This window comes from Actinoplanes utahensis (assembly GCF_016862455.1).
GTDB classification, from domain to species: Bacteria; Actinomycetota; Actinomycetes; order Mycobacteriales; family Micromonosporaceae; genus Actinoplanes; species Actinoplanes utahensis.
Genome location: NZ_BOMZ01000036.1, coordinates 57,484 through 113,399 on the forward strand (window position 1 = coordinate 57,484; position 55,916 = coordinate 113,399).

Annotated in this window: 57 protein-coding genes (2 of these 57 only partly in view); 32 read left to right on the forward strand and 25 right to left on the reverse strand. The window is 70.3% G+C overall.

Translation table 11 applies throughout. The annotated features are described in order from the left end of the window. On the forward strand, positions 1-173 hold the 3' end of the coding sequence (locus Aut01nite_RS12735) for a DinB family protein (protein WP_043533028.1). The gene continues 397 nt to the left of window position 1, outside the view; the window shows 173 of its 570 coding nt (coding positions 398-570); the start codon falls outside the window, past its left edge; the stop codon is at positions 171-173. On the opposite strand, the gene mtnA is transcribed toward Aut01nite_RS12735, so the two are convergent. Then, complete coding sequence (mtnA, locus tag Aut01nite_RS12740) at positions 170-1,132, reverse strand: S-methyl-5-thioribose-1-phosphate isomerase (protein ID WP_043533521.1); 963 nt, start codon at positions 1,130-1,132, stop codon at positions 170-172. The two genes, Aut01nite_RS12735 and mtnA, sit on opposite strands and share 4 nt — an antisense overlap. 2 nt (positions 1,133-1,134) lie before the next feature. Then, on the reverse strand, positions 1,135-2,982 hold the full coding sequence (locus tag Aut01nite_RS12745) for a M48 family metallopeptidase (RefSeq protein ID WP_043533520.1): 1,848 nt from the start codon (positions 2,980-2,982) through the stop codon (positions 1,135-1,137). 104 nt (positions 2,983-3,086) lie between these two features. Between Aut01nite_RS12745 and Aut01nite_RS12750 the strand changes: the two genes are divergently transcribed. The 13 genes from Aut01nite_RS12750 (at position 3,087) to Aut01nite_RS12810 (ending at position 18,103) form a co-directional block, all read left to right on the forward strand. Next, a complete protein-coding gene (locus Aut01nite_RS12750) occupies positions 3,087-4,145 on the forward strand; it encodes a PHP domain-containing protein (RefSeq protein WP_043533027.1) in 1,059 nt (352 codons plus the stop codon). A gap of 20 nt (positions 4,146-4,165) precedes the next feature. Then, positions 4,166-5,836 (forward strand): DUF885 domain-containing protein, encoded by a 1,671-nt coding sequence (locus tag Aut01nite_RS12755; protein WP_043533026.1) that lies wholly within the window; start codon positions 4,166-4,168, stop codon positions 5,834-5,836. A 473-nt stretch (positions 5,837-6,309) separates the two neighbouring features. Then, entirely contained in the window at positions 6,310-7,371 is a 1,062-nt protein-coding gene (locus Aut01nite_RS12760) for a hypothetical protein (protein ID WP_052164584.1), read from the forward strand. A 1-nt stretch (position 7,372) separates the two neighbouring features. Next, positions 7,373-10,342 (forward strand): ATP-binding protein, encoded by a 2,970-nt coding sequence (locus Aut01nite_RS44270; protein ID WP_043533025.1) that lies wholly within the window; start codon positions 7,373-7,375, stop codon positions 10,340-10,342. Beyond that, the gene (locus Aut01nite_RS12770) at positions 10,339-10,785 is read left to right on the forward strand and encodes a roadblock/LC7 domain-containing protein (RefSeq protein WP_043533024.1); all 447 of its coding nucleotides are present in this window, start codon (positions 10,339-10,341) and stop codon (positions 10,783-10,785) included. The genes Aut01nite_RS44270 and Aut01nite_RS12770 overlap by 4 nt, the downstream gene beginning before the upstream one ends. Beyond that, positions 10,782-11,243: a DUF742 domain-containing protein gene (locus Aut01nite_RS12775; RefSeq protein WP_052164583.1), complete on the forward strand. Its 462-nt coding sequence runs from the start codon at positions 10,782-10,784 to the stop codon at positions 11,241-11,243. The genes Aut01nite_RS12770 and Aut01nite_RS12775 overlap by 4 nt, the downstream gene beginning before the upstream one ends. Then, positions 11,221-11,847, forward strand: coding sequence for a GTP-binding protein (locus Aut01nite_RS12780; RefSeq protein ID WP_173476753.1), 627 nt, complete (start codon positions 11,221-11,223; stop codon positions 11,845-11,847). Before Aut01nite_RS12775 ends, Aut01nite_RS12780 begins: the two co-directional genes overlap by 23 nt. A gap of 114 nt (positions 11,848-11,961) precedes the next feature. Continuing rightward, a complete protein-coding gene (locus Aut01nite_RS12785) occupies positions 11,962-12,846 on the forward strand; it encodes a hypothetical protein (protein ID WP_043533023.1) in 885 nt (294 codons plus the stop codon). A gap of 288 nt (positions 12,847-13,134) precedes the next feature. Then, positions 13,135-14,463: a glycosyltransferase gene (locus tag Aut01nite_RS12790; protein WP_043533516.1), complete on the forward strand. Its 1,329-nt coding sequence runs from the start codon at positions 13,135-13,137 to the stop codon at positions 14,461-14,463. A gap of 34 nt (positions 14,464-14,497) precedes the next feature. Next, positions 14,498-15,685, forward strand: coding sequence for a non-hydrolyzing UDP-N-acetylglucosamine 2-epimerase (wecB, locus tag Aut01nite_RS12795; protein ID WP_043533022.1), 1,188 nt, complete (start codon positions 14,498-14,500; stop codon positions 15,683-15,685). Beyond that, the gene (locus Aut01nite_RS12800; RefSeq protein ID WP_043533021.1) at positions 15,685-17,280 is read left to right on the forward strand and encodes a DUF2334 domain-containing protein; all 1,596 of its coding nucleotides are present in this window, start codon (positions 15,685-15,687) and stop codon (positions 17,278-17,280) included. The genes wecB and Aut01nite_RS12800 overlap by 1 nt, the downstream gene beginning before the upstream one ends. An 11-nt stretch (positions 17,281-17,291) precedes the next feature. Then, positions 17,292-17,642 (forward strand): hypothetical protein, encoded by a 351-nt coding sequence (locus tag Aut01nite_RS12805; RefSeq protein ID WP_043533020.1) that lies wholly within the window; start codon positions 17,292-17,294, stop codon positions 17,640-17,642. Between the two features lie 38 nt (positions 17,643-17,680). Continuing rightward, positions 17,681-18,103 (forward strand): VOC family protein, encoded by a 423-nt coding sequence (locus Aut01nite_RS12810; RefSeq protein ID WP_043533515.1) that lies wholly within the window; start codon positions 17,681-17,683, stop codon positions 18,101-18,103. On the opposite strand, the gene Aut01nite_RS12815 is transcribed toward Aut01nite_RS12810, so the two are convergent. Further along, a complete protein-coding gene (locus Aut01nite_RS12815; RefSeq protein WP_043533019.1) occupies positions 18,096-18,848 on the reverse strand; it encodes a dienelactone hydrolase family protein in 753 nt (250 codons plus the stop codon). The two genes, Aut01nite_RS12810 and Aut01nite_RS12815, sit on opposite strands and share 8 nt — an antisense overlap. A gap of 134 nt (positions 18,849-18,982) precedes the next feature. Between Aut01nite_RS12815 and Aut01nite_RS12820 the strand changes: the two genes are divergently transcribed. Then, positions 18,983-19,546, forward strand: a complete 564-nt coding sequence (locus tag Aut01nite_RS12820) for a TetR/AcrR family transcriptional regulator (RefSeq protein ID WP_043533018.1) — start codon at positions 18,983-18,985, stop codon at positions 19,544-19,546. A gap of 38 nt (positions 19,547-19,584) precedes the next feature. On the opposite strand, the gene Aut01nite_RS12825 is transcribed toward Aut01nite_RS12820, so the two are convergent. Next, positions 19,585-20,193, reverse strand: a complete 609-nt coding sequence (locus tag Aut01nite_RS12825) for a TetR/AcrR family transcriptional regulator (protein WP_043533017.1) — start codon at positions 20,191-20,193, stop codon at positions 19,585-19,587. A gap of 103 nt (positions 20,194-20,296) precedes the next feature. Here Aut01nite_RS12825 and Aut01nite_RS12830 point away from each other — a divergent pair, with 103 nt between their 5' ends. The 4 genes from Aut01nite_RS12830 (at position 20,297) to Aut01nite_RS12845 (ending at position 24,908) form a co-directional block, all read left to right on the forward strand. Next, positions 20,297-20,740, forward strand: coding sequence for a MarR family winged helix-turn-helix transcriptional regulator (locus Aut01nite_RS12830; protein WP_052164582.1), 444 nt, complete (start codon positions 20,297-20,299; stop codon positions 20,738-20,740). After that, complete coding sequence (locus Aut01nite_RS12835; RefSeq protein ID WP_043533016.1) at positions 20,737-22,296, forward strand: MDR family MFS transporter; 1,560 nt, start codon at positions 20,737-20,739, stop codon at positions 22,294-22,296. The genes Aut01nite_RS12830 and Aut01nite_RS12835 overlap by 4 nt, the downstream gene beginning before the upstream one ends. A 139-nt stretch (positions 22,297-22,435) precedes the next feature. After that, a complete protein-coding gene (locus Aut01nite_RS12840; RefSeq protein ID WP_084000062.1) occupies positions 22,436-24,001 on the forward strand; it encodes a tetratricopeptide repeat-containing diguanylate cyclase in 1,566 nt (521 codons plus the stop codon). Positions 24,002-24,086: 85 nt separating this feature from the next. After that, on the forward strand, positions 24,087-24,908 hold the full coding sequence (locus Aut01nite_RS12845; protein WP_052164627.1) for an SAM-dependent methyltransferase: 822 nt from the start codon (positions 24,087-24,089) through the stop codon (positions 24,906-24,908). A 152-nt stretch (positions 24,909-25,060) separates the two neighbouring features. Here Aut01nite_RS12845 and Aut01nite_RS12850 read toward each other — a convergent pair whose 3' ends face one another. Beyond that, complete coding sequence (locus tag Aut01nite_RS12850) at positions 25,061-25,420, reverse strand: hypothetical protein (protein ID WP_236643172.1); 360 nt, start codon at positions 25,418-25,420, stop codon at positions 25,061-25,063. After that, a complete protein-coding gene (locus Aut01nite_RS12855; protein WP_152629120.1) occupies positions 25,413-25,661 on the reverse strand; it encodes a hypothetical protein in 249 nt (82 codons plus the stop codon). Before Aut01nite_RS12855 ends, Aut01nite_RS12850 begins: the two co-directional genes overlap by 8 nt. A 264-nt stretch (positions 25,662-25,925) precedes the next feature. Between Aut01nite_RS12855 and Aut01nite_RS12860 the strand changes: the two genes are divergently transcribed. Then, on the forward strand, positions 25,926-26,162 hold the full coding sequence (locus Aut01nite_RS12860) for a DUF397 domain-containing protein (protein ID WP_043533013.1): 237 nt from the start codon (positions 25,926-25,928) through the stop codon (positions 26,160-26,162). A gap of 43 nt (positions 26,163-26,205) precedes the next feature. Here the strand turns inward: Aut01nite_RS12860 and Aut01nite_RS12865 are convergent, their stop codons facing one another. After that, positions 26,206-27,096 (reverse strand): Sco1979 family transcriptional regulator, encoded by an 891-nt coding sequence (locus tag Aut01nite_RS12865; RefSeq protein WP_043533012.1) that lies wholly within the window; start codon positions 27,094-27,096, stop codon positions 26,206-26,208. Between the two features lie 253 nt (positions 27,097-27,349). On the opposite strand from Aut01nite_RS12865, the gene Aut01nite_RS12870 reads away from it, so the two are divergent. From Aut01nite_RS12870 to Aut01nite_RS12890, 5 genes are all read left to right on the forward strand, one after another. Further along, complete coding sequence (locus Aut01nite_RS12870) at positions 27,350-27,631, forward strand: hypothetical protein (protein ID WP_043533011.1); 282 nt, start codon at positions 27,350-27,352, stop codon at positions 27,629-27,631. Then, positions 27,628-27,777 carry a hypothetical protein gene (locus Aut01nite_RS12875; RefSeq protein ID WP_173476751.1) on the forward strand — a complete coding sequence of 50 codons (150 nt, stop codon included), beginning with the start codon at positions 27,628-27,630 and terminating at the stop codon, positions 27,775-27,777. Before Aut01nite_RS12870 ends, Aut01nite_RS12875 begins: the two co-directional genes overlap by 4 nt. Positions 27,778-27,787: 10 nt before the next feature. Further along, positions 27,788-28,123, forward strand: coding sequence for a winged helix-turn-helix transcriptional regulator (locus Aut01nite_RS12880; RefSeq protein ID WP_043533010.1), 336 nt, complete (start codon positions 27,788-27,790; stop codon positions 28,121-28,123). Positions 28,124-28,314: 191 nt separating this feature from the next. Beyond that, positions 28,315-28,941: a malonic semialdehyde reductase gene (locus Aut01nite_RS12885; RefSeq protein WP_084000060.1), complete on the forward strand. Its 627-nt coding sequence runs from the start codon at positions 28,315-28,317 to the stop codon at positions 28,939-28,941. A 149-nt stretch (positions 28,942-29,090) separates the two neighbouring features. Next, the gene (locus tag Aut01nite_RS12890; RefSeq protein WP_161790759.1) at positions 29,091-29,381 is read left to right on the forward strand and encodes a DUF3040 domain-containing protein; all 291 of its coding nucleotides are present in this window, start codon (positions 29,091-29,093) and stop codon (positions 29,379-29,381) included. Here the strand turns inward: Aut01nite_RS12890 and Aut01nite_RS12895 are convergent. After that, positions 29,378-30,214: a phosphoribosylaminoimidazolesuccinocarboxamide synthase gene (locus Aut01nite_RS12895; protein ID WP_043533008.1), complete on the reverse strand. Its 837-nt coding sequence runs from the start codon at positions 30,212-30,214 to the stop codon at positions 29,378-29,380. The two genes, Aut01nite_RS12890 and Aut01nite_RS12895, sit on opposite strands and share 4 nt — an antisense overlap. 86 nt (positions 30,215-30,300) lie before the next feature. Continuing rightward, positions 30,301-30,600, reverse strand: coding sequence for a hypothetical protein (locus Aut01nite_RS12900; protein WP_152629119.1), 300 nt, complete (start codon positions 30,598-30,600; stop codon positions 30,301-30,303). A gap of 93 nt (positions 30,601-30,693) precedes the next feature. On the opposite strand from Aut01nite_RS12900, the gene Aut01nite_RS12905 reads away from it, so the two are divergent. Beyond that, positions 30,694-31,473: a hypothetical protein gene (locus Aut01nite_RS12905; RefSeq protein ID WP_152629118.1), complete on the forward strand. Its 780-nt coding sequence runs from the start codon at positions 30,694-30,696 to the stop codon at positions 31,471-31,473. Then, positions 31,457-32,440, forward strand: coding sequence for an HNH endonuclease (locus Aut01nite_RS12910; RefSeq protein ID WP_043533005.1), 984 nt, complete (start codon positions 31,457-31,459; stop codon positions 32,438-32,440). The genes Aut01nite_RS12905 and Aut01nite_RS12910 overlap by 17 nt, the downstream gene beginning before the upstream one ends. 52 nt (positions 32,441-32,492) lie before the next feature. Here Aut01nite_RS12910 and Aut01nite_RS12915 read toward each other — a convergent pair whose 3' ends face one another. The 6 genes from Aut01nite_RS12915 to Aut01nite_RS12940 all read right to left on the reverse strand — a co-directional run bounded on the left by Aut01nite_RS12915 (position 32,493) and on the right by Aut01nite_RS12940 (position 38,777). Beyond that, positions 32,493-33,731 (reverse strand): MFS transporter, encoded by a 1,239-nt coding sequence (locus tag Aut01nite_RS12915; RefSeq protein ID WP_043533004.1) that lies wholly within the window; start codon positions 33,729-33,731, stop codon positions 32,493-32,495. A 273-nt stretch (positions 33,732-34,004) separates the two neighbouring features. Beyond that, positions 34,005-35,150, reverse strand: a complete 1,146-nt coding sequence (locus Aut01nite_RS12920; RefSeq protein WP_152629117.1) for an outer membrane protein assembly factor BamB family protein — start codon at positions 35,148-35,150, stop codon at positions 34,005-34,007. Between the two features lie 115 nt (positions 35,151-35,265). Next, positions 35,266-35,886 (reverse strand): DUF305 domain-containing protein, encoded by a 621-nt coding sequence (locus tag Aut01nite_RS12925; RefSeq protein WP_043533002.1) that lies wholly within the window; start codon positions 35,884-35,886, stop codon positions 35,266-35,268. Further along, positions 35,883-36,707, reverse strand: coding sequence for a lytic polysaccharide monooxygenase (locus Aut01nite_RS12930; RefSeq protein WP_043533001.1), 825 nt, complete (start codon positions 36,705-36,707; stop codon positions 35,883-35,885). The genes Aut01nite_RS12925 and Aut01nite_RS12930 overlap by 4 nt, the downstream gene beginning before the upstream one ends. A gap of 112 nt (positions 36,708-36,819) precedes the next feature. Continuing rightward, positions 36,820-38,094, reverse strand: coding sequence for a HAMP domain-containing protein (locus Aut01nite_RS12935; protein ID WP_043533000.1), 1,275 nt, complete (start codon positions 38,092-38,094; stop codon positions 36,820-36,822). Next, positions 38,091-38,777, reverse strand: a complete 687-nt coding sequence (locus tag Aut01nite_RS12940) for a response regulator transcription factor (RefSeq protein WP_043532999.1) — start codon at positions 38,775-38,777, stop codon at positions 38,091-38,093. Before Aut01nite_RS12940 ends, Aut01nite_RS12935 begins: the two co-directional genes overlap by 4 nt. A gap of 36 nt (positions 38,778-38,813) precedes the next feature. Here Aut01nite_RS12940 and Aut01nite_RS12945 point away from each other — a divergent pair, with 36 nt between their 5' ends. Both Aut01nite_RS12945 and Aut01nite_RS12950 read left to right on the forward strand, forming a co-directional pair. Then, positions 38,814-39,428, forward strand: coding sequence for a hypothetical protein (locus tag Aut01nite_RS12945; protein ID WP_043532998.1), 615 nt, complete (start codon positions 38,814-38,816; stop codon positions 39,426-39,428). A 483-nt stretch (positions 39,429-39,911) separates the two neighbouring features. After that, positions 39,912-40,475 carry a biotin transporter BioY gene (locus Aut01nite_RS12950; RefSeq protein WP_052164626.1) on the forward strand — a complete coding sequence of 188 codons (564 nt, stop codon included), beginning with the start codon at positions 39,912-39,914 and terminating at the stop codon, positions 40,473-40,475. Between the two features lie 91 nt (positions 40,476-40,566). Here the strand turns inward: Aut01nite_RS12950 and Aut01nite_RS12955 are convergent, their stop codons facing one another. Together Aut01nite_RS12955 and Aut01nite_RS12960 are read right to left on the reverse strand one after the other, a co-directional pair. Continuing rightward, entirely contained in the window at positions 40,567-41,304 is a 738-nt protein-coding gene (locus Aut01nite_RS12955) for a YqjF family protein (RefSeq protein WP_052164580.1), read from the reverse strand. Positions 41,305-41,313: 9 nt separating this feature from the next. After that, positions 41,314-41,685, reverse strand: a complete 372-nt coding sequence (locus Aut01nite_RS12960; RefSeq protein WP_043532996.1) for a hypothetical protein — start codon at positions 41,683-41,685, stop codon at positions 41,314-41,316. A 267-nt stretch (positions 41,686-41,952) separates the two neighbouring features. Between Aut01nite_RS12960 and Aut01nite_RS12965 the strand changes: the two genes are divergently transcribed. Next, the gene (locus tag Aut01nite_RS12965) at positions 41,953-42,315 is read left to right on the forward strand and encodes an ArsR/SmtB family transcription factor (protein ID WP_043532995.1); all 363 of its coding nucleotides are present in this window, start codon (positions 41,953-41,955) and stop codon (positions 42,313-42,315) included. 29 nt (positions 42,316-42,344) lie between these two features. Here the strand turns inward: Aut01nite_RS12965 and Aut01nite_RS12970 are convergent, their stop codons facing one another. The 6 genes from Aut01nite_RS12970 to Aut01nite_RS12995 all read right to left on the reverse strand — a co-directional run bounded on the left by Aut01nite_RS12970 (position 42,345) and on the right by Aut01nite_RS12995 (position 49,630). Further along, complete coding sequence (locus tag Aut01nite_RS12970) at positions 42,345-43,703, reverse strand: calcium-binding protein (RefSeq protein WP_152629116.1); 1,359 nt, start codon at positions 43,701-43,703, stop codon at positions 42,345-42,347. 44 nt (positions 43,704-43,747) lie between these two features. Continuing rightward, positions 43,748-44,599, reverse strand: coding sequence for a phosphotransferase (locus tag Aut01nite_RS12975; RefSeq protein ID WP_043532994.1), 852 nt, complete (start codon positions 44,597-44,599; stop codon positions 43,748-43,750). A gap of 637 nt (positions 44,600-45,236) precedes the next feature. After that, a complete protein-coding gene (locus Aut01nite_RS12980) occupies positions 45,237-46,028 on the reverse strand; it encodes a sugar phosphate isomerase/epimerase family protein (protein ID WP_043532993.1) in 792 nt (263 codons plus the stop codon). Then, positions 46,025-47,164 (reverse strand): dihydrodipicolinate synthase family protein, encoded by a 1,140-nt coding sequence (locus tag Aut01nite_RS12985; RefSeq protein WP_043532992.1) that lies wholly within the window; start codon positions 47,162-47,164, stop codon positions 46,025-46,027. The genes Aut01nite_RS12980 and Aut01nite_RS12985 overlap by 4 nt, the downstream gene beginning before the upstream one ends. Beyond that, positions 47,161-48,303, reverse strand: coding sequence for a Gfo/Idh/MocA family protein (locus Aut01nite_RS12990; protein ID WP_043532991.1), 1,143 nt, complete (start codon positions 48,301-48,303; stop codon positions 47,161-47,163). Before Aut01nite_RS12990 ends, Aut01nite_RS12985 begins: the two co-directional genes overlap by 4 nt. 232 nt (positions 48,304-48,535) lie before the next feature. Beyond that, positions 48,536-49,630, reverse strand: coding sequence for a threonine aldolase family protein (locus Aut01nite_RS12995; RefSeq protein ID WP_043532990.1), 1,095 nt, complete (start codon positions 49,628-49,630; stop codon positions 48,536-48,538). 58 nt (positions 49,631-49,688) lie between these two features. Here Aut01nite_RS12995 and Aut01nite_RS13000 point away from each other — a divergent pair, with 58 nt between their 5' ends. Then, a complete protein-coding gene (locus tag Aut01nite_RS13000; protein ID WP_373871480.1) occupies positions 49,689-53,366 on the forward strand; it encodes a DUF4132 domain-containing protein in 3,678 nt (1,225 codons plus the stop codon). 145 nt (positions 53,367-53,511) lie between these two features. On the opposite strand, the gene Aut01nite_RS13005 is transcribed toward Aut01nite_RS13000, so the two are convergent. Then, entirely contained in the window at positions 53,512-54,213 is a 702-nt protein-coding gene (locus Aut01nite_RS13005) for a biliverdin-producing heme oxygenase (RefSeq protein WP_043532988.1), read from the reverse strand. A gap of 241 nt (positions 54,214-54,454) precedes the next feature. On the opposite strand from Aut01nite_RS13005, the gene Aut01nite_RS43410 reads away from it, so the two are divergent. Beyond that, positions 54,455-54,943: an iron chelate uptake ABC transporter family permease subunit gene (locus tag Aut01nite_RS43410; RefSeq protein ID WP_236643171.1), complete on the forward strand. Its 489-nt coding sequence runs from the start codon at positions 54,455-54,457 to the stop codon at positions 54,941-54,943. Here the strand turns inward: Aut01nite_RS43410 and Aut01nite_RS13015 are convergent. Beyond that, positions 54,852-55,916: the end of a DEAD/DEAH box helicase family protein gene (locus Aut01nite_RS13015; RefSeq protein WP_052164578.1), read on the reverse strand. Its footprint extends 1,209 nt past the window's final position; the window shows 1,065 of its 2,274 coding nt (coding positions 1,210-2,274); its start codon lies beyond the right edge, outside the window; its stop codon occupies positions 54,852-54,854. The genes Aut01nite_RS43410 and Aut01nite_RS13015 overlap by 92 nt on opposite strands.

Consider the following 55,916-nt stretch of genomic DNA (forward strand, 5'->3'; position numbering starts at 1 on the left):
ACTCCTGGTCGCTGCGCTGGGTGCTGCTGCACCTGATCCAGGAGACCGCCCGGCACACCGGGCACGCCGACGTCATCCGGGAGACCGTCGACGGGGCCACCGCGTACCCGCTGATGGCCGCCGCCGAAGGTTGGCCGGAGACCCCCTGGATGAAGCCCTGGAAGAAGGCTTAAGGCTTCTCGCCGCGGTCCACCCGGATCACCCGCCGATCCGTGACGATCGCGGTGACCAGGTCGAACGGGGTGATGTCGAAGGCCGGGTTCACCGCCTCCGCCCAGGCGGTGACCTCGGCCGAACCGCGGTCCTCGATCTCCACCTCCGCGCCGGACCGGGTGTCCACGTCGACCGTGGACTCCGGCGCGACCACGATGAACGGGATCCCGGCCCGGTGGGCGCCGAGCGCGTGGGCGTACGTCCCGATCTTGTTGATGACGTCGCCGTTGGAGCAGATCCGGTCCGCGCCGAGGATCACCGCGTCCACCTCGCCCCGGGCCATCAGGAACGGCCCGGCCGAGTCCACCGCGACCCGGTGCTCGATGCCCCACCGGGCCAGTTCCCACGAGGTGAGCCGGGCGCCCTGCAGCAGCGGACGGGTCTCGCTGGCGATCACCCCGGCCAGCCGGCCGCGCTGGTGCAGCTCGCCGACCACGCCGAGGGCGGTGCCGACGGTCACCGCGGCGAGCCCGCCGGTGTTGCAGTGGGTGAGCAGCCGGGGCCGGTCGCCGCACAGCTCGGCGACCAGGTCGGCGCCGAGCCGCGCCATCGCCGCCGACGCGGCGATCTCCTCGTCGCGGACCGCACAGGCCTCGGCCAGAACGGCCTCCGGCCCGTGCGGGATCGATGCGGCGGCACGGCGGGCGCCCCGGGCCAGGTTCACCGCGGTCGGGCGAGCGTTCTCGATCTTGTGTACGGCCACCTCGAGCGCCACCGGGTCGTCGAGGTGGATCCGGGCCGCCAGGGCCACGCCGAATGCGCCGGCGACACCCAGCGCCGGAGCGCCGCGCACCGCGAGGGACTGGATCGCCGCGATCAGCTCGCCCACGGTGTGCAGCCGGAGCACCCGTTCCTCACCCGGCAGGGCCGTCTGGTCGATGATCTCGACGGCGCCGTCCACCCAGTCGATGGTCCGCACGATCACTCCGCCCGCTCGCCGAGGCTCTTCAGCACCGCCTCGAGGGTGTCCTGGCTCTTGCCGAGGGCCTCTCCGGTCCAGCGGCCCTTGAGGTGCACGGTCACGCCACCGTGCAGGTCGATCTCGGCCTGGATCGGCACGTTCTTGGTGATCCGGGCGCCGGTGACCTCCTCGTACGGGAGGAACCGGTAGTGCTGGGCCAGCACCGCCGGATCGTTGTTGGACAGCAGCTCCTTGAGCCGCTTCTCGCCTTCGTCGGTGCCTTTCGGCGCGGGCAGCACGACGAATCCGCGGTCCAGCAGGATCAGGTCCGACTCCTGGTCGTCGACGCGCAGGTTGGCCAGCGCGCCGATCACGTCCGAGCCGCTCGCGGTGGCTCTGGTCTCGACCGCGCGGGCCGCCTCGACGTGGACGCCGATCGCGGCGAGGTGCTGCCGGGCGGTGTCCACGGTCTCCGGGGCGACGGCCAGCCTGGCGATCTCCTCGAGATCGGCCGGGCGCCCGTCCCGGCCGATCAGGCGGGCCGGCGCGGTCCAGGAGTGCTGCCAGCCGACCACGCCGGAGCGGACCGCGGCGAGGGTGATCAGGGTGTCCATCGGCTCGGCGAAGGCGATCGCGGCCTCCTCGCGGGTGGCGTCCGGGAAGAACTCGGCCGCCAGGTCGCCGAGCCGGCCGGCCGCGACGAGCTGGAAGATCTCGGCCAGACCGGCTTCCGGTACGCCGAGCAGGCGGGCCGTGGAGCGGAAGATGCGGTCGGCGCGGCGCTGCTGGGTGGCGGTGACGGACGCGGCGGTGAACTGGTCCCAGGGCAGCACGGTCCGGTCGCCGAAGTCGAAGACCTCGCGCTGCAGGGCGATGCCGGCGCCGGCGATGTTCGGCAGCAGCACGCTGGCGGGGCGCCGGTCCGGGGCGTGCCGCGCCGGCGGCAGCGCCCGCATGGCCGCGATCCGCTCGCCGATGGCCGGGTGGGTGTCCCAGCGCGAGGTCTCGGTGTCCGGCTCCTGGTCGCGCAGGTGGGCGAGTTCCTCGCTGCGGGACGCGTAGAGCTGGCCGAACCCGCCGAAGACGTCGTCCGGCGCATAGCCGAGCTCCAGGCCGTAGGCGATGTACCGGCCGAAGTAGAAGTCCCAGGCCGCGTCGACGACCGGGATCTCGCGCATCGAGCCGACTGCCGCGTCGAGCCCGGCGACCCGCACCGACACCTCGTCGGCCTCCAGTTCCTGCCGGCGGCCGACCGCGTTGCTGGCGAGCAGGTAGAGCCGGCCGTAGCCCTTGAACACCCAGCCGAACACGTTCCACTTGCCGACCCGGCTGAGGGTCTCGAACATCGCCAGCCGGCCCCGGTAGGCGACCGCGGCGAGCCTGGTGTGCGATCCGGAGTAGTGGCCGAGCTCGTGGGCCAGCACCGAGCGCATCTGGTCGACGGTGAAGGTCTGCAGCAGCGGCAGGCCGAGGTAGAGCCGGCGCCGGCCGGCGAGCAGGCCGAGCAGCCGGGTGTCCTCGCTGACCGCGGCATTGACCTCGGGCACCAGGCGGATCTCGTCGGGGGCGCGGGTGCCGGCCTCGACGGACATCTCCCGGACCGTCGCCCACAGGACGGGCGCCTGCTCGGGCGTGATCAGCAGGCCGTGCGGTTCGCTCGGCTTGGACTTGAGCGCCTGCCACAGACCGGCGACGACGGCGCCGACCGCGGCCAGCAGGAGCCAGCTCAGCTTGGCCGCTCCCGCGCTCTGCGAGTGCGTCCAGATCTCGTAGAGCAACCAGCCGACCAGCGCGAGCTGGGCCAGGCCCAGCACGTAGAAGCCGACCAGCATCGCCACCGACAGTGCGGCGCGTAGCGCTGTGGACACGGTCTCTTCCTCCCCGTTCGTCACCGCCCGCCCGGACGGCCGTCGGAAGATACCGGCTTCGATATCCCTCCGGCAAGATCCGTCACCTGGCATAGGCTGCGGTTATGGCATCCCGTGACCCGGTCGCCGACCTACGGCGCATCGCGTTCCTGTTGGAACGGGCGAACGAGGCGACCTACCGGGTCCGCGCGTTCCGGTCGGCGGCCGCGACCGTGGCGAAGACGCCGCACGACGAGCTGGTCGCCCGGGCCGGGGCGGGCACGCTGGCGAAGCTGTCCGGGGTCGGCGAGGTCACCGCCCGCTGCGTGACCGAGTCGCTGGCCGGGGAGGAGCCGGTCTACCTGCGACGGCTGGTCGGCACCGAGGGCGCCGATCTGCCGGCCGAGGCCGCGGCGCTGCGGGCCGCGCTCCGCGGCGACTGTCACGTGCATTCCGACTGGTCCGACGGCGGCTCGCCGATCGAGGAGATGGCGCTGGCCGCCGCCGATCTCGGCCACGAGTACTTCGTGCTCACCGACCATTCGCCGCGGCTCACCGTGGCCCGTGGCCTGACCGCCGACCGGCTGCGCAAGCAGCTCGATCACGTGGCCCGGCTGAACGAGGCGCTGCCCGACGGCTTCCGCATCCTGACCGGTATAGAGGTGGACATCCTCGAGGACGGCCGCCTGGATCAGGAGGACGAGCTGCTGGCCCGTCTGGACGTGGTGGTCGGTTCGGTGCACAGCAAGTTGCGCGACGACGCGGCGAAGATGACCCGCCGGATGGTGACCGCGATCGCGAACCCGCACCTCGACGTGCTGGGCCACATGACCGGCCGCAAGGTGTCGGCGACGGGGCCGGGCGACGCCGCGCACTCCCGGGCACGGACCCGGCCGCCCAGCGACTTCGACCTGGAGAAGGTGCTGGCCGCCTGTCTGGAGCACGGCAAGGCCATCGAGATCAACTCGCGGCCGGACCGGCTGGACCCGCCGAAACGGATGCTCACCGTCGCGGTCGAGGCCGGATGCGTGTTCACCGTCGACACCGATGCGCACGCCCCGGGCCAGCTCGACTGGCTGGGCTTCGGCTGCGAGCGGGCGGCGCTGTGCGGTGTCCCGGTCGACCGGGTCGTGAACACGTGGACGGCCGAACGCCTGCTCAAGTGGACTGCGTCACACGCCTGAGGTCCCGTAGGGTCGGCGAGGTGGGACGAATTGACGAACTCGCGAACCGATACGTCGACGACTGGGCCGAGCTCAACCCGACGGGGGCCACCGCCGCCGGCATCACCGGCTACGACGACAAGACCGACGATCTCTCGCCGGACGGCTTCGCCGCCCAGGCCGGGCTGCTCCGCAAGACCATCGGCGATCTCGACGTGACCGAGCCGGAGCACGAGTCCGAGCAGGTCGCCAAGGACGCCATGATGGAGCGCCTCGGCCTGCAGCTGGCGCTGTACGACGCCGGTTACGCCGCCACCGACGTCAACGTGATCACCAGCGGGTTGCACGGGCTGCGGATGGCCTTCGACATCATGCCCACCGAGGGCGAGGAGGCGGTCGCCAACATCGCGGCCCGGCTCACCGCCTTCCCGCGGGCTCTCGAGCAGTACCGGCGGACCCTGCTGGAGGGCGCGGACTCCGGCCTGATCAGCGCTCGGGCACAGCTGCTGGCGGTGGCCGAGCAGTGCGACGCGTGGACCGACCCGGCCCGTGACGACTTCTTCCACGGGCTCGCCCGCCGGGTCCAGGCGTCCGGGGCGCTGGCCGCGGAGCTCGAGCGCGGGGCGGCCGCGGCGACCGCCGCCACCTTGGACTTCGGGGCCTTCCTGCGTGCGGAGCTGGCCCCGCGCGGGCGGGACAAGGAGGCTGCCGGGCTGGAGCGGTACACGCTCGCCTCGCAGTACTTCCTCGGCGCCAAGGTGGATCTGCGGGAGACGTACCTCTGGGGTTTCGCCGAGCTGGACCGGCTGGAGCGGGAGATGCGCGCGGTGGCCGCACGGATCGCCGGTGCCGGGGCCTCGGTGGATCAGGCGGTGGCCGCGCTGGACGCCGATCCGGCCCGCAACATCGGCAGCAAGGAGGCCTTCCGCGACTGGATGCAGGCGCTCTCCGACCGGGCCCTCACCGAGCTGAACGGCACCCACTTCGACATCGAGCCGCCGGCTCAGAAGCTCGAGTGCTGCCTCACCCCGACCAGCGACGGCGCCATCTACTACACCGGGCCGAGCGAGGACTTCTCCCGGCCGGGCCGGATGTGGTGGGCGGTGCCGGAGGGGCAGGCGTCCTTCTCCACCTGGCGGGAGGTGACCACCGTCTACCACGAGGGGGTGCCCGGCCATCACCTCCAGGTCAGCCAGGCGTTGCTCCGGGCCGACACGCTGAACCGCTGGCAGCGGCTGCTCTGCTGGTGCTCCGGGCACGGCGAGGGCTGGGCGTTGTACGCCGAGCGCCTGATGGACGACCTGGGCTACCTGGCCGATCCGGGCGACCGGCTGGGCATGCTCGACGGTCAGGCGCTGCGGGCGGCCCGGGTGATCGTCGACATCGGCATGCATCTGGAGATGGAGATCCCGAAGGACAATCCGTTCGGCTTCCACCCGGGTGGGCGGTGGACACCGGAGCTGGGCTGGGAGTTCCTGCGGGCGCACACCCGGATGCAGGAGGACGTCCTGCGGTTCGAGTGGAAGCGCTATCTGGGGTGGCCGGGGCAGGCTCCGTCGTACAAGGTCGGGGAACGGATCTGGCTCCAGGCCCGCGACGAGGCGAAGCTGCGCAAGGGAAGTGACTTCGACCTCAAGAGCTTCCACCGCGACGCTCTGAACCTCGGGTCGCTCGGTCTGGATCCGCTGCGAAAGGCACTGGCCAGGATTTGAGTCATTCAGGCCTCTCCGCCCCGAAACGGGACGGAGAGGCCCGTTCTTATGTGTCAGCGCGATTACCCGGCGTGATATTGCTTCGCAGTGCCACCATTCCAATACGCTGTGTGAATTCCGGTACGCCGAGATGTAACAAATCCGAAGTAGAACTCATATTCACGTCGGCACGACGGTACGGATACGATCTCCCGCGGCGCTCCCGGCTTGGCATTCCCCCACCCCCGGCCCCCTGGCTGAACGCTCGTACAGCCAAGTCGGCGACGTCGCGTATCCCCCGATCAGCCGAGCGAACTCTGACCCTTGGAAAGGGGTTTTCTGAGGATTTCTCGGATAGATTGACCCGGATCGGTGCGCCCGCATGGCTACTCTCCGTAGCCCCCCATTGGCCCATCGCGTGTGCATGGCGGAGGACTTAAGCAATGTCAGTCTCGGTGAACAGCCGGCGAGCCCGTTTACGCTCCGCTCTCGCGGTGGTGCTGACGGTTCTCGTGGTGCTGCCGACCGCAGGTCTGTTCCTGCGCGTCCTGGATGAGAACTCGACTCAGCGGGACGAGACGGAGATCAAGCAGCAGGGCGTCGAGTACCTGGCGGCACTGGCCCCGCTCATCAGCGGTCTGGCCGAATCGCAGTCCTCGGCCCTGCAGGGCGTGGGCGCCGAGCCGGCCGCCCTGACCGCCGCCGTCGCCCGGGTTGAGGGCGTGGACGAGCGGCTCGGCGAGGTTCTGGACACCACCAGCCGCTGGTCCGGGCTGAAGGAGAAGATCGGTCGCCTGCCCGGCATCACCGGCAACTCCGACCAGATCTTCGAGGCGCACGTCGAGGCCGGCGACCTGGCGCTGGAGCTGTACGGCGAGGTTCGCGAGAACGCCCGGCTCAACCAGGACGCGCAGAGCGACATCTGGTTCCTCCAGGAAGCCATCGCGGTCGACATGCCCGAGGCCGTCACCAACGTGAGCCGGATGGGCGACCTGGCGAACATGGTCGCCGCCGCCAAGGCGAACAAGCGCGCGCAGCTCCAGGTCGAGTTCGGCGCCGCCGTCCTGGCCGTCCAGGAGAGCGTCGACGAGTTGACCGACAACCTGCAGGCCGCGGCCGAGGACACCGAGAGCTCCACGCTGGCCAGCAACACGGTGAACAACCTCGACCAGTTCCGGCGCGGTATCGAGGCGGCCAACCGTGGCGCCAACTTCGGCGGCAACCCGGACGTCTCCACCCTGGTGACCGCGCAGGGCACGCTGACCAACGCACTGAACGCGCTGACCACGGTCCTGCTCAAGGAGACGTCGACGCTGCTCGACGAGCGGCTCGACGAGCTCAACTACCGCCGGGCCGAGGCCTGGGCGCTGCTCGCCGTCGCGATCGCGCTGATCGTGGTCGCCACCATCTGGACCACCAGCCGGGCCGTCAAGGTCCGCGGCGAGGAGAGCGCCGCGAGCGGCCTGGACGTCTCGGTCAAGGGCGACAACCCGCCGCAGGCGCCGGCCTACCCCGCCGGCGGCTTCGGTACCGGCACGCCGGCGTGGGAGCGTTAAGGTGCTATTCGGTAAGTTCCGCATTCTGGGCAAACTCGCCCTGCTCATCCTCGTGCCGCTGCTCGGCGTCGTCGGCCTGGCCGTGCCGGTCATCTGGGAGCGTATCGACGCGGCCACCACCGCCGGGAACATCTCGGACACCGTTCAGCGGGCCACGCAGGTGAGCTCGGCGGTCATCGAGTTGCAGGAAGAGCGACTGCTGTCGGTCGGCTACAAGCTCGGCCTGGTGGACCGCCCGACCCTCGTCGTGCAGAGCGCCGAGGCCGCCGACATGGTGGCCGGCCTCGCCGAGGACGAGGACAACCCGGTCGAGCTGCGCCGTGCCATCGCCGGCGCCGCCCGGCTCAACAGCACCCGGCAGAACGTGCTGAACGGCGCGATCGACGTCGTCACCATCATCGAGGACTTCACCGACTCGATCGGCCCGCTGATCGACGGTCTGGGCCTGTCCACCAGCGCCGACCTGACCACCGGCGTCGGCCAGCAGGTCTACGCCCTGGACCGCGCCATGCGCTCCGACGACCTGATCAGCCAGGCGTCCTGTTACCTCGCCGCGGCCGTGGTCGCGGCCGGCAAGCCACAGTCCGCGCAGGGCGCGTCCCTGCTGCTGAGCCAGTTCAGCTCCACTTTCGCCCAGCTGTCGTCGATCATCACGACGTCGAAGGTGTACTTCACCGACCCGCAGTACAAGCTCTATCTCAGCACCCAGCAGGCGTTCAACTCGCGCGTCGGCCCGAAGTTCACCGCGGCTCTCGCGTCGAACCCGACGCTGGCGCTGCGCGACCTGAAGATCAAGACGCTGTACCCGTCGCTCCAGACGGTGACCATCCTGGGTAGCTTCGTCGAGAAGCGCGTGGCCCACGACGTGGACAACGCGGTCCTCGAGAACCGGGACAGCGCCATCCGGCAGTCGGCGCTCATCGGTGGTGGCGCCTTCCTGCTGCTGATCCTGGTGGTCACGCTGTCGATCTTCATGGCCCGCGCGGTCGCCCGGCCGCTGCGCCGTCTGACCACCTCGGCCGACCGGATCGCCCGTGAGGCCGAGGCCGAGCTCGAGCGGGTGGCCGACGACGAGGCCGAGGCCCAGGTCCGCCCGATCCGCCTGGACCCGGTCGACGTCGAGGCCCAGGACGAGATCGGTGACCTGGCCCGCGCGTTCGACCGGGTGCAGACCACCGCCGCCCGGCTGGTGCAGCGCCAGGTGGACGGCCGCCGCAACGTCGCCCAGATGTTCGGCCACGTCGGCCGGCGTACCCAGAACCTGGTCGGCCGTCAGCTGAGCCTGATCGACTCCCTGGAGCGCCGGGAGACCGATAGCGACCGCCTGCGCGAGCTCTACCGTCTGGACCACATGTCCAGCCGTCTGCGCCGGAACGCGTCCGCGCTCGTCGTGCTCTCCGGTGGCGCCGGCGCGAACGAGCACATGGCCCCGCTGCCCCTCTCCGACGTGGTCCGTCTCGCCCTCGGTGAGATCGAGGACTACACCCGTGTCGAGGTGGACATCCCGGACGAGATCGTCGTGGTCCCGGCCGTCCTGGCCGACCTGACGCTGCTCCTGGCCGAGCTGCTGGAGAACGCCACCACGTTCTCCCCGCCGCACACCAACGTCACGGTCACCGCCGACGAGCTGCGGGGCGGCGCCCGCCTCGCGATCATCGACCACGGTCTCGGCCTCGCGCCCGAGCGTCTGGCCGAGGAGAACGCGCGACTGACCCGCCGTGAGCGTCTCGACCTGGCGCCCACCGAGGTTCTGGGTCTCTTCGTGGTCGGCCGGCTCGCCCGCCGGCACGGCATCGAGGTGACCCTGACCGACACCCCGGACGGCGGTCTGACCGCCTGGATCGACCTCAACTCGTCGCACCTGATCGCCCGGGTGGAGAACCTCGCCCCGATCGCGCCGGCCGCCTACCCGGCGCCCGCGGTGCAGGCGCCGCCGGCGGTGCCCCAGCTGTCCGCCGAGCCCGCTTCGTTCGGCACGTCCCCCGCCTACTCGGGTGCGCTGCGCGGCAACACCACCGAGGTCGCGATCGCCAGCGCCGGGGTCCGCTCGGTGCCCGGCAGCCAGCAGCCGTTCGACCCGGTGGTGCTGAACCGCGCCACGCAGATCGTCGAGACCGGCCACTCGTGGAACGCGTTCGGCCCGTCCTCCGCGCCGGCCCTGGACAGCGCTCCCGCCGACCCGTACGCGGGCCAGCCCGTCTACGACGCCGAGCCGGTCTGGACGCCGCCCGCGGCCTTCCAGGCGCCGGCCTACCCGTCGGCCGGTGGCTACCCGGAGCCGGTGCAGCAGTACGACATGGGCACCCCGGTCGCCGGCCGTGTCCCGGCCGCGCTTCCGGAGCTGCCCCCGGCCCAGCCGGGCTGGAGCGCCGAGGTGGCCGTCCAGCCGACCTGGAACGTGCCGGCCCCGGCCTCCGCCCCGGCGCCCGAGCCGGCGCCCGTGGTGGAGCCGCCGGTCGTCCCGGCGCCGCCGCAGCAGCGTCCCGGCGCCGCCCCGCTGCGCCGCCGGGTCCCCGGCAGCCAGCTGCCGGAGGAGAGCGCGCCGCACCAGCTCGCCGCCCCAAAGACGCAGGACGACGCACTGGCCGCCCGGGCCATGTTCGACGCCTTCGAGGCCGGGGTGAGCAAGGCGCAGTGGGACGCCGGTGACACCAGCGTCTCGATCCCCGCTCCGGACCTCAGCAGCTCATCGTGGAACACGCCGGCCCCGGTGTCGCCCGCGGTCTCCGTCCCGGCGCCGGCCACCTCGCCGGTGCCGCCGCCTCCGCCGGCCTCCAACGGTTCGGCTCCGCTGACCCGTCGCGTTCCGGGTGCGACCCTCCCGCGCGACGAGATGCACCAACCGATCACCCCGCCGGCCCCAGCCACGCTGGATCCCGAGGCCGCACGGGCTCTCATGGATCAGTTCGAGTACGGAGTCGCACTCGCACTGAATGAAAGTCAGCCACAACACGAGGGACAACCGCGATGACTTCCCCTTACTCCACCGCGCCAAGTCAGCTCAGCGCTGAAGCCAAAACCTTCAACTGGCTGCTGGACTCGTTCACCTCCGGCACCGCGGGCGTGATCGAAGCGATCGCCGTCTCCTCGGACGGTCTGCTGATGGCGATGTCGGCGATCAAGGACCGGCCCAACGCCGAGCGTCTCGCCGCGGTCGTCTCCGGTCTGACCAGCCTCGCCGGCGGTGCCGCCAGCTGGTACCGGCTGGGCGCCCTGAACAGGGTCATCATCGACATGGCCGACGGTTACCTGCTGGTCACGGCGATCAGCGCGGGTTCGGTGCTGGGTGTCATCGCGGACCGGTCGGCCAACCTCGGCACCCTGGCGTACGAGATGACCCTCTTCGCGAGCCGAGCCGGTGGCGCGCTGAGCCCGCGTCTCATCGCCGAGTTGAAGAACGCCGTTCAGCAATGACCTATCCGGACCCCGACGACCCGGTACCTCCGGCGCGCCCCGGAGTCCGGCCCTTCCTGCAATCCGGTCCTCAGCACTCGACCGGTGGCTACACCCCTACCGGGGAGCAACCGCCGGTCGAGGCCTCGACCACCAAGCTGCGCCCGTTCGTCATCACGTCCGGGCGGACCGATGGAGGCGACCCCGACATCGGTATGGAGACTCAGGTGACGCTGGTGCCTGGTGCGCCACCGTCCCGGCTCTCACCGGAAACCAGGGCGATCGTGTCTCTCTGTGAGGAGAGCCCGATCTCGGTAGCCGAGATCTCCGCACGCTTGCGCCTGCACCTGGGCGTCACCCGGATCCTGGTCGGCGACCTCCGCGCCGCCGGTCAGCTCGACGTCCACGTGCTGGAGAACGACACACCCGACCCCGACACCATCATGCGAGTGATCCGTGGACTTCGATCCATCAGCTAACCGCGTCGTCGGTACCGCGCGCATACCCGGCGCTCCGGCGCCCAAGAAGGCGCCGGTCCCGGTCAAGATCATCGTGGCCGGCGGCTTCGGGGTCGGCAAGACGACCACCGTCGGCGCCATCTCCGAGATCGCGCCGCTCACCACCGAGGCCGAGATGACCTCGGAGTCGGTCGGCATCGACAACCCCGGCCAGGCGGTCCTGAAGACCGGTACGACCGTGGCGATGGACTTCGGCGTCCTCACCATCGACCAGACCCTGAAGCTCTACATCTTCGGCACGCCGGGTCAGACCCGGTTCGCCTTCATGTGGGACGACCTGGTCAAGGGCGCCCTCGGGGCTCTGGTCGTGGTGGACACCAACCGCATCGACGACTGCTATCCGGCGGTCGACTACTTCGAGCGGGCCGGCCTGCCGTTCGTGGTCGGCATCAACACCTTCAACGGGCAGATGGCCTACAGCGTCGACGAGGTGCGGTGGGCCCTCGCGGTGCGTGAAGACGTACCGGTCATATCCTTCGATGCACGCTTCCGCGCATCGGTGCGCGATGCCCTTCTCGTGGTCCTGGACCAGGCTCTCGACAAGGCGATCCGTATGAAGTCGTAGGGTGTGGACCCGGTCGCCCGGTGACGGTTTCCCGCAACCCGCGGACGGGACGGTTTCCAAACCGGCCCGCGGAGGGGCAGAGTTGAGTACCGGGCGACCTGTAGGAAAAGGACGGTGACCGTGCGAGGCGGACTGGACGACGCGCTCGACAAGCTCGCCCGGCGGGACGAGTTGAGGCGACGCGCCGCCGGCGAGAGCGGTAACAGCGGCACTCCGCCGGCGGTGACCGAGCTGGTCGAGGCGATCGCGGGCGTGATCTCCCGCAATCCGCAGCTGGGTGTCACGGTCGGCGTCGAGGGCGCCGGTGATCCGGTGCTGCTGCATTTCACGATGGCCGACGGCGTGGTCCAGGTGACCGCCGACAACACGGTCGCGGCCCGGGCCACCGAGGCGGGCCCACGGCACGCCGATTTCGAGATCGACATCGAAGAGCCGGCCGAGGCGCCCCCGCCGCCGGCTCCCGCACAGGCGTCACCGCCCCCACCCGAGCCGGCGCCATCGGCTCCCGCGCCGGAGCGGCCCCGGGCCAGTCACGACGACCAGGACCGGTTCGGCCCGACCGATTTCGATTACGACTACGCCGAGCCGAGCACTGCCGAGCAGCCACTGGTCGCGCCCCGGCACGAGGCGCCCGCGCAATCCTTCCCCGCGGAGCGGCAGTTCGGCCACGAGCACCTGGGTTACGAGGCGGCCGGCTACGCCGACCAGGGCAACATCACCCCGCATCCGTTCGCGGCGACTCCGCCGCCGCCGGTGCCACCCCAGACACCCCCGCCGCCGTACGCGGCCGCGCCGCCCCCGTACGCGCCTCATCCGTACGCCGACGCCCCGGCCGCCCCCTTCCCGGCGCAGCACGCCGAGCCGCAGCCCGGTTTCCCGGAGCCGCTGCCCGAGCCGATCCCGCTGCAGGTGGAACGCCCGGAGGAGACCGAGATGGCGGCCCGTCGCCTGGCCGCGATGCTGCGCGACAATCCCACCCTGCTCGACGACCCCCAGTAACCCGGCAATCACTGGTAGTAATCAGTGATCCACACCCCCTGAAGTCACTCTCCGCATTCGGCCGACTCCGCGCCGCCACTGCCGCCAAATGCCGGTTTCGCCCCTGATCGCGCCCGGTTTCGCCTGGTCAGTGAAGTCTGAGATGTCTGTGTTAGACCTTTCGGTCAGCTTTGACCACCATCCCGCTCACGCCCCTTGAGTGACGCTCGGTAGTTCCCTAATGTCCTATTACGTCCACGCCACCGAGCCTGGACGACACGGACAGTGAGCAACATGGGGGAGGTACCGATGTCCGCTTCGGATAGCTGGCTGATCGTCGTCGCGGGGTACGCGCTCCTCCTCGCCTGGCCGGTCTCCACCGTGGTGCTGGTCTGGTTCGCGCTCCGCTACTCCGGCACGCACCGCGCCAAGACGGTCAACCGCTCGGTGGCCGGCGGCGACGGCCGCCCCCAGCACTTCTGGATCATCGTCCCGGCCCTCAACGAAGAGGCCGTCGTCGCCAACACGGTCGGCGCGGCGCTCAAGCTGCGGGGCCCGGCCGGAACCCTGTCTCGGGTCCTGGTCGTCGACGACGGCTCGGACGACCGCACCCCCGAGGTGCTCGCCGCGATCGACCACCCCCGGCTGCACGTGATGCGCCGTGACCTGCCCGAGGCCCGGCAGGGCAAGGGCGAGGCGCTGAACGCCGCCTTCCGGCACATCTCCCGGCTCACCGCGGAAGCCGGCGTCGCCGCCGACCGGGTAGTCGTCGGGATCATCGACGGTGACGGGCAGGGCAGCGAGAACATCCTGGTCGAGGTGTCCCGCCTGATGCGCGACGAGCGGGTCGGCGCGGCCCAGGTGCAGGTCCGGATCCGCAACCGCAACAAGCTGCTCGGCGCCGTGCAGGACCTGGAGTTCGGCGCGATCGTCGACGCCTGCCAGAACCTGCGGGACGCCCTGGACACCGTCGGCCTCGGCGGCAACGGCCAGTTCAGCCGCCTGTCCACCCTGCAGACCCTCGGCTCGGCGCCCTGGTCCAGCTGCCTCGTCGAGGACCTGGAACTCGGCCTGCGGATGCACCTCGGCGGCGTCGCCATCCGCTACACCTCCCGCGCCTCGGTCACCCAGCAGGCGGTCGTCGACGTCCGCCGGCTCACCCGGCAGCGGACCCGCTGGGCGCAGGGCAACATGCAGTGCGCCCGCTACCTGGGCCGGCTGGCCGCTTCCCCGCGGGTCGCCCGGATCGCCCTGGCCGAGATGCTGCACTACCTGCTCTCCCCGTGGGCCAACGCGATCGTCACGGTGGTGCTCATCGGCACCGGGATCGCCGGGCTCGGCGGCCTGCTCGTCGGGCACCCGATCAGCTTCCTGCCGACCTGGGTCGCGCTGGCCGAGAGCGGCGGCGTCTGGCTCGCGGTGACCACCTTCCCGGGCGTGCTCTGGGCGCTGGTCCACAAGCGCAAGCACGGCGACGAGCGCACCGCCCGGATGCTGACCGCCGCTCTCGCGTACCCCGCCTTCCTGATCCTCGGTCTCGCCGCCACCTACCGCGCGCTGGGCCGGCAGGCCAGCGGCCGCCAGGGCTGGGCCAAGACCGAACGTCTCGCCGAAGAACCGCTCGCCGTCACCGCCTGAAACACCCTCCCCCCTTCGAGAAAAGGCTCCCCCCATGTCTCGTCGTGAAGTCCACCTGGTCGGCGGTACCCGCCCCGAGGCCGTCAAGCTCGCTCCGGTCGCCCTCGCCATGCGGGAGGCCGGGCTGCTCACCCCGGTCCTGCTGGCCAGCGGGCAGCACCCGGCGATGGTCACCCAGGCCCTCGCCGCCTTCGACCTCGAACCCGACATCACCCTGCAGGTCGAGCGCACCACCGGCGGCCAGGCAGAGCTGCTCACCGCGATGATCCGCGAGCTGGACGAGCTCTGGTCGGTACGCACCCCCGCCGCCGTCATCGTCCAGGGCGACACCACCACCAGCCTGGCCGGCGCCCTGGCCGCGTTCTGGCGGCGCATCCCGGTCGTCCACCTGGAGGCCGGTCTGCGTTCCGGTGACCTGGAGTCGCCGTTCCCGGAGGAGGGCAACCGCCGCCTGGTCGCCCAGGTCGCCGCCTTGCACCTGGCGCCCACCCCGCTGGCCGCGATGAACCTGCTGGACGAGAAGATCGCCGCCGGGGACGTGCTGGTCACCGGCAACACCGTGGTCGACGCGACGCTCGCGGTGGCCGCCCGCAAGATGCCGTTCGAGAACCCGGACGTGGCCGCCGCCCGCGCCGGCAGCGTCAACCGTCTCGTCCTGGTGACCGCGCACCGCCGCGAGTCGTGGGGCGAGCCGCTGGACCGGATCCTCGGCGCGGTCAAGGAGCTGATCGCCCGGTACTCCGACATCGACGTGATCCTGCCCAGCCACCCCAACCCGGCGGTCCGGCAGCAGGTGGAGGCGGCACTGTCCGGCGTGGAACGGGTGACGGTCACCGACCCGCTGCCCTACCCGGATCTGTCCCGGCTGCTCTCCGAGGCGTACCTGGTGCTCACCGACTCGGGCGGCATCCAGGAGGAGGCGCCGTCGTTCGGGGTGCCGGCTCTGGTGCTGCGGGACGTGACCGAGCGGGTGGAGTCGCTGCACGCGGGCTGCGCCAAGCTGGTCGGCTCGGACCCCGAACTGATCGTGTCGGAGGCGTCGGCGCTGCTGGACAGCCGGGTACGCCGGGACGCGATGACGGCCGGCGGGAACCCGTACGGCGATGGCCGTGCCGCCGTCCGTACCGCGCAGGCCACCGCGCACCTCCTCGGTCTCGGCCCCGCGCCGGAGGCCATGCCCGTCGCCCACCGGACCGCCCTCACGACCGGAGTGATCGCCTGATGCGCGCTACCACCGTCTCCCGCCGCAGTGTCCTCGTCGCCGGTGCGGCCGCCGCCGCTGCCGCCGCGGTCGGTTTCAACTCGATGGCGGCCGACGCCGCCGGCGTGACGGCCACCAGCCGGTCCGGCAGCGCGGCGCCGGGCGGCGGCACGGCCAAGACCCTGGTGCTGTACGACACCACCGGCGACTTCGGCTGGCTGGGCGAGGTCTACGCCACCCAGACGGCGAACCTGAGCTCGCACTTCGGCTCGTGGACCGCCGCTCCGGTGGCGAAGTACAGGTCCGGCGACCTGAAGAACTACACGGCCGTGATCTACCTGGGCTCGACGTACGACGAGCCGCTGCCGGCCGCGTTCCTGGCCGACGTGATCGCCACGACGAAGCCGGTGATCTGGGTCCGGGACAACATCTGGCAGCTCACCAAGGTGGACGGTTTCGCCGCGAAGTACGGCTTCACCAGTGGCCTGTTCGACTTCGGCGACGTCGCCGAGGTCTCCTACAAGGGCCGGACGCTGACCCGTAGCGCCGACAACAGGTCCGGCCTGATGAACCTGGCGATCAGCGACGCCGCCAAGGTCACCACGCTGGCCGCCGCGAAGCGGGCCGACGGTTCGGCGCTGCCGTGGGCCGCCCGGTCCGGCAACCTCACGTACGTCGGTGAGATCCCGTTCTCGTACGTCACCCACGACGACCGCTACCTGATCTTCGCGGACCTGCTGTTCGACGCGCTCGCCCCGCGGACGCCCGAACGGCACCGGGCCCTGATCCGGATCGAGGACGTCGGCCCGGACGCGGACCCGGCCGCGCTGACCGCCATCGCCGACTACCTGTCGTCGATGAAGGTGCCGTTCACCGTGGCGGTCTACCCGCGGCACCGCAACCCGCAGGCCGGCGAGGACTACACCCTGCTCACCAGGCCGGCGGTGGTGAGCGCGCTGAAGTACATGAAGGCCAAGGGCGGCACGCTGCTCATGCACGGCTACACCCATCAGTACGGGTCGGTGAACAACCCGTACGACGGGGCCAGCGGCAACGACTTCGAGTTCTACACCGCGCACGTCGACTCGGCCGACCGGGTGATCTACGACGGGCCGGTCAAGGAGGACTCGGTCGCGTGGGCCACCGCGCGGATGGCCGCCTCCGGCACGGTGTTCGCGGCCACCGGCCTGGGCGCGCCGAAGATCTTCGAGTTCCCGCACTACGCCGCCAGCCCGGCCGACTACCAGGCGGTGCACAACCTGTTCGGCAAGCGGTACGACCGGGGCCTGTACTTCCCGGGCGTGCTGACCGGGAGCAGGTACGACTACAGCCGCCAGTTCGGGCAGTTCTTCCCGTACCTGGTCCGCGACGTCTACGGCTCGGCCGTGGTGCCGGAGAACATCGGCAACGTGGAGCCGGAGGCGTACAACACGCACCCGGTGCGGCTGCCGGCCGACCTGATCGCCAGCGCCCGGCGCAACCTGGTCGTCCGGGACGGTGTCGCCAGCTTCTTCTACCACCCGTACCTCGGCGTCGACTACCTCAAGGAGCTCGTGCCGGGCATCATCGAGACCGGTTACACCTTCGTGAGCGCCGACACGATGCTGAAGGGCTGAGGGGCAACCGCATGGACGTGGTCGACTTCTGGGTCCGCTCGTGGACCGGCGACGATCTGGCCGGGGCGCGGCAGCTGCTCACCCCGGACGTGGAAGCCGAGTGGAACCTCGACGCGCCCGTCGACGACGAGGAACTGCTGCAGGTCCTGCACCGGATCGCCGCCTTCGCGGACGGGGTCACGGTGGTCGCCCGTACCGATGCGGTGGACGGCTCGGCGCTGATCTACGACCTGGCGGCGCCGTTCGGCACGGCCCGCCTGGTCGAGTTCCTCGGCGTCGAGGATCAGAAGATCAACGAGGTCAGGCATGTGTACGACGTGACCGCGATCGATCGTTTCTTCCCGGGCCTCTACGCCAATTAGGCCGGAAACTGTCCGGAACCATGGGTAGCGTGCGGTTCATGGCTTACGACTTCCAGGTCACCGTGGACTGCACCGACCCGCACACGCTCGCCGACTGGTGGGCGGAGACCCTGGGCTGGAACGTGGAGCCCCAGGACGCGGCCTTCATCAAAGAGATGATCGCCAAGGGGTACGCCACCGACGCCGAGACCATCCACCACAACGGCAGCCTGGTGTGGCGGGCCGGCGCCGCGATCCGGCACCCGGAGACCGGCCGGCGGATGCTCTTCCAGTTCGACGAGTCCGCCAAGACGGTGAAGAACCGGGTGCACGTGGACATCCGGGTCGGCGAGGAGAACCGCGACGCCGAGCGCGATCGCCTCGTCGCGCGCGGCGCCGTCTTCCTCTGGGCGGCTCAGCAGGGCCCGCAGTCGTGGTTCACGATGGCCGACCCCGAGGGCAACGAGTTCTGCATCACCTAGGCAGCGCGCGGCCGAGCAGGGCGAAGAGGGCCGCCCAGTGACGCTGCTCCGCCGCCTCGTCGTGCATCGAGGTGTCGCTCATCGTGAAACCGTGCGGCGCGCCCTCGTACAGCTCGGAGGTGTGATCCACCCCGGCCTCGGCGAGGGCCGCCTCCAGGGTCTTGATCTGCTCCGGCGTCATCGACCCGTCATTGTCGGCATGTCCGAAATAGACCTCGGCGGACAGCGCCGCGACTCTCCGGTGCGGGCTGTCCGGGCCGTCGGTGACCACCCCGCCGGCGTGGAAACTGGCGAGCGCCGCGAACCGCTGCGGATGCGACTCCGCCGCGACCAGCGCGTTCCGGCCGCCCATGCAGTACCCGACGATGCCGGCCGGGCGGTCCGCGACCTCCGGGCGGCTGTCCAGGAACGCCAGGTAAGCGGCGGTGTCCGCGGCGATCCGGTCGGCGGTGAGCGCCCGGATCATCGGCATCAGGCGGCCGAACGCGGCGCCCCGCTTCGCGCCGTCGGTCAGCTCGTCCGGCGTCACCAGCGGGCCGGAGGCGTCGCGGTAGAAGAGGTTCGGCACGAGGACGGCGTACCCCTGCTCGGCGATCTTCGCGGCCATCTCCATGATCCGCGGCCGGAGGCCGAAGGCGTCCATGAACATCAGCACCGCCGGGTACGGGCCCGGACCGTCCGGCGTGACGAGATACGCCTCCGCGACACCGTCCGCGGCCGGCACCTCGAGTTCGATCTGTGGCATTCCCGCACCTCCTGCTCCTTGGCGACGATCACGCGGACCGTAACACCGGATCTCCGTACCCCCGGCGCCACGTCGCCTTCCGGGCCCGGCCTTGATCCGCGCCGGGAAGCCGGGCACGTCGTATTCTGTGGCGCATGGCCACCCGGCTGCGCGCGGATGCCCGGCGGAACCGAGCGGCCCTGCTCGCCGCGGCCCGGGAGGTCTTCGCCGAACAGGGTCTCGATGCCTCGTTGGACGAGATCGCCCGCCGGGCCGGCGTCGGCAACGCCACCCTGTACCGCCGGTTCCCCAGCCGCCGGCATCTGATCGCCGAAGTCTTCGCCAGCCACATGACCGCCGCCGTCCACCTCGCCGAACAGGCCCTGGAGCACCCCGACCCGTGGGCTGCCTTCGTCGGTTACCTGACCCGGGTCTGCGAGTTGCAGGCCACCGACCGCGGCCTCGCCGAACTCCTCGCCACCAGCGCCTTCGACGACGACGAACGGCTCGCCGCACTCCGGACCGCCGCCCAGCGCCGCGCCGTCGACGTGCTCACCCGGGCCCAGCGCGCCGGCCGCCTGCGTGCCGACTTCACCGGCCAGGACTTCGCCCTGCTGATGATGGCGAACGCCGGCGTCGCCCAGCACTCCCCCGACCCGCACGCGTGGCGCCGCCAGCTCACCCTGGTCATCAGCGGCCTGGGCACCCGTCAGCTCTGAACGCCCCGCCCACGGTCGGTGCGGAGAGGCGCTGCCGTTCAGGTCAGATGCTCGAATCCCCGGCCGGCCTCGGCCAGGGAGTCACGGGCCAGCTCCCAGAACGTGGTCTCGGCCGGATGCTCCAGCCACACGTTCAGGGAGACGCGCAGGACGGCCAGGAAGGTGGCGGCGAGCAGCTTCGCGCGAACCCCCAACGGGTCCGGCTCCTGGAGGCGGACCGCGACCTCCGCGCTGATCTCCCGCTCCATCGCGGCGAAGGTCTGCGCCTGCGCCGCGGCCAGCGACGGGTGCCGGCGCACCAGCCGCGTCTGGGTGATCCACTGCGGATCGAGATCGCCCAGTTCGCCGTAGTATCCCGCGGCCGCGGCGATCAGGGCGGCCCACGGTGACTCGCTCGCCGGGCGGGCCCGGATCTGGCCGGCGAGCAGCCCCATCCGGCGCAGGTCGCCGTAGAAGAGCGCTTCTTCCTTGTTGGCGAAGTAGTTGGAGAACGTCCGCCGGGAGACACCCGCCTCGTCGGCGATGGCCTCGACGGTGACCCGATCCGGGCCGAGCTCGAGAGCCAGCCGGAGCGCCGCCTCGTGCAGGGCCTGCCGGGTCGCGGCCTTCTTGCGCTCGCGAAGGCCCTGCTCGGTCGCCGCACTCATGTCCTGAGCCTACCGGCGTGTGACTCAGTTCCCAATGCGCAAACTTGCACACTCGGCAACTTCCACAGATAGTTGTATGCAGCAAGCATCACGAGGAGGCGCCATGACACAGCGGCACGGGCTGATGGAGGCGTTCCAGGATCTCCTCAAAGCCGTCCGGCTGCTCAAACAGCGGCAGCCCACGATCGCGCCGCTCGGCCTGCTGGCCGCGATCCGCCGCCGGGAGCCGACCGGCAACTGCCACCTCAAGGAGCTGGCCACCGACCACGCCCTCGATCCGTCGACCGTCAGCCGCACGGTCGCCGCCCTGGTCCGCGACGGCCTCGTGGCCCGGACCGCCGATCCCACCGACGGGCGCGCCAGCACGCTGCGGCTCACCGACAAGGGCAACACCGTGCTCGACGAGGTCCGCGCCCACTACGAGGGCCGGATCACCGCGGCTCTGCACGACTGGACACCCGACGAGATCGCCACGCTCACCGCGTCCCTCAACCGCTTCGCCCACGACCTGATCGCCCAGGAAACACGCTTGGAGGCCGCTCGATGAGCGCACCGACCCTCGATCGGGTGGAGCAGCAGCGCCCGATGACCCACCGCGAGATCATGGAGGCGCTCTCCGGCCTCCTGCTCGTGCTCTTCGTCGCGATGGCCAGCTCCACCATCGTCTCCACCGCCCTGCCGAACATCATCGGCGATCTCAACGGCAGTCAGACGCAGTACACCTGGGTGGTCACCGCGACCCTGCTGACCGCGACCGCGTCCACCCCGATCTGGGGCAAGCTGTCCGACCTCTACAGCAAGAAGCTGCTGGTCCAGATCTCGATCGTGGTCTTCATCCTGGGCTCGCTGATCGCCGGCTTCACCCAGAACACCGAGCAGCTCATCGCCGCGCGGGCCTTCCAGGGCCTCGGCATGGGTGGCGTGCAGGCGCTGGTGCAGGTCGCCATCGCCGCGATGATCCCGCCCCGGGAGCGCGGCCGCTACAACGGCTACCTGGGCGGCGTCATGGCCCTGGCCACCGTCGCCGGCCCGCTGCTCGGCGGCCTGATCGTGGACACCGAGGCGCTCGGCTGGCGCTGGTGCTTCTTCATCGGCGCGCCGGTCGCCGTGATCGCCCTGATCGTCCTGCAGAAGACCCTGCACCTGCCGGTCCTGCGCCGCGACGACGTGAAGGTCGACTACCTGGGCGCCTCCCTGATCGCCGCGGGCGTCAGCATCATCCTGATCTGGGTGTCGTTCGTGGACGACGCGTTCGCCTGGCTGTCCTGGCAGACCGGCGCCATGGTCGGCGGCGGCGTCCTGCTGCTCGCCCTGGCCGTGCTCGTCGAGTCGCGGGTCGCCGAGCCGGTCGTGCCGCTGCCCATCGTGCGGCAGCGCACCACCGCCCTGGCGATCATCGGCAGCCTGTCGGTCGGCATGGCGATGTTCGGCGGCTCGGTCTTCCTCGGGCAGTACTTCCAGATCGGCCGGGGTTACAGCCCGACCGAGGCCGGCCTGCTGATGATCCCGATGATGCTGGGCATCATGATCTCGTCGACCATCGCGGGCAAGGCGATCACCAAGAGCGGCCGGATCAAGCCGTACGTGGTGGCCGGCACGATCCTCCTGGTCATCGGGTTCGCCGGGCTCTCGGTCCTCGACCACGAGACCCCGCTCTGGTACATCGGCAGCGTCATGGCCCTGGTCGGGATCGGTGTCGGCATGTCGATGCAGAACCTGGTCCTCGCCGTGCAGAACACGGTCTCGCTCAAGGACATCGGCGCGGCCAGCTCGACGATCGCCTTCTTCCGCTCGCTCGGCGGCACGATCGGCGTCTCGGTGCTCGGCGCGGTCCTCGCCCGGCGGGTGGCCGACTCGATGGCCGAGCAGCTCACCGCGATGGGCGTGCCGGCCGGCAGCGCCTCCAGCGGGGGCAGCAGCCTCAACCTGGGCGCCCTGCCGGAGTCGATCCAGCATGTGGTGCGGACCGCGTACGGCGACGCCACCGGTCACATCTTCCTGATCTCCGCGGGTGTCGCGGTGATCGGTGTGATCGCCGCGATCGCGATGAAGCCGACCGAGCTGCGCTCGACTGTCGACCTGGTGAAGACCGGCGCCGAGTAGGGCCAACATCACGTCGCACTCCCTGGGGTCAGCTGCTTACGCAGAGCTAACCTCGGGGAGCGCGGCGTTTTCCGCTCAGTACCGGTCACCGGCCGCCGATGGCCCATGCGGGGACGCTGCGGCGGCGAGGAGGCGGTTGATGCGGGCTGTGGAAGCTGAGCTCTCGGCGGCGCTCCTCACCATCGAGGACGAGCGCTCCTGGGATGCGCCGGCCGAGCTCGACCGGTCCCTGCACCTCGAGGAGGCCGCCCGCTCCGTCGGTGATCCGCTGCTGGTCCACCGGGCCCGGCTGTGCCAGGCCAACATGCGGTTGCGGTCCGGCGACATCGCCGGCGCGTCGGACCAGATCTGGCAGGTCCACGAGTGGGCGGTCGCCAACGACGCCCGGGTCCTGATGGCCCGCACCCACCTGATCTGGGCCGCCATCCACCAGCATCTCGGCGACGCCGAGCAGGCCCTGGAGCACGCGCTGCTCTCGGTCGAGCTGCTCGACGACGACTCCACCACGCACATGCACATCTGGCACCGCACCAAGCTGGCCGACGCCCTGTGGGCCGCGGACTCGATGGACGCGGCCCGGGTCCGTTACGCCCAGGCCGAGGAGCTCGCGGTCCTCACCGGCTCACCGGCCCTGCTGTGTCTGCTCAACAATCGCGCCTACGCGGAGTTCGACGCCGGCGACCACCGCCGCGCCGAGGAGGTGGCCGGCCGCTTGCAGCGGCTCGCCGCCGAGCGGGACATCCGGCTCGAGCCGGCCTTCCTCGACACGATCGGGACGATCCAGATCGGCAACGGGCGCCATGCCGAGGCCGAGGCGACGATGCGGCTCTGCATCGAGCGTCACGGCGAGGGCCGGCACGACGACGCCGACGCCCTCCCGGAGTACCTGCTGACCCTCGCCCAGGCACAGCGCGGGCTCGCGGCGTACGCACGGGCTCAAGCGAGCCTCGACGAGTCCCGGGCGCTCTGCCGGGACCGCGATCTGGTCGACGTGTTGGTCCGCGTGCACCAGGAGCAGGCGGAGCTGCATGCCGCCCGGGGTGAGTTCGCCGAGGCGTTCGCCCTGCACAAGACCTTCTTCACGGCGTACCAGAACCTGCACTCCCTGCAACGGGAGGCGCGGACCCGGACCAGGCAGGCGATGTTCGAGACGGCCGAGGCCCGGCAGGAGGCGGAGCGGTTCCGTGAGCAGGCCCGCCGCGACCCGCTGACCGGCCTGCACAACCGCCGGCACGTGGACGAGACGCTGCCCGCCCTGATCGAGTCCGACCCGTTCCTCACCGTCGCGCTCGTCGACCTCGACCACTTCAAGCAGATCAACGACCGGCTGTCACACAGCGCCGGCGACGCGGTCCTGATCGAGGTGGCGGGCATCCTGGCCGACGGGGCCGCCGCGTCCTGCCCGGCGGGGTTCACCGCCCGGATGGGTGGTGAGGAGTTCCTGATCGTGCTCCCCGGCACCCCGTCCGGCCGGGCCGTCGTCCTGCTCGACCAGATCCGCCGGAACGTGCGGGACCACGGCTGGCGGGAGCTCACCCACGGCCTGCCGGTCACGGTCAGCATCGGAGTCGCCGCCAGCGCCGACGTCACGGCGCCGACCCAGCCCACCCTGCTGTCCACAGCGGACGGTCAGCTGTACGCTGCCAAGCACGCCGGACGCGATCGGGTCTCCGCGATCCCGCGGGGTTACGCCTCGGCCGCTTGAAACCGCCGTTTCCGGGGTTAAAGCGATCGATCGTTGCGGCTAGGCTGGGCTGGGTCGTAGTGATGTGTGTCGCAAGGAGGCGGTCGTGGCAGAGGGCAGTCCCGCACCTACCGAGGTTGCTCCGCCCGGGGTCAACATCAACGTGCCGCACTCCGCCCGCATCTACGACTACTGGCTCGGCGGCAAGGACAACTTCGCCGTCGACCGGGCCGTCGGGGAGGCGATGATCCAGGCCATCCCCGGCATGCGTTACATGGCCGGCGAGAATCGCAAGTTCGTTCACCGGGTGGCCCGCGACCTGGTCACCGAAGAGGGCATCAGCCAGTTCCTGGACATCGGCACCGGCATCCCGACCCGGCCCAACCTGCACGAGATCGCCCAGCAGCACGACCCCACCGCCCGGGTGGTCTATGTGGACAACGACCCGATCGTGCTCGTCCACGCCCGCGCGTTGATGATCAGCCACCCCTCAGGCCGCAGTGAGTACATCGCGGCCGACATCCGCCACCCGGCGTCGATCCTCAAGGATCCGGCGCTACGCGACACCCTCGATCTGACCAAGCCGGTCGGGCTCACCCTGATCGCGATCCTGATGCTGCTCGCCGACGCCGACGACCCATGGGGCACGGTCGAGGAGCTGCGGGACGCGCTGCCGTCCGGCAGCTGCCTGGCGATCACCCACCCGACTGCCGACTTCAACCCGGATGCGGTGTCCGCGGCGGTCGCGGCCGCCACCGGGGCCGGCATGACACTGGTGGCGCGGACGAAAGAGGCGGTCCAGCGGTTCTTCGGCGACTGGGAGATGCTCGAGCCGGGCCTGTCCCCGGTGTCGGCGTGGCGGCCGGACGCTCCGGTCGACGATCCGGAGGCGGCCTACTACTGGGCGGGAGTCGCGCGTAAGCCCTGACGAGCGGGATGCTCCGGGCGTACCCCGAGCGGGGTTGGGAAACGACGGACGGCCCGGCGGATGACCGCCGGGCCGTTTCCATCGCCTCTGCTCTCGGCAGTGGTAAGCCGGGTGGGCGGCCCAGCACGGGGAACCGCGCCGCCCACCCGGTGTCACACGGGCGTGCTGCGCAACGCCCGAAATCGTGGCCGCTTCGCGGCGGCCGGCACCGGGACGCGGCTTGCTCGGACCAGCATCTCCCGAACCGCACCCTCGCGGCCGAGACGATCGATCACGATGCCGCGCACGCCGAACCACATGTCGCCCTCGTGCGGGATGGGCTGCGCCCAGTTGACCCGCTGCAGGCGCAGCCGGATCGGGCCGAGGCCGTAGCAATAGTCCGACTCGGCGAACTCGAGCACCGGCCAGGACGGACCGGTCTGCCGCAGCCGGTTGCCCCGGACGTGCGGCGCTCGCGCCTGCGGGAGCCGGGCAGCCCGCTGCCGGCGGTGGCAACGAACGAGCTCAGTCACGCGCGTCGGACTCATCCTCCTCGGCATGCGGCCCCCGGAACGTCGTCCCGGCGGGCCGGCTCAATGCAGACCTGACCCCGCCGAACCGGTGGGTCACCGTCGTCGCCCGGGTGGAGGCCGCGAACACTTCATCCGCGAACGGCTCGTCCCGGTAGAGCAACGGGTTTCCCCGGCGCGGGCTGTCGACCGCGCCGGGGCCACTCGATTCGGGGTGTTCCGGGCCGATGTTGGGTATCGACATACTCGTCGTCCTCTCGCTAAGGACGCCCCCGCCAGGGAGCCTCGCGCTGAGGCCGCAGACTGCCGCTCCGCGACCGACCCATCACCCTGCGATGTCACCCTGAGTAACACCCCATGGAGAGTTGTACGTGCGTTATCATGCTCAGAATCCCGTGACTACGCAAGGCCAGATGCACGTGCATTTGCATCGCCGCCGGATTTAGGCACGTGGAACCCACCGGACCCGGATCGATGGGCGATCCGGGGCAGACCTAGGGAGCTTGGAATGACCTACGTGGTCAACGGCATGCCTGCCGGCGAACTGCAGGGAGTCACCTGGCAGAAGAGCCGTCGCAGCAACCCGAGCGGCAACTGCGTCGAGTGCGCCGTCCTGCCCGGCGGCGACGTCGCCGTCCGCAACTCCCGGGACCCCGAGGGTGCGGCGCTGATCTACACCCGGGCGGAGATCGAGGCGTTCCTCGGTGGCGTCCGCGACGGGGACTTCGACAACCTCATCGCCTGATCGTCAGGCCCGTCCGGCCCCCTGCCTGGACGGGCCTTCTCTCTCAAGCGGGACGGCCGACCTCGTTCAGCAGCTTGCCGAGGATCTCCGGCGTGTGGTTCGGCGGCTCCGCATCGATGCAGACCCGCTCCATCGCCATCGCGTAATGGTCGACGTCCTCACGCTTGTCCAGATAGATCGCACTGGTCAGCTGTTCCACGTAGACCACGTCGGGCAGCTCCGGCTCGGGGAAGCGCAGGATCGCGAACGGCCCGCCGGCGGCCGCGTGCCCACCCGCCTGGAACGGGATGATCTGCAGACGGATGCTCGGCATCTTCGACGCCTCGATCAAAGACTCGATCTGCGCGCGCATCACGGCGACCCCGCCGATCGGGCGTCGCAGCACCGCCTCGTCGATGACCGCCCACAACTGGGGGCCACCCGAACGGGTGAGGATCTGCTGCCGCTGCAGGCGCAGGTCGACCCGGCGGTTGATCTCCTCGGCGCCGGCGCCGGCGTGGCCCAGCATGATGACGGCCCGGGCGTACTCCGGGGTCTGCAGCAGACCGGGAACGAACTGGATCTCATAGGTACGGATCAGCGAGGCGGCCGCCTCGAGACCCAGATAGGCCTGGAACCAGTTCGGCAGGACGTCACCGAAGTGCTGCCACCAGCCCGGATTGTTGGCCTGCCGGGCGAGGCCGATGAGAGCGTCACGCTCGGCGGAGTCGGCCACGCCGTACATGGTCAGGAGGTCGGCGACGTCGCGCTCCTTGAAACTGACGCGGCCCAGCTCCATGCGACTGATCTTGGAACCGGAGGCCCGGATCTCATAACCCGCGGCCTCCCGGGTGATCCCTCTCGACTCCCGCAGCTTGCGAAGCTGGGAGCCGAGCAGGATGCGCAGCACGGTCGGGCCGCCGCCCGGCGCCTCCTCCTGCGAACCCGCGCTCACCTGACTCCTTGTCGCTGCTCTGTGACTGCCCGCCGCAGCCTTACGCATCCTAGAGCGGAGATCGTCTACGGCAAAAGCTGTCGCGGCACGCCGCCGTATCGTCGCGCCTTGCGGATGCACGTGCATCCACCCTTGCTAACGCACTTGATGACGAGCATGATAGCTGACAGACGCGTACTGACCGTTGACACTGCGCTGTCTTTTCCGCCGCTCGCAAATCCGCCAAAGTCCTCAAGACTCTGGAGGCATTCCCATGCCGAACCTGATGGCGTCCACGCCGACCGTGACTCCGCAGCACCGTGACCCGGCGGATGTCGCACCAGCGGAGAGCTACCGGCCATCGGATCCGGTGTGGGTCTATCGGGACGGATGGCGGGCCGGCATCATCGAGGCGGCTTCACCGCGAGCGGTCACCGTCACCTACCGGACAGGCATCGACACCTTCACCGCGCCGTACGTGACGTGGCGTGCCGACCGCGACCCGGCCCTCGACCAGCGGACCCTCCGGGTGATGCGCCGGGGATCGCTGGCATGACCGGCGCCGTCACCGTCTCCGCCCTCCTGGGCATGCTCAGCCTCGTCGCCGGCGTGGCCATCGGGTGGCACCTGCGACGTTCCGGCGACCAGTGCCCCACCTGCGACGAGCAGCAGATCGGCGTCACCTCTCGCCAGCCCGTGTAGCTTTACGGGCATGACAGCGGTCGAAGAGCACCACGGGACCTGCGCCCGTCGCGATGCCGCGCTGTCCCGCGCCTTCGAGTTCCTCGGCCGCCGGTGGAACGCCGCGGTCCTCGGCAAGCTGCAGAACGGGCCGATCGGGTTCCGCGATCTGTCCCGCAGCATCGACGGGATCAGCGACTCGGTTCTGTCGAACCGGCTGTCCTCACTGGTCACGGCCGGTCTCATCGTGCGCACGGTGGAGGAGGGGCCGCCGGTGTCGGTGTCGTACGACCTCACGCCGGCGGGGCGGGCGTTGATGCCCGCGCTCGACGAGATCGCCGTCTGGGCTCAAGAACACCTCTCCTGATCATCGCCGGTTCCTCCTGATCATCGCCCGGTTCTTCTTAACGGGGGCCGGCTCTTCTTGACGTGGGCCGGCTCTTCTTGACGTGGGCCGGCTCCTCTTGGCCGGGGCCGGCTCCTCTTGGCCGGGGCCGGGTGACTCACTTCACCGATCTTGGAGTGGCTTTCTGATCGGGAGTCGCTAGCTTTTTAGAAGTGGATACTCTTTCTGAAGCCGGCCTGACCCCGACCCGCGCCCAACTGGACAAGGCCGGCCGCGAGCTGCTGTTCACCGAAGCCCGCACGGTCTCCTCGTTCGCGGCGACCCCGGTCACCGACGAAGAGCTCGCCGAGATCTGGGAACTCGCCAAGTGGCCGCCGACCGCGGCGAACACCCAGCCGCTGCGAGTGCTCTACGTCCGTACCGCCGAAGGCAAGAAGCGCCTCATCCCGCACCTGGCCGAAGGCAACCGGGCCAAATCGCAGAGCGCGCCCGTCGTCGCGGTCCTGGCACTGGACACGGCATTCCACGAGTACGTTCCCGAGATCTTCCCGCACAACCCCGGGCTCAAGGACGTGTACGAGGCCAACGAGCCGCTGCGCCTCACCAACGGCACCTTCAGCGCCGCCCTCCAGGCCGGCTACTTCATCCTCGCCGCCCGCGCGACCGGCCTGTTCGCCGGCCCGATGACCGGGTTCGACAAGGACGCCGTCGACGCCGAGTTCTTCCCCGAAGGCCGGTACAAGTCGCTGGTCGTGGTCAACCTCGGACACCCCGGCGAAAACCCGTGGCGCGACCGGCTGCCCCGCCTGTCGCCGGAGACCACCGTCCAGTGGGCGTGACACTCCTCTGAGAACGGCCCGCCTCTGACAGCGGCCCGCCTCCGAGAACGGCCCGGTGAGTCATCCGCCGGGCCGTTTTTCGATGTTTGACAGCGACAAAGTGGGGGTACGCGGGCGGCATCCGCTGCCGCTCGATAGGAGTGACCGCTGTGCTCAAGCCGGAGGATCAGCAGACTTTCGCCAGTCTGATCGCCCAGCTCCAGATCGACGACCCCGCGTTCGGCAAGCGCACCGAGCGGCTCAACCGGCCACCGGCCAGGTGGGCGATCCTGGCGGTGGCACTGTGGGCGGTCGCCCCGATCTGCATCATCTTCGGCGGCTGGACCGGAGTGATCGAAGCCGTGCTGGCCGTCTGCTACGGCACCCACCTGCTGCGCAAACGGCAGCGATGGGCGGCGGCGGCGTCCTCCACCCCGGATCAGCCGTCCGCCGCCCTCTAACGCCAGCGGTCGCCGGTGAGGCGCTCGTAGACCTCGACGTAGCGGTTGCGGGTGGCCTCGACGACCTCATCCGGGATCTCCGGCCCCGGCGCCGTCCGGTCCCAGTCGGTGAGCTGACCGGACCAGTCCCGCAGGAACTGCTTGTCCAGGTAACGCGGCACACTGCCCGGCTTCCACTCGTCGGCCCCCCAGAACCGTGACGAGTCCGGCGTGAGCACCTCGTCGCCGAGCTTCAGCACCCCGTTCGCGTACCCCAACTCGATCTTGGTGTCGGCGATGATGATCCCCTTGGCCGCCGCGATCTCCGACCCACGTCGATAGACCTCCAACGTGACCCGGCGCAGCTCCTCAGCGAGATCCTTCCCCACCCGCTCCACCGTCTGCTCGAAATCGAGCGGCTGGTCGTGCCCACCCCCGACCGGCTCCTTGGTGCTCGGCGTGAAGATCGGCTCCGGCAGCTTCGACGCCTCGACCAGGCCCTCCGGCAGGAGATTGCCGGAGATCGTCCGGTCCCGCTCGTAGTCCTTGAGCCCCGAGCCCGCCAGGTACCCCCGGGCGATGCACTCGACCATGACCATCTCGAGGCGCTCACAGCGGATCGCCCGCCCGGCGAACTCGGCCGGCACATCGGAAGCCGAGATCACATGGTTCGGGACGACCTCACTGAGCTGCTCGAACCACCAGAGCGACAGCTGCGTGAGAATCTTCCCCTTGTCCGGAATCGGCGTCGGCAGGATGACGTCATAGATCGAGATCCGGTCCGAGGTGACCAGCACGAGGTCATCCCCATCCGCATAGACGTCCCGAACCTTGCCGGAGTGCAGAAGCTCCACGTGTTCCCCTCGAAGCTGGCGGGTGAGGTGCGCTCTCAACGCTATCGAATCGCCTGGTCCGGCCGCCTAGGAGGATCGCAGCCAGATCATGCCGGATCGCCATGCACGAGGCTGACTCTGGCTTGGCCGTACGCGTCTTCACCCATCACGCCGTCCCAACCTATCGACGATGTCAGCGGCCATACCTCTTCAACGACTGCCTGCAGTTCGGCTGCATCAACACCCGGCAGATCATCGGGGCCAAGGGTCTCCAGTTCGGTGAGGACGAATCCCACATAGTCCTGATCGCTCGTTTCAAAACATGCAGCCATCGCCCGGGGCACACGCAGGCGGATGAGGCGCAACGCATCACGAAGCGCTTCTCGGTCGCCCTGCCGCTCACTCATCAATGCCTCTCCTATCCGCAGGCACCATATGGCTTTACATGCCGCTAGTACAGCGCTCGGTAGCGTCCCGCCGAAACGCGGGGAGCAAGTTCGATGGGTGTTCGTGATCGCACGCCATGGCTGAACGACGAGTACTGGATCGTGGGCGACCTGTGGCAACGCCGAGGTCGATCTGTCCGAGCCAACGATGCGGAAGTCGTCGAAATCGCGCATCTGCTCGGGCGAAGTCCCGACTCCATCACATGGCGGGTGGGGAATTTCGCTAGTACGGATGAGCCTGGTCGAGGACCGAAGCCGATCACGGGTGAGCCCCTGGAGGGATGGAAGAAGCTGCGCGGAAATCGCGCGGCTCTGGCTCGCGCGGTGGCTCAAGCACGAGCCCGCATGGCCCTTCTAACCACAGATGCGGTGTCCCGCCCCGATGGTACGGGCGTTCGCATCATCGCACCCGAGATCCCTAGCGGGGAACCGATCACGGTCGTCACCCAAGCGGCGGCACGTCAGGCCGATCAGGCGGAGGCAGTCCTCCGCGAGCGGTTCCGCGCGTGGCGGGACCCGAAAGGGCAACGGCTTCGCGGGATCTCGATCAGTACGCCGAACTCGACGCTACGAGTTGACCTGTACGACCCCGTAGCCAGCCTTCTGATCGAGGTGAAGGCGACGGCAGAGCGAGATCATCTTCGATTCGCTGTTGGTCAACTCTATGACTATCGACGCTATCTGGACTTCGCGGTAGATCTTGCGGTTCTTGTCCCTACTGAGCCCAGCGCCGATCTGATGGGCCTTCTCGACGCCGCAAATGTCGGTGCCATTTGGCAAGCCGGGCGATCGTTCGCCGACTCTGAAGGAGGCCGCTATGCCTACCGCAGCTGACTATCTTGCGATCACTCCGTCGGCTGCGCGCGAGCAATGGCGTTCGATCACCGAGCGCTCCGATACTGAAGGTCGTCGTCGCCAGGTCGACTTCGTACCGGCAGAAACGCTGGTATGCCTCGCCGCGAGTCTGGTAGTCGATCATCGACGTTACGGGGGCAACACATCGCACAAGGCTGAAGAGCCGGTGCCAACTCTGGCCAAGCTCTTCAAACGCCCCAACAGCAGCGTGCTGGCGAAAATGGCGAATCTGGATGGAAGCCGGTCGAACGGCGCCCGCTACGAGACGGAGGTCGCCGCTCGCCTTCTGAACGACGAGGACGAGCTGGCCAACATCTATCGTCTCGTCATTCAGGCAGCGAGGGATGTCGGTATCACGGCAACGGCTCTGCCTGACTTCCTGTACTTGGAAGACGACGATGGCCCGGTGGCTTTCCTCGGCCAGGACGAACTCAGTACCGGCGACATCGCAGGCGCGGTACGCCAACGGCTCGCCGAAACTGTCGATCAACTGACCGAGCGGATGCTGACTGCGACTATTCGAGTGGGCCAGCACCGCTTCGCGCGGGGAGTCCTGCGCAACCACGGGCATCAGTGCGTCTTCTGCGGCCTGGCCGTAGCCTTCGACGGCCGCCGAACTCCGCGGTTGCTCCTTGCGTCGCACATCAAGCCATGGCGCGATTGTGACTCACGAGAGCGTCTGGATGTCACCAACGGTTTGACCGCATGTCCGACCCATGACGTGGCTTTCGATACTGGGCTGGTCATGGTCACTCCGGACCTGCGCATCCACGTGCGCCCCGATCTGGAACGTGCGATATCGACCAATCCCGGCGTGGGCGCCGCGTTCGGCCGTCCACCCCTTGCGGAACACCTTCTGTTGCCTGCCGACGCCCTCCCGCCCCACCCGAAGTACCTCGAGTGGCACCGAACACGGATCTACCGCGGCGATCCACATGGCCGCTGACCGCTGAAGACGACGACGCCGCCCAGCCGGATTCGGCTGGGCGGCGTTTGAGTCAGGCTGGCTGTTCGGCGGGGCGGTTGAGGAGGAAGGACAGGTTGAGGGAGCGATTCTTCAGGCGGGCCAGGGCGATTCCGCCGATCACCGCGGCGATGGTGGTGACGGTGCCGGCGGTCAGCAGGGCGCCGCGGGCGCCGAGGGAGTCGCAGAGGTAGCCGATGGCCGGGGCGCCGACGATTCCGGACAGGGAGGAGACGATGCCGACGGTGGCGAGGACGCGGCCGCGCATGTCCTCGCGGGTGTCGAGTTGGATTCGGGTGGAGACGACGGTGTCGAAGATGACGGCGCCGGCGGCGATCGGGAGGATCAGGGCGGCGAAGCCGAGGATGTTCGGCATCAGGGCGGAGCAGAACTGCAGGGCGCTGATCACGAAACCGGTGCCGAGCAGGACTCGCAGGGTGGATTTGCCGGTGCCGGCGAGCAGGAGACCGCCGGCGACGGCGCCGACGGCGAACACCGTCGACAGCAGGCCGTAGGAGCCGGACGAGCCGCCGAGCGGGCCGGAGACCATGGCGGCCATCGAGACCTGGTAGTTGCGGCCGAGGGAACCGAGCACGAAGGACAGTCCGAGGACGACCAGGATGATCGGCTGGCGCAGCAGGTAACGGAAGCCGGCCAGGACGCCGCCTTCAGCGGGGGCGGCGGTGGCGAGGGTGCGCATGTCGCCAAGGCGCATGGCCAGCAAGGCGAAGATCACGGCGAGGTACGAGACCGCGTTGATCAGGAAGAGCGCGGCGGGGCCGGTGACGCCGATCAGCACACCGCCGAGGGCCATGCCGCCGATCCGTCCGGCGGAGCTGAGCACCGAGCCGAGTGCCAGCGCCGAGGCGAGCACGTCGCGCGGCACCAGCGCGGATCCGAAGCGGCCGAGGACCGGGCCTTCGAAGGAACCGATCACGCCGGAGGCCAGCGCGACGCCGTAGATCAGCCAGTTGCCGCCTGCGGCGAGGGTGGTGGAGGCCACCAGGGCCAGCGCCAGCAGGGCCCGGAGTCCTTGGAAGGCGATCAGCATCGGGCGGGCCGGGAGCCGGTCGGCGAGGGCGCCGCCCCAGCTGCCGAGCAGCAGCACCGGCAGGGACTGCAGCATGACGACGGCGCCCATGGCGGTGGCCGAGCCGGTGGCGGACAGGATCAGCCAGTTCAGCGCCAGCACCTGCATCCACGTGCCACCGACTGAGATGAGGTCGGCGGCCGCCCACAGGCGGTAGTTGCGCTCTCGGAGCGGCGCGAACATCGGAGCCAAGGCGGCGGCACCTCCATGAGGAAAGTGGCGCCGTAGCTCGGCGCCACCTGCCTCTTCGGACCGCCTCCCGGTTCCGCTTCGCCGCTTTCGTCATGCGCACCTCAACCGCAACCAGTCGATGCGTCATGTACCTGACCTGCAACTATGCCGACCTCGGGCATACCCGATCGGCAACCGCGAACGCGACCGAGCCGCAGGCGGAAGCCTCGCGCCGCAAGCGGACTCGCGGCGCAGGTGCAGACCGTCCGGGCCGTAGGCGGAGAGTTACACGGATGGCCCGTAGGTGGTGAGCACGCCGTCGGTGACCTGGTGGATGCGGCCGCCGGCGACGAGCAGGTCACCCGTGAAGGCCGGCCCCGCGACCGTGCCGTCCGTCGCGTTCAGCACCGGCCCACCCGGGTAGAGCAGCCCGCCGGCCAGCACCGGCTGCCGCCCGTCGGCTTTCTGCGCGACGGCCCAGACCCGTTTCCCGGTCCGCGCGTCGAGTGCTTCGATGTTCTTCCCGTTCACCCGGTAGACCCGGCGACCGTCGACGGCGATCAGCTCGTTCCCGGTTCCGGTCGCGGTCCAGCCGGAGGCGCCGTCCGTGACTCCCACCGCCGACAGGACGCCCGACTTGTCCGTCACGTAGAAGCGGGACGCGTCAGCCGCCCGCGCCGTCCATCCCGCTCGGCGTTCCCACCGTTGTCTCCCGTCGGTGATCGACAGGGCGAGGCTGGTTCCGGTGATGATCCCGCTCCCGTCGGTCGCCCGCGCCAGGATCGTTCCGTCCGCGGAGACTTCCGAGGTCAGCGCTTTGGCCCGGCTCCACAGCGCACGCCCGTCGCGGACCGCGTAGGCCGTGATGCCGTCTTCGTCCGACGGTGATCCGCCGGACACCACGATCACGTTCTTGTCCACGACGACGGAGTGCACCGGCCGGTCCAGCCTCTGTTTCCACCGGGGCAGGCCGGTTCGGGCGTCGAGGGCCAGCAGTGAGCCGTCCGGGTCGCTCTGTGAGTTGCAGTCGCCGCCGGCCACGATGACCAGGCCGTCGGCCACGGCCAGGCGGGGCGTCTCGGTGTCCGTCGGGTCGTCCCACCCGTACCGCCAGAGGGTTTTGCCGTTGTCCGCCGCTTGGGCGGAGACGCCGAGCTGATCGCTGACGTGGACCCGGCCGCCGGCGAGGACCGGTGCGGAGAAGCCGGTGCAGCTCTCGTTGGTGCGCAGGGTGGCCTGCCACTTCTGTGTGAGCCGCCGGACGCTACCGCCGTTGATCACGGTTTCTCGCGGGTTGTAGTGGCTGTCCTCGGCGTCGTAGCCGGGGTGGTCCCAGAGCGGCGCGACCGCCGCGACGGCCGGCGTGGGTGCCGCGGCGCAGGTCAGGGCGAGGGTCAGGAGCATTGCGGGGGTACGGCGTGAAGTGGGCATCGTGCGCCTCCTCGGAGAGTCAAGACGCACGTAACTTATGCGGATCAAACGCCCCAAAATGACAGAACGGCCCACCGAGTCATCCCGGTAGGCCGTTCTGGGTCCGTGCGGTGGGTCAGCCCGCGAGCAGCTTGAGCATCTGCTGGACCTGGTCGGTGCGGGACTGCTTGACCCGCTCCGCGAAGGACTTCGCCAGATCGTTGCTTCCCTTGTCCAGCTCCAGCTGGGCGAACTCGACCGCGTTGTGCTGGTGCGCCAGGAAGAGGTTGAGGAAGGCCGTCTCGAACTGCGCCTTCGGGACCGTCGTCAGCGACGCGATCTCCTTCTCACCGGTGCTGGGCATGCCGCCGTGGTCGGCGTGCAGGCTGACCCGCTCGTCGAGGGTGGCGGGCTTACCCCATTCGGCGAGCCAGCCCTTCATCAGCTTGATCTCGTCGGCCTGGGTGACCTGCACGGCTTTGGCCAGCTCGGCGACCTGGGGCCGGGTGGCCCGCTTGGTCGCGGTCTGCGCCATCTGCTGTCCCTGTTCGAGGTTGTCGATCAGCATCTGAAGGAACATCACGTCCGTGTCGTTGAAGGTCGATCCGGCGGTGATGTCGGCGACGTTCTTGACGTTCGTGGTGGACACGGCCGTGGCGGCCGGGGCGGCGTCCTTGGAGACGTCGGTTCCGCACGCCCCGATCAGGAAGAACGGGACGGCCGCGACGACGAGGGCGGCTACGTGACGGCGCTTCACAGCGGCAGCCAGAGGGCGAGCGTCCAGATGCCGGGTTCCCAGCTGCGGATCGAGGTGTGTGCCTGCCGGGTCTGGTAGGAGACGCCCTGGTAGGTCACCACGTCACCGACCTTGTACGCCACTCCCGGCGCCCACTCGCTTCCGGTGGCGGGGGCCGTGGTCGCCGGCGGCTTCGTGGCCGTCGCGGTCGCGGTCGGCGCCGTCGTCGGGGCGGTCGTCGGCGCGGTGGTGGGCGACGTGGTCGGAGCGGTCGTCGGCGCCGTCGTCGGGGCGGCCGTGGTCGGGGCCGTCGTCGGCGTGGTCGAGCCGGAACCACCGATGTTGACGTCCACGCAGCTGTAGAAGGCGTTGACGGTGTCCCCGATGTTCCAGACCGCCAGGACCGTCTTCTTGCCCGAGAACTTGCTCAGGTCGACGGTGTGCGAGACGGAGGCCGCGGGAATGGCGTTGTTGTCGTTGAACGTGGCGACCGCGGTACCGTCCACGTAGTACACCCAAGTCGCGGTCCGGTGCCGGGCCGTCAGGACCCAGTTGAAGGTCGCCGACTTGCCGACGGAGGTGGCCGGCCAGTTCTTGGAGTTGTCGTTCAATTCCGGGAAGGCGGCGTTTCCACCATTGCATTGCTTCGACCCCTTCGGGGCCTCCACGCTCTGCGGCTCGAACTGGATGGCGCCACAGTTCGCGACGGAGCCCGCGGCGCAGAGCGCCTGGCGGCTCGGCGGCGAGGAGACGTAGCCGTGTGCCAGGGCGGGCGACGCGACGACCAAAGACGATGCGACCATCCCGAGGGTAGCCAGCGGGTAGGCGATCTTCCTGCGCATGTCAGCTCTCCAGTGTTTCGACCTGGCTGTTACAGGGCGGAACATTAGGGAGGGCTTCCATAACGAAGCCTTAAAGAGACCGGAAGACGCCCATAAAAGTTGTTTCCGCTGGTCAGGGTGCCGCGTGCATGAGGAAACCGATGCGAGCGCCGCCCAGCGGGCTACGGTCGATGACGAGTTGACCGCGGACAGTCTCGGCGGCCCGGCGCACGATGTCCAGACCCAGTCCGGTCGAGCCGGCGCCGCTGACGCCACGCTTGACCGCCGTCTCCGGATCCGGGATGCCGGGGCCGGCGTCGTCGACGAGCAGGCCGCTGGCCGAGACGCTGACCCGGAACGCGGTCCCGTCCGGGGTGTGCGAGAAGACGTTGCCGAGCAGGGCGTCCACCACCAGGATCACCTCGCTGGCCGGCATCGGGATGAACACCGGCTCGTTGCCGCCGACCACCTCCCAGGGCCGTTCCTGGTCCTCGGCGAGCACCGACCAGAACGCCAGCCGGTCGGCCAGCACCTCGACCATGTCGCACTGCTGGGAGCCGCGTTTCTCGATGCTGCCCAGCCGGGCCCCGGTGATGATCGCTTCCAGCTCCTCGTCGAGCAGATCGCAGGCCTGCCGCATCCGTTCGGCGATCGGGCCGGGCGGCATCGCCTCCACGTCGAGACGCAGGCCGGTCAACGGCGTACGCAATCGGTGTGAGAGGTCCGCGGCCAGCTCCCGCTCGCGGTCCAGCAGCCGGCGCAGGTCGTCGGCCATGGTGTTGAAGGCGCTCGCCGCGTCGCGCAGTTCGCGCGGGCCGACCGGGGTGAGGCGCTCGTTGAGGTCGCCGCCGCCGAGCCGGCGGCTGGCCGCGGCGAGCTGGCGGGTGGCCCGGACCAGTTGGCTGCCGAGCCGGTCGGCGAACAGGGTCGAGCCGCCGACCAGCAGGATCGCGAGCCCGCCGAGGGCGAGCCAGGCGGTGCCGACACCGCGGCGGGTGTCCTCCCGCGGCACGAACACCTCGACCACGACGGTACGGCCGTCGGTGAGCACGGTCGGTTGCAGGTAGGCGACGCCGCCCTCGGCCTCGGCGGTCGCGGCCTGCCGGTCCTGCGCGGCCCGCCGCACCGTGGCCTCGGCCAGGTGAGTGGTGCCGATCGCGTCCTCGGCGGGCAGGTGGATGGCGAGCCGGCCGGCGCTGCCCGCGGCGGTGCTGGCCACCGCGTTGGTGAGGGTGACCGGGTCGCTGTTGACGCCGAGCACGGTGACCATCGAGGTGGCCTGCTGGCGGGCTTCGGCGATGGCCCGGTCGTAGGCGATCTGCCGGGTCGCCACCGCCAGCGGCACCAGGAAGGCCAGCGCCACCATGGCGGTGATGGCCAGCGCCAGGCGGTTGAGCGCCCATCTCATCGTGGATCGACCATCATGACGCCTACTCCGCGGACGGTGTGCAGGTAGTGCGGTTTCGCGGCGGTCTCGCCGAGTTTGCGGCGCAGCCACGAGATGTGGACGTCGATGGTCTGCTCCTCGCCGATCCGGGCCTGGTGCCACACCTGGTTCATCAGCTCGCGCCGGCTGATCACCTGACCGACCCGCTCGGCGAGGTACGCCAGGACGTCGAATTCGCGCCGGGTCAGTTGCAGCGGCTCACCGCGCAGCTCGACCCGGCGCTGCCTCGGCTTGATCACCAGGTCGCCGACGGTGATGGTGTTGGGCTGCTGTTCCTGGGTGGTCCGGGCCCGGCGCAGCACCGCCGAGATGCGGGCCAGGATGTGGCCACCGGAGAACGGCTTGGTCACGTAGTCGTCGGCGCCGGCGCTCAGCAGCGCGATGATGTCCGCCTCGGACCGCCGGGCGGTGGCGACGATCACCGGCACGTCGGACACGGTCCGCATCATCCGCAGCGCGTCGGTGCCGTCGATGTCGGGCAGCCCGAGGTCGAGGATCACGAGGTCGGGCCGTTCCTGGGTGACGATCTTCAAAGCCTGGGCGGCCTGGCCGACGGGCCGGACCACATGCCCGGCATCGGTCAGCGCCCGCGTCAACGCGGCCGTGATGATGCGGTCGTCCTCGACCAACAGGATCATCGCCATGGCGACAACCATAGGACCTGGTGAGAGGATGGCTTCGTGCGATCTTCCAGGTGGGTGCCGGTGGCCGGCTGGTGTCTGGCCACCGCGACGAGCATCGTGCTCTCCTCGGTGGCGCTGTCGCCGGTGCTCAGCGCGGCCCGCGCCGAGTCGGGGGAACTGCCCGACATCGATTCGCTGCCGGCTCCCGCCGCGCTGGCCGAGACGAGCGAGACCCCGGCTCCGGCGGCCACCGCCCCGGTCCGGCCGACCCGTCCCACCGCCTCGTCCACGCCGTCGCGCACTCGGCCGCCCGCGGCGTCGAAACCGGCGACCACGACCACGATCACCGGCCCGGCGCCCACGCCGACGAGGACCGTGACGACGAAGCCCGCGACCACCACCGAGGACGGCTGGACGGTGACCAGCAGTGACGGCGTGAAGACCTATGTGAAGTCGTTCACCACGGACGGCGGCAGCGCGGTGATCCGGATGACCAGCGCGGGCCTGGTCTCCCTGGTCACGGCCACTCCGGCGGACGGTTACCGGGTGGCGAAGACCGGCTCCGACACGAACCTCGCGGTCTACTTCAACTCCACCGGCCGCAACTTCATCATCCACGCTCAGTGGTGGAACAGCGCTCCCCTGGTCGAGGTCAGCGAGGTCGGCGGCTGAGGATCCGGCTGGTCGTGGTCGTTGTCTCGCGGGCCGTGAGACAGCACCCACCACCAGCCGGGTGAAGCGAGCGCAAGGGTTTTCCCCGATTCGGCGGGGGCCCGCGATGCCTAACGTCTCCCTCAAGTCATCCGGGTAACCGCCGGACGCCGCTCGTCACCCCCGGGCGGAGAAGGGACACCGCACCGACCGGCGCCACCGCGGCGGCGTCGGCGAGGCGTTCCCACGACGCCGGATGATCTCCACGGACAGCCCGCAGTGCAAACCTGCCGACCGGCCCCACGAAGGATCGGTCATCAGGGGTCGTTTCGGGACGCGCAGCCGATGTGCCGTCTCGAAACGATCACTAGCGGATCACGGTCGGCTGCCGAGGCTGCCCTTCAAGATCGGAGGCACCTATGGTTCCTCCTACATGTACGGACAGGAGGCCCCCCGGTGACCTACAGCTTATTCGGCGTGACCCACGGGCGGGCCACCGGTGTGATGGCCGATGTCTGGGGCCGCTCCGCCGTCCGTGACGTGATCCTGACCCTGGGCGCGGCCGGCGCGGTCGGTCTCGCCGCACAGATCGCCGTCCCGGTTCCCGGTTCCCCGGTCCCGATCACCGGCCAGACCTTCGCGGTCCTGCTCGCCGGTGTCACCCTGGGCGCGACCCGCGGCGCCGCCGGCATGCTGATCTACATGGTGGCCGGTGTGCTCGGTGTCCCGTGGTTCGCCGCCGGTGCCTCCGGCTGGCCGACCGCGACCGCCGGGTACCTGATCGGGTTCGTGGTCGCGGCCGCCCTGATCGGCCAGCTCGCGGCCCTCGGCGCCGACCGCAGCCCGGCCCGCACGATCGGGTTGATGGCCGCCGGGAACGTGCTGATCTACCTGTTCGGTGTGCCGTGGCTGGCGTTCTCCACCGGGATGGACATGACCTCCGCGATCACCACCGGGCTGGCGCCGTACCTGGTCGGGGATGTGCTGAAGACCGCGCTGGCGGCTGCTCTCCTGCCGGGGGCCTGGGTGCTGATCGGCCGCCGTACCACCGAAGAGACCGAACGCTGACCCGGCCGGGACCGCAACCGCACGGCCGGCGGCGAAACCCACAGGCTGTGCACACAGCCTGTGGATAACTCGAACAGGTGTGCGAATTCGGTCAGCTGACCGCCCGCGGCAGGCCGACCAGCCGGGGCAGGCCGATCCGGGTCCGCACCCCGGGTGACGCGTGCACCAGCGGAGCGCCGTGCGGCGCCGGCAGCCCGGCCGCCGCCGTCAGGTCCTGCTGCAGGTCCAGGACATGCGCACGGTGCAGCACCCACGGCGGATGCCACACGTCGACGGTCATCAGCCGGCCGCCGACCACGGTGTAGAGCCGGTACTGGGTGGTCAGGTAGTGATCGATCCGGCCCAGTTCGGCGGCCGGGAACGGCGCACCGGTCCGGACCCGCAAGCGGTAACCGGCGCCGCGCGGCTCGTAGCGGCGGCTGCCCCGGTACTCGGTCACGTCGCCGTCGGTGCGCAGCGACATCCGGGCCCATCGGTACGGCAGGTTCAGGGTGGCCCGGGCGGTCACCACAGCCGGGAGCCGGGCGGCGTCCAGCGAGAAGAAGAAGATGCCGGCGCCGCCGTCCGGACCGCGGACATAGGTGCGCAGATTGGTCTCCGGGAACGCCGACAGCCAGGGCACCGGCGGCAGCCAGGGTGGGCGCACCCCCTCCATCAGGAACGGGAGCATGCCCACCCACACCTGGCCGTCCTCGGCGTCGGGGGTGAGACCCTCGGGGAGCAGCGGAGCGACCGCCTCGGCGGGATATCGCCAGTGCAGGAACGTCATCCGCCGCCAGGACTGGATCATCATGGCGGTGCGGATCTCCGCCATCGGGGCCGCGAGCACGCCTCCAGTCTAGATGTCCAGACTGCTTTCGATCCGCTTCAGCTGGTGGCGGGCCAGGGCGAGATTGGCGCGGTCCTTGTTCAGCGCCAGATAGAGGAACAGGCCCTGGCCGGACCGCCCGGTCAGCGGCCGGAGCAGGTGATATTGGGTTTCCAGGGTGACCAGCACGTCCTCGATGTGCTCGTGCAGGCTCAGCATCTCCATCGTGCGCAGTTTCGCCCGGATCACCTCGGTATTGGCGGCCGCCGCCACCTGCAGGTCGAAATCGCGGGTCCCGCCGGCGATACCCAGCGCCATGCCGCTGGATCGGTCGACGAGCGCGACGCCGATGGCGCCGTCGATCTGCATCGCGTCTTTCAGAGCCACGTCCATGTCCGGCATCTCGGGGTGTCCTCCCACGTCGCTTCGGGTCTGAATCCGAGCGTGAACGACACCTGCCGGAACCGGTCGCACACATTGTCCGCCACGGTTTCCGGCCACCATGGGTTGATGTTTGGTGTAACGAGCCGATTGAAGATTTCCGCAACTCCGAAACTGCATCTCAACGCATTTCAAAAACCCATGACTTGATGGGTACGCCGTAACCGGGCTCGTGTCCACGCGGTTGGAGGGGTGGTAGAGCCGGGGTCTCGGCGGAGGGGACGCGACGTGTCAGTGCCGCTGTACCAGGCGAAGGCGGAGATGTTCCGGACCCTCGGTCATCCGGTCCGGATCCGGGTGCTGGAACTGCTCCAGAGCGGCCCGCGCCCGGTCCGCGACCTGCTCGCCGAGATCGACGTGGAGGCGTCGAACCTGTCCCAGCAGCTCGCCGTCCTGCGCCGGGCCGGAATCGTCACCTCGTTCCGCGACGGCGCCCTGGTCATGTACGCGTTGAGCACCCCGGACGTCGCCGACCTGCTGGCCGCCGGCCGCCGGATCCTGGGCGCGGTCCTCACCGACCGCGACGGCCTCCTGGTGGAACTCCGCGCCCAGGGAACCGGGCCCGGCGCGCGCAGCCGGTCGTCCTCGTAGACACCGGGCCGTTCGAGGATGCTCGCGGGTCAGGGCTGGACGAGCGATTCGCAGTCCTGGGTGGTGTCGAGGTCCCACCGGAAGCAGGTGTCGCCCTTCGGGACCGCGATGTGGTCGCCGCCGTTCAGGTGATCGGCGGCTTGGTCGTTGCCGCCGTCGAGGGTGTCGTCACCGTCGTCGCCGTAGAGGTGGTCCTCGCCGCCGTTGCCGGTCAGCGTGTCGTTGCCGGGGCCGCCGTTGAGGAAGTCGGTGCCCGCGGTGCCGGTGAGCCGGTCGTCTCCGCTGCCACCGGTCAGGGTCTCGACGTCGACGGCGATGGTGTCACCCTCGCCGTCACCGCCGTCGTCGCCCTTGACACCGTCCGCGTCCGCGGTGACCGGCGACGTCCAGTAGCGGTAGTAGTCGACCCGATCGTTGTCGGCGCCGCCGGAGTAGTAGTCCGCGCCCTGCCCCTGCTTCTCCCCCGGGTTCTCGGCGGCGCTGGCGTCGATGACGTCGAAGCCGTCGCCCCCGAAGACCTGGTCGTTGCCGTTGTCGCCGGCCAGTTTGTCGTCGCCGGCAGCGCCCGAGAGGAGGTCGTCGCCGTAGTCGCCCCAGACCAGGTCGTTCCCCACGTCGCCGTACAGGCGGTCGTTGCCGTCCCCGCCGCGCAGGTAGTCGGTGCCGGGGCCGCCGCCGATGGCGTCGTCGCCGCCCTGCCCGAACAACTCGTCCGGGCCGTCCCCGCCGTAGATGACGTCGACGCCGTGGCTGCCGAAGACGGTGTCCTTGCCGGCGTCGCCCCAGATCTGGTTGACGCCGGTCCAGACCGCGACGTAATCGTCGCCGTTGCCGCCGTAGACCCGGTTCGACCCGGTCCAGGCCTCGATCCGGTCGTTGCCGTCACCGCCGGAGATCAGATCGTCGCCGTCGTGACCCCAGATGCCGTCGTTGCCGGCGCCGCCGTAGAGGGCGTCCGCTCCGGCGTCACCACCGAGCAGGTCGGCGGCCGTTCCGCCGCCGATGCTGTCGTTGCCGGCGCCGCCACTGGCGTACATCGGCACGCCGGTCTTGTTGGTGATCGTGTCGTTGCCGTCGTAGGTGAGGACGATGACCTGGGTCGGGACCTTGGCCGGCGTGCACCGGACCACGGTGCTGTCCCCGGCGACCGCCCGGCAACCCGCGCCGGCCCGGATCGGGAACTGGTCGTCGATGACGACGGTGCTGCCGGAGCGGGTCACCACGATCCGGTTCTGCTTGCCGGCGGAGGCCGTGAACTGCACCTTCGTGGTCTGGGTCACGGACGCCACCCCGACCGGGGCGGCCTGTGCGGGCGCGGCCAGAGCGGTGGCGGAGACGGTGGCGAAGAGCGGCACCGCGACTCTGGGCAGCCATGCGGAACGGGACAACGTGGACCCTCCCCTGGGATCCGGCGGCCCCTGCGCCGCACGGTTCAGAGATCGTAGTTGGTCATCGATGTCTCACGCTGCCCCGGGCCGGGTGCTGTCGTCCGCTTCGGCTTGAGGACGGCTGCGAGGCTGGACAGCCAGCGCTTCCGCTCGTACACCGCGGGGGTCTGCTCCTCGGGCGCCGGCGCAGCCGGTGTGATCACGACCGGTCCCCGGACCTGCCGCAACCGGGCCGCGAACACCGCCATGCTGTCGATCGCCGGGACCGGCGTGAGCACCTCGTCGAGAAGCCCGGTCAGACCCGGCCAGAATGCGATGATCCGGTCGTCGTCCTCGCCCCGGCCCGGCCATGGCCCGCCGGTGAGCAGGCGGAACAGCACCGCCCCGAGATCGGTCACGTCCCCGCTGATCGTCGGCGCGGGCGTGCCGGCCGGGCGTGGCTCCATGAAGTCGCTGATCATCGGGATGCCGGTGGCGCTGACCAGCACCGACTCCAGCCGGATCCGGCCGTGCACCATCGGCGGGCGCATCGCATGCGCCCAGGCCAGCGCGTCGGCCAGGGTGATCACCAGGTGCAGGGCTTCGGCCGGGGTGTGCGGCACGTCGGCGAGCGGGCTGCCGTCGATCAGGTCGAGGGCGAGCCAGGGGCGCCCGGTCGCGGTGATCCCACCGGCGCGGACCGGCACGATCGACGCGTTGCTGCCCAGTCCGACCGAGGCGGCGATGAAGGTGGCGAAGGCGGCCTCGTCGGCCCGGCCCGCCGCGAACCGGTGGTAGAGCTTGAGCACGGCCCACCGGCCGGCCCGGTCGTCCCACGCCCGGTAGCGGTCGGCGTCCGGACCGGTCCCGATCCGTTCCAGGCGGCTGTAGCCGGCCGGGGTGTCGATGCCCGCCACTTGTCACCACCCCTCGACGAAACTTCGGACTACGGATCTCACCGCAGGCGCACCGGCAGTGGCAACGGCCTCTCAGTCACCAAGATCAACCGAAGATCCTTGCAGGTCCCGGACGGGAAGACCGCCGGAGTCTGCCGGTGGTCCCCGTCACCGAGGTGGCCGCGGTCACGCACAGGTGCAGTATCTCGCGACCGGACCGCTCGTGGTAGCGGTGCACCGTGTCGGAGATCTGATGTGGACCGTCGGCCAGAGGGCCGGCGCACGGGAGACCGTCGCGCCGCCGGCCTGTGACAGGTCCTCGGCGGCGACGTGCGGGGCGGGTTTCCTGGACTTGCGGCATGGCCGATGTCACGCGCGACGAACAACTCGCCGCGCGGCGATCTCGTGGGCTTAGCCCGCCTCGGCGCGGCTCTGCGCGCCGCCGACGGCGGCCGCTCTGCCTGGATGGGCGAGCTCGCCCGCGACTGATGCTCTCCACGAGCGGCCGACCGGCGCGCCACGTGGGCGCAGAACCCTGAACTACACGGACCGCTCCGGTCCCGCTGCCCCGCCCCGGGCCCCGGGCGTGATCCGCCCCCGAACGCGGGTGGGCCGGTCCGTGGGCATCGTCGACCACGGACCGGAGTCTGTTACCCGATCAGATGCTCTGGTACCCGGCGATGGTGTCGGCCAGGATCTCCCGGCCGGGCCGCTGCCAGAGCTCCTCGTTCATCACTTCCACCTCGATCGGGCCGGTGTACCCGGCCCTCTCCACCGCGACGTGGAAGGCGCGCATGTCGATGCAGCCGTCGCCGGGCAGGCCGCGGCCGGTGAGCACACCGGCCGGCAGCGGGGTGATCCAGTCGGCGAGCTGGTAGATGGCGATCCGCTCGCCGGCCTGCTCGATCTTCGGCAGCACGGTGTCGTCCCACCACAGGTGGTAGGTGTCGACGGTGACGCCGACCTGGCCGGCCGGGTGCTGCTCGGCGATCGCGATCGCCTGGTCCCAGGTGTTGATCACGCAGCGGTCGGCGGCGTACATCGGGTGCAGCGGCTCGATCGCCAGGGTGACCCCGGCGGCGGCCGCGTGCGGCACCAGTTGGGCGATCGCGTCGGCGACGTGCTCCCGTGCGCCGGCGATGTCCTTCGAGCCCTCCGGCAGGCCGCCGGAGACCAGGACCAGCACCGACGTGCCCAGCGCGGCGGCTTCGTCGATGGCCCGGCGGTTGTCGTCGAACCAGCCGTCGAGCTGGAAGAAGCCGCTGCGGCAGAGCGTGGTCACGGACAGGCCGGCGTCGCGGACCAGAGCGGCGGAACGCTCCAGGCCGTACTCCTGGACCGGCTCGCGCCACAGCGCGACCTTGTCGACGTCCGCCTCGACCAGGCCCTTGACCAGGTCGGTCAGCTCCCAGTGCTTGGCGGTGATCTGGTTGAAGGAGAAGCGGCTCATCCGACGTTCACCTCGAAGAAGCGGTTCGCCCGGTGGGCGGCCAGATCCGGATCGGCCAGCAGCCCGGCGGCGTCGGCCAGTTCGATCAGCTCGGCGAAGTGCCGCACCGACCGGCCCGATTGGAGGCCCCCGACCATCGTGAAGTGGTCCTGGTGGCCGTTGAGCCAGGCGAGGAAGACGATGCCGGTCTTGTAATAGAACGTCGGCTTCTTGAAGATGTGCCGGGACAGCGGGACCGTCGGAGCGAAGATCCGGTCGTATTCGTCCAGGTCACCGCGGTCCAGGGCGGCGAACGCGGCGGCGGCGGCCGGGGCGATCGCGGCGAAGATGCCGAGCAGCGCGTCCGAGTGACCCTGCTCGTCGCCCCGGATCAGCCGCGGATAGTTGAAGTCGTCGCCGGTGTAGAGGCGGACGCCCGCCGGGAGCCGGCGACGCAGGTTGATCTCGTGGTCCGCGTCCAGGAGCGAGATCTTGATGCCGTCGACCTTGGCCGGGTTGGCGTTGATCAGCTCCAGCACCGTCTCGGTGGCTTTGTCCACGTCGGACGAGCCCCAGTAGCCTTCGAGCGCGGGGTCGAACGCGGTGCCCAGCCAGTGCAGGACCACCGGCTTGTCCGAGGCGTCCAACAGGTCGCCGTAAATGCGGAGATAGTCGTCGGCGTGCTGAGCGGTGGCCGCCATGTGACGACTGCACATCAGCACCGGCGAGGCGCCCGCCGCCAGAACGTCGGCGAGCTGCTCCTGATAGGCCGCCTGGATCTCGGAGAGCGTCGCCGCCCCCGGTGCCAGCTGATCGGTCGCGACCCCCGCGACGATCTTGCCGCCGACCGAGAGCGCCTCCGCCGAGGAGCGCCGGACCAGCTCTTTCGTCGCCGCGTAGTCCAGGCCCATGCCGCGCTGTGCGGTGTCCATCGCCTCGGCGACCCCGAGACCGTGCGACCACAGGTGGTGCCGGAAGGCCAGGGTCTTCTCCCAGTCGAGGACCGCCGGTTCCCCGGGCGCGTTCTCGGCGCGCGGGTCGGCGACGACGTGGGCGGCGGCGTACGCGATCCGGCTGCTCGGCGCGTCGACCGGCTTGACCCAGCTCTTCGCGGAGAGTGTCAGCCTCCGCCCGTCGGGCAGGTCGACCGTGCTCACAGCGCGATCCGCTGACCGGTACGGGCCGACTCCAGACCGGCCTCGGCCAGGCGCACGCCCCGGGCGCCGGCGGCGAAGTCCCAGTGGAACGCCTCGCCCGCGACGACGTGCCGCAGGAACGCTTCCCACTGGATCTTGAAGCCGTTGTCGAACTCCTCGTTGTCCGGCACCTCGGTCCACTCGTCGCGGAACGACTTGCCGGTCAGCGGCAGGTCCGGGTTCCAGACCGGCTTCGGCGTGCCCGCCCGGTGCTGGAACTTGCAGCCGCGCAGGCCGGCGACGGCGCTGCCGTGCGTGCCGTCGACCTGGAACTCGACCAGCTCGTCCCGGTTGACCCGGACCGTCCAGGAGGAGTTGAGCTGGGCGATGATGTTGCCCTCCAGCTCGAAGATCGCGTAGGCGGCGTCGTCGGCGTCGGCCAGGTACGTCTCGCCGCGCTCGTCGACCCGCTCGGTGATGTGGGTCGCGGTGGTCGCCTGCACCGTGCGGACGTTGCCGAACAGCTCCTCGAGCACGTAGTTCCAGTGCGGGAACATGTCCATCACGATGCCGCCGCCGTCGGCGAGCCGGTAGTTCCAGCTGGGGCGCTGCGCTACCTGCCAGTCACCCTCGAAGACCCAGTAGCCGAACTCGCCGCGCACCGACAGGATCTGGCCGAAGAAGCCGCCGTCGATGAGGCGCTTGAGCTTGCGCAGACCGGGCAGGAACAGCTTGTCCTGGACGACGCCGTTCTTGATGTTCGCGGCGGTGGCCAGCTCGGCCAGCTCCAGCGACGCGGCGGAGCTCTCGGCGAGCGGCTTCTCGGTGTAGACGTGCTTGCCGGCCGCGATGGCCTGGCGGATCGCCTTCTCCCGCTGCTGGGTCACCTGGGCGTCGAAGTAGATCTCCACGTCCGGGCGGGCCAGGGCCGCGTCCAGGTCGGTGGTCCACTCGGTGAGGCCGTGCTGGGCCGCGATCGCGGCCAGCTTGTCCGGGTCACGGCCGACCAGGACGAGCTCGGGCCAGATGTGGCCGCCACCGGCCAGCGGCACGCCACCCTGCTCGCGGATGGCAAGCAGCGACCGAACCAGGTGCTGCCGATAACCCATCCGGCCGGTCACCCCGTTGATGGCGATACCGATCGATCTACGCGCTGCCATGTGGAACCCCTCCGGCGGTCATGAGGAAAGCGCTTTCCTGCTGCTGGCAGCGTAGGCGGCCAAACGCCTTCCGACAAGTGCCCGGTTCCGCCCACCGAGCCGGTCGGGCATCCCGGCATTTCCGCCGTTTCTCCCCGGGCCTCGATGAAACCGCTGGTGAACGGCTCCCCGGCGAACCACGGGAGAAGGTCGACATCCCGCCCGGACCGCTCAGGTACGGCCGCATCAGCGGCTAACCGATCTCCTTCCGCACCAGGGCCGCCGCGGCGGCCACGTCCGCGGCCGTCCACTCCAGAGCCGGCTCCGCCACCGTGACCTCGGTCATCGCGTAACCGGGCACGTCCGCGTCCACCCAGCCGCCGGCGAACCAGACCCGCTCCCGCTCGGCGACCCTCAGAACGGCCTCACCGAGCACCGCCGCCGGGTACGGCAACCAGAGACGGAACTGATGGGTGTGCGGTGGGTGCGGAAAGACCCGGGCGCCGGGGACGGAGGCGAGAGCGTCGGCGATCGTACGGGCGTGACCGACGTACTCCCGCAGCCGCGGCAACTCCCGGTCGAGCCCCGCCAGAGCCGACAGCGCCGCCGGGAACTGCTGGTAGATCGTCCCGCCGAACCGGTGCCGCCAGGGCCGGGCATAGTTCGCGAGGTCGGCCGTGCCGGCCAGAACCGCGCCGCTGATCCCGCCCAGCGACTTGTAGAACGAGACGTAGACGCTGTCCGCCAGCGCCACCACCTCGCGCAGCGCGCGGCCCAGATGCGGCGTCGACTCCCAGATCCGGGCGCCGTCGAAATGCACCCGCGCGCCGATCGCCCGGGCCGCGCCGCAGACCGCGACCAGCTCCTCCCACGACGGCAGCACGAAACCGGCGTCACGCAGCGGCAACTCGACGACCACGGTGCTCACCGGCTCACCCAGGGCGGCGATCTCGGCGGCGGTCGGATTGCGCGGCCGGTCCGTCGACGTGATCCCGCGCAGGCCGCTGAGCTCGGCGTACGCATGCCGTTCGTGCATCTCCTGATGGCCGAGCGGATGCAGAGCGGCGGCCGGGATGCCGGTGCGGTCGGCGCCGTACCGCAACGCCACCTGCTGGGCCATCGTCCCGGTCGGGAAGAGCACCGCGGCCTCCGTGCCGAGCAACCCGGCCACCCGCTCCTCCAGCGCCTCGACCGGCCCGCCACCGTAGAAGTCCGGCCAACCGTCCAGGTCGGCGGCGGTCTCCAGGTCCGCAAGCCGCTCCCGCATCGTCTTCGGGCGGACGCCGGAGAGGATCCGGTCACTGGACCGCATCGCGTTCAGGCGCCGCAGCTTGAGATCGTCGGACATCTGCGGATGATCGCACGGGCAGCGGATTTTGTCGGACCTTGTCGATACTGTGCGCGCCATGCGGAGTTTCGAGTTCGTCGCGGGCGGGTCGGCGAAGTTCTGGGAGATCGAGCGGGCCGGGCGGGATGTCAGCGTGCGGTTCGGGCGGATCGGCACGCAGGGGCAGACAAGCGTCAAGTCGCTGCCTGACGAGGCTGCCGCGATCACCCACGAAACCAACCTGATCAACGACAAACTGCGCAAGGGGTACGTGGAAACGTCCGCCCCCATCCCCTCCGCCGCCGCACCGGCCGCACCACCGGTGCCCTCCGGTCCGGTCGCCGCTGCCGCACCGCCCTCGCCCTCGGGTTCCATCGCCACCGCGGCGCCGGCCGCGGATGATGATGTTCTGGTCATTCCGCCGGCCTGGCTTCGTCATCGGGCGGCTCGCCGGGGCAGCACCGGCCTGAGCCGGTTCGCGCCGAGCGCGAAAGCGCGGGCCGCCGTCGAAGCCAAGATCGCCCTCAACCCGGGGCGGGTCCGGAAGATCCTCGGCGCACCGACCACCCCCGCGCCGATCCGCCTGGCCGCGCGCGCTTACCTGGGCGCTGCGGCGGACGCGACACCGCTCGGCGCGGCGGCCGTCGCGGCCGTCGCCGAGTCGGCCCGCTGGGATGACTCCTCGGCCGCCGACGCGTTCGTCGACGTCTGGATCCGGGAGCGTGGTCTCGTCTTCGCCGCCGAGGCCGTGGTCACCATGGCATCGCTGGTCATCGTCGACGACCGGAAGCACACAAGCCAGCGACTCGACACCGATCAGGGTGTCCGCCACCGACGCCCGCACGAGGTGGGACGCGCATGGCAGGGTTCGCTGTTGCGGATGGTCCTGCGGGTTCGGCAGGCCCTCGCCACCGCCTCCGACAGCGACCACGCGGCGGTCGTCGCCGCTCTCCGGCCCCTGCGGGCGGAGCATCCCTGCACCCGGGCCGCCACCGCTGTTCTCGTCCCGGAGCAACGGGAGTGGATCGCGGAGGAGACGGCGGCTGCCGTCGCCACCGGCGACTCGTTTCTGGCGGGCGCGCTGTTGTCCGCGGTCAGCACCGAGGCCGACGTCCGGGCGCTGTACCCGGTCGCCAACGAATACATGCTGGTCTTCTCCCTCGCCCCGCTGCTCACCCTGCTCGACGGGGCCGGTCCGGCGGCCGCGCCGGCGCTGTTCCATTGGTTCGACGAGGCGTTCGATGACGCCGAGTCCAAACGGCGACTGTTGTCGGTGCTCGCGCTGATCCCCGGTGACGAGGTGACCCGCGGGCTGATCGAGCGGATCAGCGTCCGCCACGTCACTCCCGCCCTGCTGGAGCACGCCGATCGGTTCCCCGCCCGGGTGTTGCGCCTGCTCGCCGAGCATCCCGGTGCGCGTGCCGTCGACGACCTGCTCCGTGGGCATCTGCTGAAACACCGCGACCTGGCCGACCGGGTCGTTCCGGACCTCAGCCCCGCCGCGGCGGACCGGATCGGGCGGATCCTGGCCGACGAGGCCGCGGCGGTCCCGCCCGCACCCCTCTCCGCGGTGCCCGCGCTGCTCGCCGACCCGCCGTGGAAACACGTCACCCCGCCGGCGAAACCGATCGTCATCTCCGGCCTGACCTGCGACGACCCGGCGACCCTCGACTGGCCGGCCGGCGAGCGGGAGCGGTGGTCCCAGACCCGGATCCATCGGGACGGCGGCGCCCGTGAGTGGGCGACCCACGCGAGCCGGATGGCCGTCACCCGCCTGGACGCACGGGAGGCCGCCATCCTGTTCCTGGACGCGCCGGAGGAGACCGCTCGGCAGGCGATGCGCGACTGGCAGCCCGGCAACGTCTGGGACGCGGGCAGTCACATGCGGCCGGTCGCCGCCCGCTACGGGCTGGACGCGCTGCCGGCGCTGCTGCGGCTGGCACGCCGGGGGCCGAGCGAGATGGCCGACATGATGCTGCCGTTCGCCGCGCCGGAGGTCGCCGTGCTGGCAGCGGATTGGCTGGCCCGGCTCAAGTCACTCCGGGAGACCGCCCTGGAGTGGCTGCTCCGGCACCCGGTCGTGGCCGCCCGGGCTCTGATCCCACCGGCGCTCGGCAAAATCGGAACGGCGCGCAGGCAGGCGGAGAACGCGCTGCTCGCCCTGCACGCCAACGGCCACACCGCGACCGTGCGCGCAGCCGCCGAGAGTTACGGCGAGGCGGTGTCGGCAGCCGTCGAGCCCCTTCTCGCCACCGATCCGGCTGCGATCCTTCCCACCCGGATCCCGGAGGCGCCGGCCTGGGCGACGGCGGGTCTGCTCCGGCCGGTGCTGCTGCGTGACGGCTCCGGGACACTGCCGGACGAGGCGGTGACCAACCTGGTCGTCGCGTTGGCGATGTCCCGCCTCGATACGCCGTACCCCGGTCTCGATCTGGTCCGGGACGCCTGCGAGCCGTCGAGTCTCGCCGAGTTCGCCTGGAGCCTGTTCGAGCAGTGGCAGGCCGCCGGGGCGAACGCGAAGGAGAACTGGGCACTCGACGCCCTCGGACTGCTCGGCGACGACGAGACGGTGCGGCGGCTCTTCCCGCTGATCCTCGCGTGGCCCGGCGAGAGCGGCCACAACAAGGCCGTCACCGGGCTGCGGGTGCTGACCACGATCGGCAGCGACGTCGCCCTCATGCACCTGTACGGCATCGCCCAGCGATCCCGATTCACCGGCCTGAAGAACGCCGCCCGGGAGAAGATGGCCGAGGTCGCGGACGCCCTCGGGCTCACCGCCGAGCAACTGGCCGACCGCCTGGTCCCGGATTTCGGCCTGGACGCCGACGGCAGTCTGCGCCTGGACTACGGCCCGCGGCAGTTCGTGGTCGGTTTCGACGAGCAGCTCAAACCGTTCGTGACGGACTCGGCCGGCAAACGGCTCAAGGCCCTGCCCAAACCCGGCGCCAAGGACGATCCGGAGCTGGCACCGGCCGCCTGTCAGCGCTTCACCGCCTTGAAGAAGGATGTCCGCACGGTCGCCACCGACCAGGTCCGTCGTCTGGAGCAGGCGATGGTCACCAACCGCCGCTGGACCGGCGCCGAGTTCCGTCGCCTCTTCATCGAGCATCCGCTGCTCTGGCACATCGTCCGCCGCCTGGTCTGGGTCCGGTTCACCGCGCCGGGCGGCCCGGAGCGGGGGCGGCTGGTTCCCGGGGAGGCGTTCCGGATCGCGGAGGATCGGTCGCTCTCCACCGTGGACGACGAGGTGACCACGCTGGCCGACGATGCCGTGGTCGGGGTGGCGCATCCGCTGCATCTGGGAGAAGCGGCCGCGGCGTGGGCCGAGGTGTTCGCCGACTACGAGATCCTGCAGCCGTTCGCGCAGCTGGGGCGGCCCACGTTCGCATTCACCGAGCGGGAGCGGAGGGTCAGCCGGCTGGCCCGCTTCCAGGGGATCAAGGTGCCGTCCGGGCGTCTGCTGAGCATGGAGCGCCGGGGCTGGCGACGGGAGACACCGCAGGATGCCGGTGTCCAGAGCCGCCTGGAGTTCGCGGCTGGACCCGGCCGGGAGATCATCATCGCCATCGAGCCGGGTATCGCGGTCGGTGTTCCGGACATGTTCCCCGAGCAGGAGCTGACCGAGATCTTCCTGCACGACGGCACCGCGCCCCGGTGGGGGAGGACCGGCGACCGCGGTCACGTCTCCCTCGGCGACCTCGACCCGATCACCGCCTCCGAGATCCTCCGCGATCTCACCGAACTGACCACCCCCTGACCCCCACCCCGCCGATGAGGGTGCGCGGCGGCCCCGACTCCGAGCCGCGAGTCGGCGCCGCCGAGCCGACCGAGGCTCGCGAGGTCTTCGCCCCACGGCCGGCCGGGGCGGAGATGCGCTCCGGTCCGGGTCGCGGGGCGGGTGGTCAGGCGGCGGAGGCCAGGTCTTCGGGATTCTCCGGGTGGAGCGCGCCGAGTTCGACGAAGACGGCGGCGTTGTAACGGAAGGCCAGCTGGGCCTCGTCGATCAGGGTGGTGGCCTGGTCGTCGGGGAGGTTCAGGGCGTCGAGGCGCGCACGGTAAGCGACCTTGTAGGCGCGGGCGTCGGGGATCCGCTCGAACCGGTAGAAACTCGTGCCGGCGTCACCCAGTCCGTACACCTTGGCGAGGGTCCGGCCGATCATCTGGCCGCCGCTGAGGTCGCCCAGGTAACGGACGTAGTGGTGGGCGATGAAGTGGGTGGGTGAGGTGGCTGCCAGGCCACGGAGACGGTCGGCGTAAGCGCGCGTGGAGTCCAGGACGGTGACGGCCGACTCCCAGTCCGAGCCGTAGAGGTGGGCCAGGTCGGCTTCCAACGAGGGGACCCGGTTCAGGGCCGGGTCGGCGAACCCGGCGACGAGCGCGGGCACCGGCCCGGACGATGGGGCGGCGACGAGTGCGGCTCCGGTGCGCATGCGGGTGGCGGCGGCTTCGAGTTCCCGGTAGATGGCCAGGTACTGGGCGGTGAGGGCGGCGAAACCGGCCATCGGCACCTCGCCGGCCATCAGCCGGGAGATGAAGCTGCGGGTCTCGGCCTCGCGGTGCTCGACCATGGTGGCCCGGCGGAGGCGGGTGGAGAAGTCGGTCATGTCGGCTCGTCCTTCCTGAGCATCGAGGCTGCGGCGCGGCTGGGGCCTCCGGTTCGGTCCCAGGTCGCCCGGTTCGAGGCCGGGCCGGTGGGGTGGGACGTCACCGGGTGGCGACACGACGTCGATGTCGGTCTGATCATCCTCATTGCGGGGGGTCGGGGTCCAGTCCTGATGAGGTGGACTTCCGGACCCGGTAAGGATCCTGCGGCGGACAAGACGGACTGCTAGGTACAACACTGCCATGGTCGGCAGTGCGATCAGCGCCCATGGCCAGGCCCAGACCGTGGTTCCGCGGGTGCCGGCGGGGAGCCTCCGGTCGAAGGTGGCGGGCTCGGCCCTTTGCACGGCTGGTTGGCACTGCTCTCTCAGCGCCCTCGAGACAGCAGTGCGAATCAGCCGGGGTTGCCTGAGCCGGGACGGGAAGCACGATCAGGAGAAGAACCGCGGCCAGCACGCCCCGGATGGTCATGTCGCTCCTTACGATGGGGCGGAGCCGGCCGGGGATTGTTGCGGAATCCCCGGCCGGTTTCTCGCCTGTGCACCGCCGGCGAGCGCGCTCGGTGGGGCGCTGGTCGTGGTGACCGGGGAGCTGATCACCCGGACCGCGATCGACTACCAGGAGCTGCCGCTCGGTGTGCTCACCACGGTGGTCGGCGGGCCGGGCTTCTTCTGGCTGCTGCGCCGCATCCGGGCACGGGCGGGAGGCTGGGGACGAGGACTTCCGCGGTGACCGCGTCGGTGAAGTCCACGCCGAGGGCCTCGCAGCAGCGGCGGGCGCAGGCGAGCCGGGCCGGGTCGTCGCGGCCGGCGGTCACCACGACCCGGTCGGCGTGGACGATCAGCCAGCCGGGGTGATGGCCGCCGAGCGGGGTGGGGATGGTGAAGCCGGCGGGGAGTCTCGCGTAGACGAGGACGTCGTCGCGGGCGTCCAGCTCGCGGGCGAACGGGTCGTCGCCGCTGCTCACGTGGTCGTAGACGTGCTTGCTGAGCGGTGCCCGGCCGGCTTGGACCCGAGGACCGCGGTCGGGGAGGATCCCCCGATGGCCGGGTACGACCCGGTAGACCACCTCTCGCGCGATAAGCCCTGATTTCTCGGCGTTTATCAGAGCTGCCGCGCTGGCGATGAAACGGTCGGGATCGTTGGGGTAGAGCGCGAACGTCTCCGGATCGAGCCCCGCCAGGATCGCGCTGACGGTCCGGCGCGTGAGAGCGGTCCGCCCCGCGACCTCACGAACCAGATCAAGGGAGATGTCGGATTCAAAGGTGTAAGTGCGGTGATGCCCGCTGGATCGGACGGTGACCTCGAGAGGCGCCACCACCAGCTGATCGTCGAGCGCAGCGACACACCGACTGACCAGTGTCGCCGAGTCGAACTCAACCCGGAAGACCGTCTCCCGCTCGAGCCGGGCCAGCGCGGCCTGAAACGCCGGCAGCCGGGAGTTGTCGTTGAGCGGAAACCGCCGGAGAAGACGCCCGTCAGCGATCGTCCCGGTCGCCCCCTCCTTCTGCAACGCCGTGACGAACGACGTGTACGACTCGTCCGTCACCACCGTCAGCTCGTTCCCCTCGGTGATCCGCTCGCCGCGCTGGTCGACCGCGAGCCGCAGCCCGCGCCCCACCTCCTGACGCCGGGAGACCACGTTGGCGCTGCTCTTGAGCATGCCCATGACGAAGACGTTCGGGTTGTCCCATCCCTCCCGCAG

Coding starts and splice junctions, on each gene's coding strand:
- Aut01nite_RS13000 (WP_373871480.1), top strand. CDS start 49,689: ATGCGGAGTTTCGAGTTCGTCGCGGGCGGGTCGGCGAAGTTCTGGGAG.
- Aut01nite_RS12835 (WP_043533016.1), top strand. CDS start 20,737: ATGAGCGCACCGACCCTCGATCGGGTGGAGCAGCAGCGCCCGATGACC.
- Aut01nite_RS12875 (WP_173476751.1), top strand. CDS start 27,628: ATGACCGGCGCCGTCACCGTCTCCGCCCTCCTGGGCATGCTCAGCCTC.
- Aut01nite_RS12950 (WP_052164626.1), top strand. CDS start 39,912: ATGGCCGATGTCTGGGGCCGCTCCGCCGTCCGTGACGTGATCCTGACC.
- Aut01nite_RS12940 (WP_043532999.1), bottom strand. CDS start 38,777: ATGGCGATGATCCTGTTGGTCGAGGACGACCGCATCATCACGGCCGCG.
- Aut01nite_RS12915 (WP_043533004.1), bottom strand. CDS start 33,731: ATGTTCGCGCCGCTCCGAGAGCGCAACTACCGCCTGTGGGCGGCCGCC.
- Aut01nite_RS12775 (WP_052164583.1), top strand. CDS start 10,782: ATGACCTATCCGGACCCCGACGACCCGGTACCTCCGGCGCGCCCCGGA.
- Aut01nite_RS12830 (WP_052164582.1), top strand. CDS start 20,297: ATGACACAGCGGCACGGGCTGATGGAGGCGTTCCAGGATCTCCTCAAA.
- wecB (WP_043533022.1), top strand. CDS start 14,498: ATGTCTCGTCGTGAAGTCCACCTGGTCGGCGGTACCCGCCCCGAGGCC.
- Aut01nite_RS12810 (WP_043533515.1), top strand. CDS start 17,681: ATGGCTTACGACTTCCAGGTCACCGTGGACTGCACCGACCCGCACACG.
- Aut01nite_RS12930 (WP_043533001.1), bottom strand. CDS start 36,707: ATGCGCAGGAAGATCGCCTACCCGCTGGCTACCCTCGGGATGGTCGCA.
- Aut01nite_RS13005 (WP_043532988.1), bottom strand. CDS start 54,213: ATGACCGACTTCTCCACCCGCCTCCGCCGGGCCACCATGGTCGAGCAC.
- Aut01nite_RS12815 (WP_043533019.1), bottom strand. CDS start 18,848: ATGCCACAGATCGAACTCGAGGTGCCGGCCGCGGACGGTGTCGCGGAG.
- Aut01nite_RS12860 (WP_043533013.1), top strand. CDS start 25,926: ATGACCTACGTGGTCAACGGCATGCCTGCCGGCGAACTGCAGGGAGTC.
- Aut01nite_RS12870 (WP_043533011.1), top strand. CDS start 27,350: ATGCCGAACCTGATGGCGTCCACGCCGACCGTGACTCCGCAGCACCGT.
- Aut01nite_RS12900 (WP_152629119.1), bottom strand. CDS start 30,600: ATGAGTGAGCGGCAGGGCGACCGAGAAGCGCTTCGTGATGCGTTGCGC.
- Aut01nite_RS12910 (WP_043533005.1), top strand. CDS start 31,457: ATGCCTACCGCAGCTGACTATCTTGCGATCACTCCGTCGGCTGCGCGC.
- Aut01nite_RS12905 (WP_152629118.1), top strand. CDS start 30,694: ATGGGTGTTCGTGATCGCACGCCATGGCTGAACGACGAGTACTGGATC.
- Aut01nite_RS12790 (WP_043533516.1), top strand. CDS start 13,135: ATGTCCGCTTCGGATAGCTGGCTGATCGTCGTCGCGGGGTACGCGCTC.
- Aut01nite_RS12750 (WP_043533027.1), top strand. CDS start 3,087: ATGGCATCCCGTGACCCGGTCGCCGACCTACGGCGCATCGCGTTCCTG.
- Aut01nite_RS12880 (WP_043533010.1), top strand. CDS start 27,788: ATGACAGCGGTCGAAGAGCACCACGGGACCTGCGCCCGTCGCGATGCC.
- Aut01nite_RS12995 (WP_043532990.1), bottom strand. CDS start 49,630: ATGTCCGACGATCTCAAGCTGCGGCGCCTGAACGCGATGCGGTCCAGT.
- Aut01nite_RS12840 (WP_084000062.1), top strand. CDS start 22,436: ATGCGGGCTGTGGAAGCTGAGCTCTCGGCGGCGCTCCTCACCATCGAG.
- Aut01nite_RS12825 (WP_043533017.1), bottom strand. CDS start 20,193: ATGAGTGCGGCGACCGAGCAGGGCCTTCGCGAGCGCAAGAAGGCCGCG.
- Aut01nite_RS43410 (WP_236643171.1), top strand. CDS start 54,455: ATGGTCGGCAGTGCGATCAGCGCCCATGGCCAGGCCCAGACCGTGGTT.
- Aut01nite_RS12960 (WP_043532996.1), bottom strand. CDS start 41,685: ATGCCGGACATGGACGTGGCTCTGAAAGACGCGATGCAGATCGACGGC.
- Aut01nite_RS12990 (WP_043532991.1), bottom strand. CDS start 48,303: ATGGCAGCGCGTAGATCGATCGGTATCGCCATCAACGGGGTGACCGGC.
- Aut01nite_RS12980 (WP_043532993.1), bottom strand. CDS start 46,028: ATGAGCCGCTTCTCCTTCAACCAGATCACCGCCAAGCACTGGGAGCTG.
- Aut01nite_RS12920 (WP_152629117.1), bottom strand. CDS start 35,150: ATGCCCACTTCACGCCGTACCCCCGCAATGCTCCTGACCCTCGCCCTG.
- Aut01nite_RS12935 (WP_043533000.1), bottom strand. CDS start 38,094: ATGAGATGGGCGCTCAACCGCCTGGCGCTGGCCATCACCGCCATGGTG.
- Aut01nite_RS12855 (WP_152629120.1), bottom strand. CDS start 25,661: ATGTCGATACCCAACATCGGCCCGGAACACCCCGAATCGAGTGGCCCC.
- Aut01nite_RS12800 (WP_043533021.1), top strand. CDS start 15,685: ATGCGCGCTACCACCGTCTCCCGCCGCAGTGTCCTCGTCGCCGGTGCG.
- Aut01nite_RS12805 (WP_043533020.1), top strand. CDS start 17,292: ATGGACGTGGTCGACTTCTGGGTCCGCTCGTGGACCGGCGACGATCTG.
- Aut01nite_RS12820 (WP_043533018.1), top strand. CDS start 18,983: ATGGCCACCCGGCTGCGCGCGGATGCCCGGCGGAACCGAGCGGCCCTG.
- Aut01nite_RS12770 (WP_043533024.1), top strand. CDS start 10,339: ATGACTTCCCCTTACTCCACCGCGCCAAGTCAGCTCAGCGCTGAAGCC.